Here is a 57,671-nt window from a genome sequence, read left to right as displayed (position 1 = left end):
CACACCGGCGTTCACGCGTCCCACCCGGCCCGCAAGTTGGTTCACGCGCTCGGTCGACGTGGTCAGGTGGCGAACCCATCCGACTCAGGCGAGGAAGCAATATGACTATATTTCAGTTGATTTGACCCTCTGCTAGCGTGCGCGGATGGGAGATCTCGGATCCGTTGCCTGACCGCCTGAGCCGATTAGAACCGAGCAACTCGTACTCCGTGAGCCCGAGGGGAGGGACCGTGCGGCGTTCATCGAGCTGCTCTCCTCGCCGGAGGTGAACGCCTACCTCGGCGGGCCCGGCCCCCGTGTTGATCGGCCAGATCCTGCTCAGGAGAGCGACCGGGCACCGTCGCCCGGCTGCTGCGGGGAAGGCCGACCTTGGCTACGTGTTCCTGCCGCAGGCGTGGGGATTCGGGTACATCACCGAGGCGTGCGCGGCGGCATTCGGCTGGTCCGAAGGCGTCTTTCCCGGCGAGCCGGTGGTGCTCGCCACCCAGGCTGCCCCGCCTGCTCCTCGCCGAGGACGTCAAGGTACGGCCCGGCCGGTCACCTGCTCACTCAGACCATACGCTGAGCCATATCCTCGCCCCGGCAGATCAACTGACCGAACGTCAGAGCTTGCGCCAGCGGGCCTCGCACCAGGAGAAGACACCGAACGCCGCCAGACCGAGAGCGATCACCGCGAGCAACCACGGGCCGGCCGGCAAGTCCCGGAACGCACGCAGGGTGTCGTCCATGCCCTTCGCCTTGCCAGGCTGGTGCCGGACCGCCGCCACCACGGCGAACGCACCCGCGACGGCGAACACGATCCCGCGGGCCGTGCCACCCACGACACCGAAGAACTCGGTGACCTTCCGCGCCTTCGCGGACATGACCGCCGTGTTCAGGTGCTTGCGGAACTTCTTCATCACAGCCCGGGCCGCTATGTACAGCCCGGCGGCCACCACGGCCGCTCCGGCGATCCCGACGATCCACTGGCCGCCCGGCCACCCCAACACCTTGGCGGTCAGGTCGTCGGTGCGGCGGTCGGAGGAGCCGCTCCCGCTGCCCTTGTCGCCGGCCGCGTACGAGAGCACCGACCACGACACGACGGCGTAGAAGACGAACCGGCCCGCGGCCATGACACGCTTTGAGGGCTTGCCCCCATCCGTGCCCGCGCCGCCGAGCACGGCCTGCGACAGCCGCCACAGCGCCATGCCGGCGAGCGCGATGCCGACGATCCACAGCATCGCCGACCCGAACGGGCGCTGGGCCAGCTCGCTCAGCGCCCCACCGCGGTCGGCCTGCTTGCCGCCACTGTCACCACCGAAGGCGATCTGCAGGGAGATGACCCCCACCAGCAGATAGATCAGCCCGCGGGCGGCGAAACCCGCACGCGCCGCCGCAGCCATCGCCGGGCTGTCCGCAGCTCGGCGTGCCCCGCCCCGTTCACCCACCGCCCATGCCTGTGCATTCATACTTCAGCCGATGCCCCCGGACCCCGATCCGACACCTGGCAAGGCAGCTCGGCGAGGGCGGTATGGGGCAGGACTGGGGGGCGCGGGACGAAACCGTGGACCGGAGTGTCGCGGTCAAGATCATCGTTGCTTGCTGGCGGCGGGAGTCGAGGCAATGAGGCACGTGCCCGGTTTCTGCGCGAGGCACGGATCACCGCCCGGCTACAGCAATCCCAACATCGTCACCATCCACGACCCCGGCGAGACAGGCACGGGAAGCGAGAGGTTCCCTTTCCTTGTGATGGAGATGGTCCGCGGCAAGGGGTTTTGGCGGGGGACCATCCCCGCGCGGGCGGGAAACATGCCCACCGCACCACCTGAGTGAGGTGCTCCCCGTGCCCGCGGGGATGGTCCCTCGTCCTCGACCGTGACCTCGCCGCGCTGACGCGCCCGCAGGCATTGTCCTTACCCGGCGACCGGCGACGACACTTACGGGTGTTCCCTGCGCCCGCAGGGATGGTCCCGGGGAGAAGGACGCCTTCCTGGCGGAGGTCAAGTGCTCCCCGCGCCCCGGGGGATGCTCCCCTGATCAACGCCTCCGGCCTGAAGCTGACATGGGCGGCTGGGATGCGGCAGGGAGCAGACGCTGACGGCCGCGCTCGGCAACCTTGCCTCCTGTACGCCGCCGGACCTTTTGTGGGTACGGTCCGCCAGGCTCAGCAGCGAGGACGTCTTGCCCGGGCTCCCACATGGCGGAGGGCCGAGACGGCTGCCGCCGCGCCTTCCTGGGTGACGCCGACGAGGATGACGGCGGGAACCTGCGTCGCCAGGACCTTGCTCCGCCACAGGCTCAGCCCCGTAAGTCGGCGCACGACCTGGACGACGTTCGTCATGCGGGCACCAGGCTCGGTGGGCACCCCGTCATGAGGCACGTCGCCGCATACCAGTCAGAAGTACGCGCGCCATGCCTCTCCGCGCCCGTCTCCGGCTAGTGGACCAGATCTCCCATATGTCCTTCCGGGCTCTGGCCGGCGAACACCGCACGACCACCGGCCGCCTCGCCGACCCCGACGCCGTCCGCGCCAGGCTGGGCCTCTCCGGTCGAGTTCACGTGAGACCGGCGAGGGGCGCGCTGGGTTGCCAGGAGACGGGCAGGACGACGTCGACGCCGTCACGGTGGGCCAAGGGCAGCAGTCGGTTCATGGTGGTGCCGAGGTCATCGAGCAGGTAGGGCATGGGGCGCAGTGGTCGGTCCAGACTGAGGAAGAAATCGTCCCAGTGCACCAGGATGACTCGCCTGGCCCCGGTCGTCACCACGACCTCATCCCAGTAGGTGTGAAGAAACTCGGCGGGCTGTTTACCCAGCATGCCGACGCCCAGGTAGATGACGTCGGCGCGGTGGCCGCGAAGCGCGCCGGGCCGGAAGTTGGCGCTGGCTTGCAGTAGCACGCGGCCGTGAGGGTGAGTGACGAGCACGGAGTAGGCGGTGCCGGTCTTCCACGAACCGGCGCGGGCCGGCGGCACCAACGGCCGATCAACGGTGCCCGGGTAGTGGTCGCCCGGGCTGTGTACGGAGTCCAGGAAGGTCAGTGTGAAGCTGCCGTACGTGGCGGTGTCGCCGTCGCCCACCACCCGCAAGGACGACTCGGGAACTCCCAGGCCGCGCCCGATGTTGGCGGTGGACTCCGAGCCGACCAGTTCGGCGCCGGTCTCCAGCGCCCACACCGGTGCGTCCAGGGCGTGGTCGTAGTGGGAATGTGCGCACACCACAGCGGCGAGAGTGCCCATCCGCAGCCGCTCGATGGCGGCACGGACCAGCGCTCGGTCTGGGGCGATCTTGCCCATTCCGACTCGAAACATCCCCGGGCGGGTGACGAACCCGTCACTGAGCACCGAGGTCTGTCCGTCGGACAGCAGGACAGAGCTGGTGCCCAAGAAGTGAGCGATCAGCCCCTCATTGTGCGTTGCACTGCGCTGCTGGTAAGGCAGGTAGGGCCGCAGACTCGGGCGACCGATCGGCACCTTCATACGAGTATCCTCACGCCCCACAGGTAGAAGAGCCAGGTCAGGATCTCGTGTGTTCTCTCACAAGCATCCCTATTTAGTGGCCCTATGGGTACGCGCTGGCGAGCTTCCACGAGGCCCGGACGGCGATGTGCTGTATGTACTGACCGCGTCGCGTGGGGCCCGATGCCACCTGGCATGCGCCCTCCCCTACGACTGCATGACCACGCACGCTGGTTGTCGACAGGTAGTGCTGGACTACCGGGGGTTGACAGTGGGCGAGTGGAAGCAAGGGAAGTGCGGTTGGCCAACGGCGCCCGGCGGTCGTTGCCAGAACAAGACAGTGAAGGGCACGTCGCGCTGCTACCTCCACCAAGGTGAATGGACGAAGCGCGGCCAAGCCGAGCTGAAGAGGAGGGCGAGCAAGCACCGCAAAAAGTGAGCCGAGCCGCGGGGGTGCGTGTCTAACTGCGTGACCAGGCCGACGAACGTCGGCGGACGAGCCCGAACGTCTGCGGACCATCAACGCAGGTGAGACGCACAGCGCCCCAAGGCATCACCACCGCCTCAGTTGCTTCGGGACGAAGCGGTCGCGGCGGCTTTGAGCAGCGGCGGAGCTCTCGCAGTGCAATTTCGGAGCCCGATGAGAGTGTGTCCGGCATTCAGTCACCCATTGCCCCGGGCAGCGGGGACGCGGCGCCTACTTCCGGCTCGCAGCCGAAGGTTTCGGCGACGCCGACTAGCGAAGGCAGGTCTACGAGGCGGATGCAGGTGATGGCGGCGGCAACCGAGGAGCCCGGGGTCGGCACGATGCGACGTCCGGGTCGTCTCTGCGTCGTGCGGGCACCCGATACCGACCGAGAACGCCAGAAGCCCACGGGCATCCGAACTGGTCGGAGGCGTGGGCTTCTTCAGCCCCGCAGGTGAGTGGGGCTGGCGATCAATACACCGGCTACTGACCAGCATCCGATCGGCAGGCACCTTCTCGCTCGGATGGGCGTAGACGTGTGCAGGCCATCACGGCAGATGGCCTGCACACCAGAGCGAGTCCGGGCCACCGAGTCTCTTCGGCAAGGCACGCAGAAGGGGGGGGCGGTGCTCTGGCATGGACTACAGTCACGAGACGAACCCGGGGACCTTTCAGATCCCGCCCCCCTTAGGCCGCGGACCCTGAGGGTTCCCTGACCGGTCTCAGTAGCGGGCCACCGCTGTACACGGCCACAGACATCGGTGCTTACCTTGCCCCACCACCGACGGCTAACGGCAGCGGTAGTCGACGGCCCAGCACCGTTTTGGCGTGTGCCGGACGGTTCGGCCCTCGGGGAGTATTCGAACGGATAGTAGGCGTCAGGTCACGGATCCCGGCCGAAGACCCTGCGCCACTTCGGCGCCTGATCGTCAGCCGGGGCGTTTGGCCATGACGACCAGACCGGGCCCGCTGTACTCCGTCGGGGGGAGCCGCAATTCGGCAACCGGGTTCAGGCCGGCCTGCTCGATCAGGTTGACGAGTTGTTCCGGCCGCCACTTGTGGGTCGTCCAGCGGACGGGTACGCCTCCGTAGGCCTGCGTGCGCACCGCGTCCTCGTCGCCGACGTGTGTTCCGGTGATGAAGTGTCCGCCTGGCTTCAACGCGCGCGCGAACAGGGCGAGGACCTGGGGAAGGACGTCACGGGGGAGGTTGAACAGCGACCACCACCCGAGCACGCCGCCCAGGGACCCTTCACCGAGGTCGAGCTCGGTGGCGGAAGCGACAGCGAAGCGGCACTCCGGATGAAGGCGGCGTGCGTTCTCGATCATGCGAGGAGAGAGATCCACGCCGGACACGTCGAGTCCGCGTTCGGCGAGGTAGGCGGTCACCGTTCCGGGCCCGCAGCCTACATCGAGGACAGGCCCGAGCCCGCGCACGGTGTCAGCGAAGGCGTCGATCGACGCCTTGAGCCACGGATCCCTGCGGATGTCGCCTACTCCAGTCGTCACGACCATGTGGGCATAGTTGTCGGCCACCCGGTCGTAGGACTCACGTACGACGTCGAGGTCTGCCGGGCGGTCAATAGGGTGTGCGCGCATCAGCCAACCATAGGACTGCACGGGGGACCTGGGGCTGGTGAAGCGAATAACACCATGCCGCTCATCACGGTTTGGCTGACCTCGTGAGGGCGTTCACGCGGTTCTCGTACTCACGGCGGGCCTTGAGCTGTGCCGATACCACCGGGACACCCTGGGCACCGTCACGCGGTTGGCAGCGGGCGAGGAGCCGGACGGGACTGCCAGCGCGGCGCTGAGGCGCAGGGTGTAGCCCGGGCCGTGCCGTACGGTGACGCCGTGGTCGAGCTCGGCGCGCTCCAACTCGGTCGTGCGGAGGAAGTCGGCGATCTTGCCCGGCATGTCGAGGGTGGCCGCAGCTCTGAGGCCAGGGCGTCATGCTGGGCGGGTGTGGTGTGCTCGGGCAGGAGGTCGGCGACGGCGGTGCGGATGGCGCCACGACTGACGCCCTGTTCGCGGGCCAAGGCGGCGATGGACCGGCCGTCCAGGTACGCCGTGCGGACGGCATCAGTGTCGGGAGCGTCGTCGGGGAGCGCGTCGATGTCAGCAGGTCGGACGACCAGGTCAAAGTTAGCGGTACCGCGCGGGTCGGGGGCGGGAATCGCGTCGACCCAGCCGTCGACGGCGCAGTGCTTGGTGTCCATCAGATGGCCTCCGCCAGGGGCTCGGGAGCGGGGCGGTGTGGTGCGCTGGGCGATGTCCAGCAGCTCGCGGTTGCGCCGCTGCTGGGTGAGCGTGAGCGGGCGAGCCTTTGCGCCGTGGCGGTGCGAGCGGGGAGGCGGGCGGCTCGGGGTAGGCGAGGGTGTGGTCGATGTCGCCGTCGGTGATGCTCATGTAGGTCCCCCGGTGGAGGTCAGGCATGGTCGCCTTGGACTTGGACTTGGACTTGGGCTTCGGTGTGAGGTCGGAGGCGAACCGCCCGAGGCGGGCGGTCAACGGGGTTGCGGTGATCCAGTCCTCACCGCATTCCCCTGTCAAGTTCTTCTGTTCAGTCCCGCGGGCTGCGCCTGACGTCCGGGAACAGGTATGACTGAGCGCTTGGGTCGCCACTTCTGAGCATCAGAGGTGGCGAGGCAGCTTCACCGCTATCGAGTTCCCGGCCGCCTGCCTGGCGGGACCCACGCGAGGCCAGGACGTTCTGGCGGAAATTCGTGTGCCTCAAAGAACTGGGCGCGCTATTGTCGCCCGTATGAACGTCACCGGCCGAAGCATGATCGCGACCGCGCGAGCGACCAGCTCGCCGGTTGCCGCCGTCTGACCTTCTCCCTTTCCCATCGGCGACCGGAAACGGCCCGTCGGTGGTCCCGTGGCGTTCTGGGCTTCTTGCCACAGTGCGATGACCAGCGTGGTCCCGTTATCCGGTGCCTTCCCCGCTGTGACGCGAAGGAGCCACCCTTATGAACACGGAGAGGATTGTCCGCACGTTCGTCGAGTACTTCGAGGAGCGTGATCACCGACGGATCACCGGCTCGACGCTGCTGCCACCCCCTGGCGACTCGGTGCTGTTCACCACCTCCGGCATGCATCCGCTCACCCCGTATCTGGAGGGGCGCCCCCATCCGTTGGGCCGGCGTCTGGTCAATGTGCAGCGCTGTCTGCGCACCACGGATCTGGAGGAGGTCGGCGATGCCACCCATCTGACTGTCTTCGAGATGCTCGGCACCTGGTCGCTGGGCGACTACGAGGGCTCACTGAGTCTCGATTGGGGTTACAGGCTGCTCACCGATGGACTGGGTGTCGATCCGGGCTTGCTGCATGCCACCGTCTATGGCGGCGATGACCAGACCGGGCCAGACACTGCTTCCCTTCAGTTGTGGCAGGACCTCGGCGTTCCCGTCGAGCTCACCGTGGAGGACAACTGGTGGTCCAACGGACCGGTCGGCCCGTGTGGCCCCGACTCGGAGATCTTCCTGTGGAGCGGTGACACCACACCCCAGTCGACACCCACCCGCGACGACCGCTGGGTAGAGGTCTGGAACCACGTGATGATGCGCCACCGTCGGCTGGAGGACGGTTCCCTTGTACCGCTTCCCCAACGCAACGTCGACACTGGGCTCGGCCTGGAGCGGCTGGCCGCTCTGCTGCAGGGCAAGTCGTCAGTGTTCGAGTGCGACGTCTTCGACCCCTGGCGCCGTATCGTGCCGGCTCTGTGGCCACTTGACGAACCGTCGCTGCGCCTGGTCTACGACCACCTCCGCTCAGCCATCGTGGTACTTGGCGACGGAGTGCGCCCGGGCAACACTGGCCGGGGCTACGTGCTCCGCCGCCTGCTGCGACGAGTGCTCACCGTTCTGTTGCGGGACGATCCGTCGCGCGGTCTCGGAGACCTGCCGGACGAGTTGGTCTCACACACCCTGGACCACTTCCGCCAGGAAGTAGATCCCAGCGACGTGCGCCGACTGTTGCTCGAGGAGGAGTGCCGGTTCATTCGGCTCCTCGAACGAGGTAGGCAGGTGCTTGCCCGATCCCGGTTCCAACGCCCACTGAAGGATGAGGACTTCCAGTACCTCCACGACACCCACGGTCTGCCTCGCGATCTTGTCACAAGCCTGCGGCAAGAGTGATGGCGGGATGTTGAGCTCATCTTCGGCTGAGCGCGGGAGCGCGGAGCGACCCGTCGTTGAGGGGATAGCCCGTGGTTACGGGACAGCCTTCAGCTGACGGGACATGGTGAGCGAAGCCTGGTTCTGCCAGGAGGATTGGGAAGACCACGGCTGATCTGAAAGACACATCCCGCCTGGGACTTCGACTTCTACGACGGCGACGAACTAACCCGGCGACTGCCCTGACCGGCTGCTCTGTACGATCACCGAATACTGGGCGCTGGCCCGCCTGTCCTGTGCGGAGATCAGCAAGCGGTGCCCTGTCCGGACAGTTGAGGGGGTTGGCGGGTGTCCGCTTTGGACTTCTACGCTCACGTCGCCGTTTGCGGTGAGGTCCTGGGAGTTGGCCTCGGTGCCGCCCCGGAAGCCTGGGAAGCCGCCCTGGGGGCGACATGCCTCGATGTTCCCGGTGGTGGTCTACTGCGGCGGGACTACGGGCTGGTGGAAGTCAACTTCTCGCCGGACCAGCCGGACCAGCCGGACCAGCCGGACCAGCCGGACCAGCCGGACCAGCCAGGCAGGCAAGGCCAGATGTCGTGCTTCGGCTTCGGCGTGAAGATCCAACGACTGCTGTACGACCAGTCCCCGAGCATCGTGCCGTCCCCGCTGTCGCGGGAATACGGGGAATTCGCACCCAGAGTCCGCTTCAAGGAACTGCAGACCGCCATCCTTGCCCTGGGCCACACGGTCGAACTCGACAAGCGCAACGCGTCGAGTGACATGGACTGCTACCGCGTGTCCGCGTCCGCCACCCGCATCCACGTCGTCGCTGACCCTGACCCGTACGGGTCAGGCGCCCCGGATCCAGACGGACATCAGCGGGGCGACGTCTGGTCCGTCGACGTGTGGTGACCAGCCGGCGACCTCCCAGCAGCGTCCGCGACATCCCTTCGCTACGAGGAGCGCCGGACAACGATCTCCTGCTCGGCGGGCAACGATCTGAAGAGCGCGCGCCACCCAGCTGATCAGCCACACCCAAGCCCCCCCCCGTGCCGCATCCAGCCGGCTAGCCCGCAGGCCAATGTGGGTTCGGCAGGCCGTCATCGCTCATGTGGGCCCGCTGCCAGATCCCTTTCCAGTTGAACGGCGTCTCCGGGACGAACCGGTGCCGCTGCCCGCACGGACATGGCGACAGCACCCATGCGCACCCGCGGCACAGCTCCACCCAGCCGTGCCCGGTCGAGTTCGACACCAGCGGTCTCTCGTCCCCGCAGGCGGGGCAGCCGGGGAGATCGGCGCCGTCCAGAATCGCGTTCTGTCGCCGGACGTACTCCGGCAGCCGCAGCGACGGATGGCGGAACGGTTCTTCGTACCAGGCGCGGTTCGGGCCCTCCCACCAGCTCCGCAGCCACCACGGTCGCGGGTTCACTACAGCCCGCCGCCCCGCCCGCTTCTCCGCCCGGCGTTGCGCGGCGTACTCCTCCGCTCGCGCGAGCCACAGCACCCGCGCCTCATGCAGTTCCTCCACCGCCCGCACCAGCGCGTCCGGGTCCGCCTCCAGCCGCCGGGGGATCGCGGCGCTGAGCGTGAGGTGGTGGTACGTCGCCCGGAAGCCGTACGGAGCAAAGATGGTGATGCAGGTCCGCAGCGCGCTGTGCCGGCGGCGGAGGGGGAGACGGGCGTCGTGCACGTGCGCTCGGTGGGTCAGGAAACTGGTCATTGTGTGGGCCCAAGGTCCACTGCCCGTGCCAGGGCGGCAGTGACGGCGGCAGCGTGTGCCGGCATGTGTTGTTCAGCCCAGATTCCGGCAAGACCGAGGAAGTCCTGCAAATCCTGCTGGGCGCCCGCGACGAGCCTGCGCGCCTGGTCTACCGGCAGCTCGATCACCGGGCTGCCGCCCGTCCCGTAAGCGTCGAACGTCAGCCGGACGATTTCGCCAACTCGTTCGGCCACCGACGACGGATCGTGGCCGAAGGAGGAGCAGCCGGTGCCGTCGAGCACCTCCAGCCAGTCCCGCCAGGTCTCCAGTCCGTTGCAGCAGCCCGGCTCGACAAAGACGGTTTCGGTGGTGGTGTCGGTCACCCGGAACCCTCCTGCGGCGAACAGATCAGGCATGGTGAGCAGCCCGTGCAGGAATGTGCCGAACGGGTCGGTCGGGCACGGCCCGTGCTCCTCCTCCGGCTCGAAGTTGTTGCAGTCGGCGATCTGCACAACCGCCGTGCCGAGCTCCGCTGGAGTCAGCTCCCCGTTCAGCACGAGGTAGCCATACGGTTCCTGCTCGCCAACCGGCCAGAGCGCGAAGTCGTCGGCGGCGGAGATCTCCAGAACGGGTTGCATCAGAATCACATGGGGATGATGCCGGACCCACTGCTGCACCGCCACGGGCTTTCAGCTGGTATCGGGCTCGGAGCGGGCCCGATACCTGGGCAGTTTCGCGGTGCGCTCCGGGCAGGCGGCGCTGACATAGCGTCACTGCCTCAGTTGGTGGACGGGGCGCAACCTGCGGTGCTTAGCGGTCGGTTCTTCAAGAGGGCTCGGGAGTTCCAGTCGGGGAGCCGGATCCCCCCAAGGAACATGATCGCCTCCGCGTGCGCCAGTAATGTGACTCCGCATGATCGAACCCGAGATTGAGATCAGCGAGGATCTGGTCCGCAACCTGCTGCGGGACCAGCATCCGGACTTGGCCGCGCTGCCCATCCGCGAGGTGGCGGGCGGCTGGGGCAACCAGATGTGGCGCCTCGGGGACGAGTTGGCGGTCCGGATACAGCGGATGGACACCAACCCGGATCTGCAGCTCAAGGAGCGCCGGTGGCTGCCGACCCTGGCCTCGCGCCTGCCATTGCCGATCCCGGTCCCCGTGCGGGACGGTGCGCCGTCCAAGCGCTTCCCCAAGATCTGGACCGTCATGACATGGGTGGAGGGCACGCCGCTGGACCACGGCTTCATCACCCGCAGCGACCATGCGGCCGACATCCTGGCGGCTTTCCTCAAGGCACTGCATGTGGAGGCGCCCGCCGACGCACCGGACGCCTCGGACCGCGGCGGTCACCCCAAGGAGTGCACAGAGGGCTTCGAGCACTTCCTGCGGGCCGTGGACCTCGGCAGCTTCGCCGAGGGCGACATCCGAGCCGTGTGGGACGCCGCGGCCACGGCTCCGGGGTGGGAGGGCCCGCGAGTGTGGGTTCACGGCGACCTGCATCCCGCGAACGTCGTCGTCGCGGAGGGGACGCTGGCGGGCGTCGTCGACTTCGGTGATGTCTTCGCCGGCGACCCGGCCTGGGACCTTGCGGCCGCCTGGGTGCTGCTCCCCGAGGGCGGCGCCTCGCGGTTCTTCCACAGCTATGCGCAGGCGGACGAGGCGGCGGTCCGACGGGCGCGCGGGCTTGCCGCGCTCAAAGGCCTGTTCCTGATGCTGATGGGCCAGAACGGGGACCGCGGCCTGCCGGGCGGCAAGCCGAACTGGGGGCCCGCAGGCCGGTCGGCGCTTGATCGTGTCCTGAAGGGCCCTTGACACCAGCATCGATTGGCCGGGCCTCTCTGACCCCCGGGCACTCGGCCGCCGCGCCGCTCACCCCCACCGTCACTTCGAAGCGGCTCCCGCACTCACGCACATTGACAGCCCTGGGAGCCGGACGGGTTCAAGCCTTCGGCGGGCGGAACGGAACGACGTTGTCCGGGGCAGGCGCGTGTCCTGGTTGCCTATCGTCCTCTTGAGTGAGCACAGCGCCGGCGAGGGCGAGCCTGGTCACCTGCTGGCGGAGCTCTTCGATTTCGGCTCTCTGATGGGCAAGGGTCTTCCTCAGCCAGGTGACAGTTTCCCGGAGTCGCTCTCGGTCTCCGGGGCTTGGTGGTCTCGACGCGAACGTGTTCGCAGAACTCGTTCTTCAGGTCGACGTGCCGTTTGCGGAGGGCCATGCGGTGGACATCGGCCTCGGCGGCGAGGGCGACGACGGTGAGGCTGCCATTGGAAGCGCTGGCCTGTCCGGTCAGTATTCGATCCATGGCCTCGCGGATGCCGACGCGCTCGTCCTGGTGCTGCTTGTTCACGTAAGAGCCTCGGCAGGGTGGGCGGTGCTGTCGTGGGTGGCGGCCGTTTCCCGGAGCCGGTGGGCGTTGGCCCGCAGATGTCCGCTGGCCGGACCGGGGGCGTATGCAGCGAACTGGGCGAGTTCGGCGCGTTCGCGAAGGTTTCGGACAACGCCGCATTCCGCTGCTGTCCGGTGTCGCACGCAGACTGTAGACGATCTTGCTATCTCTGACGCCCTCCGGCGCCCTCGACGTGTTCGTCATCATGGCCGCCGACTTCGGCCTGCTATTTGCCGCACGCGTCTTCAACCCGTCGTTCACCACGTACCGTCATGGAGGTCACACCGGACGCGTTCATGTCCCGCGTCGGCACCTCCTGGTCCGTGAGCGCGAAGACGTGCCAGGCCGCCTTCTTATCGCCTCTGCGGCCGGAGTCCGCGGCGCGCTGCTCATCGCCAGTCTGCGTTCGAGCAAACTGATCCCGCTCCGGGCGCCTCCTGACCGCTGGACCACTGCGCCGGCTGCCCGGCGCTCCCTGGCCTTCGAGGACCTCACTGCGTCCTGGGCAGCCCGGGCCGGTCCGGCGTACTCGGCCCTCGCGTGCAGCAGTGGGCCGCCCAGGCCGACGTCACCATGATTGAGGACAACCACTGCGGAACTGGGGAAGATCGTCGCGCAGGCCGCTTTATACCGGCTGGTGGGACGCGCTACCGGGCGGCCGGGCCGGTGACGAAGGAATTGCAGATCAGCCGCGGGAGCGCAGTATGCGGCGCATCCGGTCGGCCCGGTCCAGGAGGTTCGTGCGGACGACCGGGACTGCCTGTGCCGCCAAGTCTTCCGCTCGTTTCACGTAGGTCGGGTCGATAGCAAAGAGCGGGAAGAGGCTTTTGGTGTAAGTCCTCGCCGGCACGGTTCCGCTGCGGTGGATGATTCGCACGAGATCGAGGTACGCCTCCGCGTGGGGCCTCAGCAAGTCGTCCTGACCGGCGCTCCAGAACAGCGTCGCAACTGAGTGAACCGAAGGGAGAGGCACCGCGCGGTCCGTCACCAGCATCTGCCACACCGCTTTCTTCTCAGCCGCGTCCGGGGTCGCCGCGCGGACCTGGAGGCTGCTGATCCATGCGTCGGGATCCGGGTCGCGGTCGAGCAGTGCCTGCGCCTCGGCTGCGGTCGGGCTTCCGAGCTGAGCCATGCGAGCCAGTGCGCGCCACTGGAGATCGATGTCTTCCCCGGCCTCGGTCCGGAGCCACTCAATTTCCTCCGGTTCGGGCGCGGTGCGGGCGAAGCCCCGCAACGCCGCTTTACGGTAGGCGCCGACGCCGGAGAGGCTGCGGCACGTCGCAGCTACTGCTCGCAGCAACTCGTCCCGCTGCCACTTTGGGCTCCACAGATCCGCGGCCTCGACAGCCAGGTTGAGATACGGCTCGATCACCGACGCGGACGTCTCGACAGCCAGCACTCCGGTCAGGCACTGCACAACTTCGGCGGCTGTCGCTTCGCCGTTGATCAACATGTCCCAGGCCGTGGTGACGGCGACACCACGCGCGGTCGCAGTGGGCAGGCGGGCGGCGTTGTGGAAGAACGCGCCTCTGGTCGTGGCGTCAGGTCTCGTCGAGGCGAAAGTCAGGTCTTCATCGTTGACCAGATACAGATCGGCCCCTGCTGGTAGGTCGATCCGGGTCCGTTCGCCCGTTACCTCGACCTCGACGAGTGCCATCCGTTCAAGGCAGTCCCCGGAACGCTCGTAGGCGCCTACGGCAAGGACATGCGGGCGAGGCCGGCCACCCGGCCCCTGAGCGACCAAGGCGAACCCGTCTGCGTCCTGGTCGAGAGTCAGCCGGTCGGTGCCTGCTGTTTCCAGCCATCCTGTGCGCCACTGGTCCAGGTCACCTCCGCTGGCGTCGGCGACCGCGTCGATCAGGTCATGCAGCGTGGTGTTGCCCCAGGCATGCGTGGCGAAGTAGCTGGTGAGACCGGCGGAGAAGTTGGCTTCGCCGACGTACGTCATCAGCTGGTGCAGTACGGATGCGCCCTTGGAGTAGGTGATGGCGTCGAACGTCGCTCCGGCCTCGGAGACGTCGCGGACCTGCTGGCGGATCGGGTGCGACATGGGTCCTTGGTCCATGAAATAGGCTTTGAGTTTCTCGCCGGCCAGATGCGCCGTCCAGGCATCGGTGTACGAGGTCACGCTCACGGCGGCCCAGTTGCTCGCGAACTCCGCGAACGCCTCGTTCAGCCACAGGTCGTCCCACCAGCGCATCGTGACGATGTTGCCGAACCACATGTGCGCGAGTTCGTGCAGCAGGTACCGCGAGAAGATGTCCCACTCCGCTCTGGTCGGTGTGCTCCTGCGCAGGAACCAGTCCATCCAGGTGACGCAGCCGAAGTTCTCCATCGCGCCGGGGAACTCGGGCGTGAAGACCTGGTCGTACTTGTGCTGCGGAAACGGCATGCCGAACTTGTCGGCGAAGAACTCGAGCCCCTGGGTGGTCAGGGTGAACAGCTCGTCGGCGTCCCGGTCCAAGAGGGAAGCCAGTGACCGCCGGGCGAAGAGCCCGAGATCATGACCAGCTCCGCGACGACGCAATTCGTAGTACGGGCCCGCATTGATCACGGTGTTGTACGCCGCCAGTGGCGGCGTCGGCGGGAAAGTCCAGCGTCGCAGGGAGCCGAGATCTTCGATCTGCGGGTCACCGCTGTTGCTCACCACCCGCCAGCCGGCAGGAGCAGTCACGGTGAACGCCCACGGCGCCTTGAGGTCCGGCTGGTCGAAGCAGGCCAACACGTACCGGGCGTAGTCGGGACTGAAGTCGGTGTAGACATACGTCTCGCCATCGGTGGGATCGACCGCCTTGTGTACGCCCCGGCCGTCGGCCGAGCACTCCGTCACAGAGACCACCGTGAGGACGTTGCGCTCGGCAAGATCGTTCAGCGCGATCCGGCCCTCAACAGCCGACCGCAGCGCGACCCCGTTGAGCGTGGCGCTCTCGACCGTCGCCGCGCAATCGACAAAGCTCTCGGTCCCGGGCCGGTGACACGTGAAGGTGATGGTCGATTCGCACCGGACCCGCGAGCCGGTCATCAGATCCGAAAGGTCGACGGCAGCGTCGTACCGCTCGACCGTCAGCAGGCTCGCGCGCCCCTCTGCCTCGGTCTGGGTCAGACTCCTGTCGATCATTGCTCTCCCTCTCGGAGACTCGTTCATTCGCTGCGAACCATCCGCTCAACAGCAAAGAAGGCCACGTGACTCGGGTGCGTCCATCGCGTCGCCTATCGGCTGATCGGCGGCTTCCTCCCAGGCCTTGGAGGAGAGAGCGCCAAGAAACGATAAAGAATATCTCTCTGCCGTATCCCCCATCGAGCGCGTCCCGGGGCGGCCGTGGACGGTCCGCTTCACCGGCTACGCCGACCGCTTTGCCAGCGTCTCCTGCAGCAACACGGCACGCAAGATGCCCGCCAGGTCCAAGGACCTGGCGGCCCTGGGTCGTATGCCGGGCTGGCCGGCATCCCGCGTACAGGGCGCCCGCGCCGCGTAGAAGGCTATGGGCGGCACGGGCAAGTACACCGTGCTGCTGCGCGCCAGGCCGGGCCCGCGCGGCGCCCGTGAGGGGCCCGCCCGCGAAGCAGCCCTCAGCCCGATCAGGTTTCGGCGAGGAGCGAGTTGACCACATCGGGTCGGTCGCGGTGCGGGAAGTGATCCGTGCCCGCCACCTGGACCTGGCGGGCGCCGATCCGGTCCGCGACGACCTCGCCGGTGACGGCGATGGCCTCGCCGATGACCGCCCGGTATCCGGGATGCGCCGTCTCCCAGGTGCCGTTGATCACCACCTTGGGCCAGCCGGCGGCGGCCAGCGTCTCAAGGTCCAGCTCCGCGTCCCAGCAAGGCCGCTCGCACATGGCGGTACGGGCCGCCCGGAGCATCGGCTCGGTGAACTCCGGCACCGGCATGCCGTACGGCTCTGTCGATTGGCGCAGGTACTCCTCGGGGCTCATCGCCGGTTTCTTGCCTTCCCCTGCGGTGAAGGCGGCCCGTACCCGGCTCAGGGCGGCCGCCACGACCGGGTGGTCCTCGGCCGACCGCAGCGCGGGCGGCTCGATCAGCGCCGGCGACCGTACGGCGCGCGGCCGGCGGGCGGCGGCGGTCATCGCGACCACCGCCCCGTAGGAGTGACCCACCACGTGGATGGACGTACTCGGGGTCGGCTTCGCGCAGCGCGCCCAGCAGGCCGGGGGTGCGATCGGCGATCAGGCCGAACACCGCGGCAGTGTAGGTGTGGGCGGCGCCGATCGAGATACCGAAGCCGACCGCAAGCTGGGCGGGCGTGATCTGCTGGCGCAGGTACACCAGACTGACCAGAGCACGTTGGTGCAGCGGGAGCTTGCAGCTGCGGTCACCCTCGCGGGCGGCGATGCACATCGTGACCCACTCGACCTCGCGCCCGGGACAGCCGCCTGCCATCGTCACCGAGATGACCCATGTTGCCCGCACCGTTCAACGTCGTGAAAATCCAAAAGGAGGCACAACGTCGACGACGCCGTGCCTCCTCAGGAGGTGAATGATGCGCTACAGGACACCCAGCGCCGCCAGCAGCGCGAGGCCGGTGACCGACTCGCCGCCGGGGGCGGCCCCTCCTCGCAGCGCGTCAGGGTGGCGGCCGGCGCAGCGCAAACGGGCCAAAGCATTATCCGGGCCGGCGCCTCGAAGCGCTGCTGATCGTCTGCGCTCCGCGGCGCCCCCAGAACCTCACCCCGCTCATGCGCACCCGCCTCTTCCGGCCGTCCGGCAGAAGGCGCCGCTACCCGGTCCCCGACCGCCTCCCCACGTGCTGGACGGAAGGCCGGCGTGAGGGGCCGCTTGGACACTATTGCTGGATGTTGAAAGGGTCTCCTGCTGCCAGCAACTGCTGGATGCCCAGGAATCGGCATTCGCCGGTCACGCCGTTCACCTCAATGCAGGTGGCCCCGTAGAGAAAGTACTTGTCATTCCTGGTGTCGATGTATCTGGCCGACTGAAAGTTGAAGTAGAAGAACTCGCCCTTGTGCGCCTTGCCGTCGTCTTCCTTGAAGAGGGCGACCTCCTGATCCCAATTTGCGCTCTCCCGCTGAAGAAAATCCGTCGCGATCCGTTCTGCTTGCTCCATGCTGTACATCAGTTGGTCCTCATCAGCTTGAATGTTTTGTAGGCCATAGGGTCGACGAATCCCGTCTGGACGTCGACGAAAAGAACTCTTCCCTGAGAGTTCACCACACCGAATACGTGGCCGGGAAGGTTCCCGGAAACCTTCGCCGCAACCAGGCCGCGAGCGCCGTCCCCGGAGTTTCGGACATGATCGACCATGTCCCAGAAGCTGGTGTCCTCGAAGTTCCGGCCGTACACGCCCTCCAGTCGGTCGAGGGATTGCAAGGGGATGCTGCCTGGTACGGGCTTCACGCCTTCGCCGGCAAGATATCGGTCGAACGCTTCCGCGACGTAGGTGCAGTTCTGCATTCCCCCTTCCGGGTTGAAGTACTTCGTCAGATGGCTGAGGTTGGGCGTCTCATACGGCTTCGGCGGAATCGGCGACTTCTGCGGGGCAAGCCCGAGGGGATCACAGAGAACCGAAGGGCGTCCCACGTATCCGACGGGGTTGGCCGCCGGAGCGAGACCGAGTGGGTCCTGGCTGACATACCGGCCCACCTCGGGATCGTAATACCGCAGGTAGTTGTAGTTCAGGCCCGTCTCGGAGTCGTAGTACTGCCCCGGGAAACGGAGCGGGGTGTAAGCGTGGCTCCGCACCGACCAGGACAGCTTCCCCCAGTTCGTGGCCTGCGAACGCCAGGCGATCTCACCCGACTCGTCGATCAGCTCGCAGGGAGAACCCGAGACATCCGACACGATGGCGAAGAAGCGAGCGTCGATCTCCTCCTGCGAGGCCGTGGCCATCGTCCTGCGCTCGCTCTGCGCCACCGCTTCGGCACCGTGGAGGTGCCACGTCACGGTAACCGCGTCACTCGAGTCCCCCCAGCTGGTCGTCTGCTCGCACAGCGAGGCACCGTCCCAGGCGAAGTCCACCCGCTCCAGCACGTCGACGCCGTTCTCGGCTATGCGCTGCTTGCCGACGCGCCTGCCCAGCGCGTCGTACCGGTACCGCCACGTCGCGCCGTCGGGAGTGACGACCTGGGTGAGCCGGTCCTCCGCGTCCCAGCTGTACCGCCACGTGTCCGGCTTGCGGGAGAGCCGGGTCCTCTGACGGAGCACGACCCGTCCCGCGGCGTCGTGCTCGTAGCGGATCCGGCCGGCGCGCACAAGGTCGGTGCCCCGGTAGGCCCGGTCGCCGCACCCGTCGTCCCCGAACTGGCGCCCGGGCCAGTCGGCTGCCAGCTGGTTGCCGAGCGCGTCGTAGGCGTAGGACTCCGCCCATCCCGCCCCCCTGACACCGGTGGTCCTTCCCGCCAGGTCCAGCTCGTAGCGGCGAACACCGTTCAGCTGGTCGTGGACCTGGGTGAGACTGCCGTCCGCGCGGTACTCGTACGTCCTCGACTGGACACGCCCGCGAGGGCCATCCACCGCCTGGGAGATCAGCCGGTTCATCGCGTCGAGCGACCGGGAGACGCTCAAGGAGTCACCGAACCGGCGGCTGACTTCGCGGCCGACCTGATCGTATTCCAGCGCGATCACACGACCGTCTGCCGTGAGCCGGAACGGCCGCCCCGTGGCGTCGTATTCCCAGGTACTCACGGCGCCCGACGGCGTCGTGCGAGCAGTCGGCTTCCCCAACTCGTCGTAACGGTAGGCGACTTCACGGTCGTTGATCCGCTCGGAGACCAGCCGCCCGTGCTGGTCGCGCAGGAGGGAGAGGTTCGTGTGGGCGTTGGCTGCATGAGCGATCTGGTCGGTGAAGTCGTAGGAGTACGTCATCACCTCCCCGTCGACGGTCTTGCGAACGACCTGTCCCAGGTCGTTGTGCTCGAAGGAGACGACCTGCCCGAGTGCGTTCGCTCGCGAGACCAACTCGCCGGCCGCGTTGTAGGCGTAGCGAGTGACCCGGCCGCCGAAGTCGGTCTCCGCGACCAGCCGTCCGACCGCGTCGTATTCGTAGGTCCAGCACAGTCCGTGGGGGTTGGTCACCTGGGTCAGACGGAGCTCTTCGTCGTACTCGAAGCGGTAGCGGGAACCGTCGGGCTCGATGCGCGCGGTGAGCAGATCGAACCCTGAGTACTCGAAACGGGTCACTCCGCCGATCGGGTCCGTGTGGGTGAGGCAGTTGCCCTCACCGTCGTAGGTCCACGCCTCCTCGGTCCCGTCCGGATTCCGCCGGCGAGTGATCCTGCCCTCGACGGACCACTCCATCTCACCGGTCGCGCCCAGGGGGTCCATGATCGACACGACGCGACCGAGGGCGTCCCGCTCGTACCGCATGGCGTTGCCCGTGTGATCACGCACCTCGACGGGCAGGCCGGCAGCATCACAGCGTATCTCGGTCACCCGGCCGTACTCGTCGCACACTGCGGACAGATGACCGAACTCGTCGTACGTGAAGGAGGTCCTGCGGCCTGCGGAATCTGCGACCGATGTCCTGTTCCCGCGGTCGTCGAAGTCCTGACGGACGGTGCTTCCGTCCGGGCGCACCACACGGGTGAGCAGCCCGCGGGCGTCGTAGGAGAATGCCGTGCGCCGGCCGTCCGGGCGGACGATCTCCGTCAGGTTCCCCAGGTCGTCGTAGCGGTAGGACGTTGTACGGCCGACGGCGTCCGTCTCGGACAGCAGACGGTTGAACCGATCGTGCGTGAAGCGGCGGGTGTGCCCCGCCGGATCCACGATGGCGACGATCTGGTGCAGGTCATTGACGAAGTACTGGCGTACCGCGCCCTGCCCGTTGACCGCCGTCGTGGTCCGCAGCCCGGTTTCCGGGTCGCGTTCGCCGTAGGACAGCCGCAGGCTCATGTGCCCTTCGGTGCTGCCCTGCGCGACGCACCGGTCCGCTTCGTCGTACGCGTACTCGTACGCGTGCCCGTTGGTGTCCGTCCAAGACGTGACCCGGCGCGCCTCGTCGTAACCGAACCGGAGGGGCTGCCCGGACGAATTCACGACCTCCGTGAGATTCCCCTGCGTGTACCCGTATCGGACCAGCTGGAGATCGGATCCGCCCTCGCCGCCGCCGACCAGGTACAGGCCGGTGACCAGCCCGTCGGCACTGTCGATCCGCAGGCGGTACCCGCCGCTGTGGACGATGGCCGACGGGACCCCCGCCTCGTCGTACTCGAAGCTGATCCCGTTTCCGTTCCCGTCGTCGATCCGTACCAGCTCGGCCAGCGCTTCGTCCCGCTCGGTGAAGTGCCATACCTGCCGGGTCTGCGGATCGGCGACCGTGTAGCCGTCGGCCTCGCGGCTCAGGGGCCAGCGCGGGCCGTGCGCCGGCATGACGGGCAGGCCGGGTGCCGGGTGCGGGTAGAAGAGCCGCATCCCATCCTCGTGTACGAAGGCGATACCGGCTGGTGTGATGTCCAGCCGCTGATCGACCGTGGTGGCCCAGGAAGGCCCGAACCAACGCCCGTACGTGTAGCCCGACTCCACCCGGCGCTTGAAGGTGAACTGCAGGGAGCCGGGAAGCGTGACGTCGGTCTGGGCGAGGTACATCTTGCCCGTGGCCAGGTTGATCGGGTCCGTGCCCGCGGACTCGACGTCCCCCGGAGCCTGGCTCTCGGCCGCCCCCGGGGTCTCGGCGGCGCCGTCCGCGGCCGCGGCTTCCGCACTGTCGGCCGCGAGCGCTCCGTCCTCGGCCAGTTCCGCAGCCCCTGCCCCGTCCGACGCCACGGCCAGGGCGGCCTGGGGAAGCAGTTCACCGCCGAACTGGAACGGGTCCGACTTCAAGGACTTCCAGGCCGACTGCAGGGCGCGGTCGGGATGCGTCGCCATGGACACCACGCCGCCGAGCAGCTCCACCTTGTTCTGCAGGAAGGCGGCCGGATGCGTGAGGTTGTACGGATCCAGCGGGTCGAGGCTGCGGGCGAAGTTCACGATGCCCGCCGTGCCCTTGACGGCGCCGGCGAGGAAATGCGCCGCGTCGACGCTCTGGGATGCCATGAGATCCATCCCATCCAGCTTCAACTGCCCGCCGATCGAGGGCTCCTTGGGCGCGTGCTGGAGCGCGGTCCGCAGCTTGGTCTCGGTCTCCCCGGCGATCCTGTCCCGCTGTCGCCGGGCCGCGTCGAGGATCTCCTGCGCCTCCTGCATCGCGCGCTCGCCGGGGTCCTTGTCGGAAGGCCGCGGCCCCGGGGCGTCACTGCCCAGCTCCGCCTTGAGCCGGTACGACTCCACCTGCTTGCGGTGCGCGTCGGAGGCGGACTTGCCCTGCTCGTACCGGCGGATGGCCTCCTCGGCCTGCCCCTGTGCCCATTCGACGGTGTCGGCGAGGCCGTTCAGTGCCGCGGCGGCCTCCTGACAGGCCGCCCCCGCCTGCAGCCACTTGGCCGGATGCAGAGCGAACTTCTCCCGGAAGGTGTCCGCTGCCCGGCCCTTCCAGCCCCCCGAGTCCACGGCCTTCATGCCCACGCCGACCTCCTCGAAGGCGGCTGCGAACACGAGCAGGTGCTTGGCCTTGTCACGAATAGTCGACGGCTTGCCGTGGACCAGATCGGACGCCTCGACGTCCGGGCCCAGCTGCCGCTCGGCAACGTGCGCACCGAGATACGAGGCGGCCCGGTCTCCGCCGTGCCGTATCTTCTGGGCCACGCCGTGCGCGCCGACCTCGTCGAACACGTCGCCGGTGAGGTCGGCTCCCTCGTCGACGAGGTGCCCCGTCTCACGCTTGGCGTGGTCGAAGAGGTTCTTGCCCCCGCCCAGCAACTCGCCGCCGTACTTCCATACCGACATCAGCCCTGCCCCTCCTGCTTCAGGCCGAGCTCCTTGTTCACCGCGGCGTTGTAGTCGTCCTGGTCGACACCGAGCACGGTCGGTACGCTCTCCAGGCCGGGCAGCGCCTCGAAGGTCGCTGCGTCGCGTGCCATTCCCTTGAGAACCTGTTCCGAGGCAGTGGCGCCGTCGCGGAAGGACTTCTCGCTGTAGTCCGGATGCAGCCACGCAGGCGTGGCCAGTTGCTGCCAGCTCTGGCTCTCGATCTGCTGCTGGGAGGCATACGGATTGCCCTCCAGCGAGTTCAGCCCGACCTTGAAGGAGTTCTTGACGAGCTGGTCGGTCTGGTTCATGGTTCCCGCCGACAACCCGACCGCCTCCGCGAAGGCGTTCCCCTCGTCGACCAGGGCCCGCACCCCCCATTGCCAGCGCTCGCAGAACGAGTGGAAGACGGCCCCGACGGATTCGCCTCCGATCGTCATCCCGTCCATCTCCAGGTCGTCGAAGCCGCGTCCCACGCCCGACCAGCCCACCTTGTCGGTGAAGCCCAGCTTGCCCAGCTCGCCCAAAGCCTTGTTGATCCCGTCGGCGATCAGCGCCAGCCCGACGACCCGCAGATCAGCGGCCCCACCCGGCCCCCCACTGGAGGTCCCCTGCTCCTCGCCGGCACCCCCGCCTGTTGCGGCCATCGCCTCCATCACCGCTCCTCCTGTCTGCCCGACCCGGCGGCGACGCCGGGCGACGCATCAAAGGGACCCGGCGCTGTCGCTGGGCCGGGTGACGAATCAAGGGCGCCGGGCCCGACGACCGCAACCTCTTCAGGCACCACGCCCACCACCGGTGGCAGCACCAACCCCCGGGCACCGTCGGCCGCATCGACCAGGACCCCGCACGGCATACCGGACTCGGCCACCGTGGGCACGGCCGCATCCAGCAACGCGGCACCCCACACGCCCCGGTACGGCCACTTCCGATCTTCTTCTCGACGGGCGGCCGCGAACCGCGCCAATGCGGGCTCCCCGGTGAACGCGAGGATCCAGCGCACCCCGCCCATGTCCACCGTCAGCGGAGCCACCTCGCCGGCACGCCCAACCGACGGCCCCACCGGGACGAGTACCTGCGATCGCCGGAACTCACCCAACCGCGCCAGGAATCGGCCACGCGCGCGTGCGGCTTCGTGTGCGAGGGGGGCCTTGTCCTGCGGCTTGGGCAGCGCTGGTTCAGTGGCGGCCTCTGCCTCAGCGACACCTGTCGGTGTTGTCCTTGGAGCCTCTGCGTCCTCCCCGAGGTCCGGCGGTCCGGGAGCCACGTCGGCTCCGGGTTTCCCGGTACCCCGGTTCCTGTTGCCGGCTTGGAGAACCGTCTGATCGGCGATATCCGCCAACCGTGACCGCGGCGACCCCGACACGGCCGGGTTCGCTCCGGCCTGGTCGCTGCTTTCCATGTCCCCTGAGTCGTTCACCACTAAGTCCCCGTTGCAGGGCGGTCGGTGTGACCTGCCCAGCGATCAAACTTCGGCAGCTTCGCACGCGGAAATCAACGGTCGCAACGCGGTACCGGCTAAGCGTGGGCAAAAGATTTACCAAGATCATAAAGCGCACGCCTGGCTGGAGCCGACGCACGGTACCCGTTCACCGAAAGGGCGTCCTGCTTGTCACCTGTGTCAGGGCGGCACGCCTACGTCACCGACGTCGCCGCCCCTATGAGGCGATGCCTTTGCGGAGCACGCTGCAGCGCACGACGTCCCGCCACTGCCCGTCCCTGAACACAGTGCTGCGCAGCACGCCTTCGCGGGTGAACCCTGACTTCTCCAGTGCGCGCTGTTCGGTGATGTTGTCCGTCTCGGTGTCCGCCTCGAGCCTGACAACCGGTCCGCGGCGACGATCGCGCCCGGGTCTGTGGCGGTTGGGCAGGCTGCCGCGACGGCGACCACCTCCCGGCCCTGCGCGTCGCTTTGGGCAGAGGCGACACCGCGGTCGTGACAGGCCCAGCGCGCCGTCCCGATTCCGTCGTGTCGTTCGTCCGGGGCTCGGGTACGGCTTTGCCATCGGTCGTCGTGGGAGGGAGCCACGGGGTGGGGAAAGCGAGCCGGTGTTCGAGCGCGCCCTCGGGGTCTTTTCGCTCGTGCAGCCGGGATGCTGCCTCCAGGAGCGTGGCCGCAATCCGGAAGCCGAGGTGCGCCCGGGCGGGGTGCCCCGCCCGCTGGAACGGGTATCCGTCGGCTGTTCGGGCACACGAGACATCATGCACGGACTACATGCGCGTCCCACCAGCAGCAGTCTCATCGCCAAGGTCTCCACAGCCGAGACATCGCCGCCCGGTCACGACGGCGCCAAACACTCACACCGAGGCCGACGCACCGGCCGCCTACGCCGCCGCGTCCTCGCCTACCGGGCAATCGATTTCCTGTCCACGCACATCCCGGACGACCCCGGCCCGGGCGACGAATGCCTGCTCCTCGTGCACACCCGCCAGGTCGTCGGCCAGGTCCGCTACCGGATCTGCACTGACTGCGCCCAGGGTGTCATCACCGCCGTCGTCATCGACGAGCGCTTCCACAGCACCGGCCTGGGCACCCGTGCGCTGTCACACCTACGGTCCCGCCACCCGGGACTGACCTGGTGCAGCACGCTGAGCAAGCGCACCACCCGTGATCTCCTGCGCCGGATGCGCATTCTCACAACCACTTCTGCCACGCCCTGCCCCCACGTTCATCAGACACTCTCTGCCCCGGCCGGCCCGATACTCGCCAGCGGCTGACCTCAACGCTCAACGCTCAGCGGTCGCAGCGCACCTATCGGCACAGCAGTTCATGCATGGTCTGTCGTCGTCGCGCCACTTGGTGAACTGGTACATGGCCGCGCCGCGCGGCGGAGCCGGCATGGCTGAGGGGTGGCAGGGCACCCGAGGCGAAGGGGATGGGCTGACCGCGCTTTCGGTGCCGCTCGTCGACGTCAAGACCTCTTAGGGGTGAGAAGGTGAAGGGCTTCCGCAGCTTCATCCTGCGCGGCAACGTGGTCGACCTGGCCGTCGGCATCGTCATCGGGGCGGCGTTCACCGCCGTGGTGAACGGCTTCGTCAGCGCCTTCCTGACCCCACTCGTCGGGCTGGCCACCGGCGCCACGGGCGACATGAGCCGTAAGACCTTCACCGTAGGCGCCACCAAGTTTCCCTACGGCGCCTTCGTCAACGCGGCGATTAGCTTCTTCCTCCTCGCCAGCGCCCTGTACTTCCTGGTCGTGCTCCCGATCAACAAGCTCCACGAACGCCTCGCCCCGCACCAAGACGTCCAGGCCCCCAAACGGGACTGCCCCGAATGCCTCAGCCCCGTACCCGCCCAGGCCCGACGCTGCGCCTCCTGCACCGTCCCCCTGCCCGCCGTACCGGCTCAGGCCGGAGAGACAACCCAGCGCGCCGGGTGACCCGACCTCCATGGCCCGGCCTGGGCTGCCGGGCACGTCCGTGGTGACGGGAACTACCGACGGCGTCCGATGCCGAACCGGCTGCTTGGCTTCACGGCCGGCACGGAGCCCGACGACCACGACCTGGGCCGGTCACGGGGAGGCTTCATCACCACGATCCGCCTGGCTTGCGAACAAGGCCAACGGCCGCTGTAGATGGTGGCTTGAGCAACACGACGACCACCTGCACCGGCGTCGCGCACAGCCTGTCCATCGGGGAGCTGTGGCTGCCCGGGTCCCACTGCGACCACCTGCTGATCAGCCCCCTCCTTCCACGGCCCCGGTCTGGAGAAGTGCCCGCTGGCCGACGGACACGCCCGCATTCTGGGTGTTGCCGGTGACGGCGGCCGTGATGGAGTACCGCCGCACGCACGGTCACGAAGCCCTTGAACGGCTCTTCGACGAGTACGCGATCGTCCCGACCGACCCGCCGCGGCCGTCCGTCGTCACCGACCCGAGGTGGCCGTCCGTCGTCTGAGTCTCGCGGGCACGTTCCCGGCACCGGCGACAGGCGGGGCCCGCTGCGCGGTCGACGGCATGGAGGGGCGTTACCGCGCAAGGGCGGTCCGCCGTTCACCCACAGAGCGGCGTCGCGGCGTCGCCCGCCGGCTCCTCCAAGAGGTGGAGCAGGAAGAGGACGGGATGGGGTTGCCCTCGTACGGGGTAGTCGAGCGGGACGACGCGGGCGGTCCGGCGCGCTGCTTTGAAGGAGGCTCAACGTATGCAATTCGACGACGACGCTGCTCTGGACACGTCCGAGGTCGCGGACGGGCGGGGAGGTGCGCTGGGCGGGATCCCGGGCGGCGGGAAGACCATCGGCGGGGGACTGGTCGGGCTCGTGGTGCTGGCCGCGTCCGTGCTGTTGGGTGTCGACCCCGGCATGTTCGGTTCGGGCAGCAGCGACACGTCCTCGTCCGGCAAGTCAGCCGCGGACCTCGCGGCGGACTGCCGGACCGGTGCCGACGCCAACCGCAAGGAGGAGTGCCGGATCGTCGCCGTGGTCGACAGCGTGCAGGCATTCTGGAAGCAGACGGAGACAGCCGTCGGCAAGTCCTACCAGCAGGCCCCCACGTTCCTGTTCACCGGCAGTGTGAACACCGGTTGCGGGGCCGCGACTTCCGACGTCGGCCCGTTCTACTGCTCAGCCGATGACAAGGTCTACCTCGACCTCGGCTTCTTCAACGACCTGAGCAGTAAGTTCGGCGCCAAGGGCGGCCCGTTCGCGGAGGCCTACGTCATCGCGCACGAATACGGCCACCACTTCCAGGACCTCAGCGGAACGATCTCCCGCGGTAGCGGAAATGGCCGGAACAGCGGCTCGGTGAAACTCGAGTTGCAGGCGGACTGCTACGCCGGAGTGTGGGCCCACCACGCCACCACCACCCCCGACCCCAAGAGCGGTAAGCCACTGATCACCGATTTGACGAAGGACGACATCAACCGCGGGCTGGACGCGGCCGCCGCCGTCGGAGACGACCGTATCCAGCAGCGCTACCAGGGCAAGGTCACACCCGACACCTGGACCCACGGCTCCGCGAGCCAGCGCCAGCAATGGTTCTCCACCGGCTACCGCTCCGGCCGCGTCGCCGACTGCAACACGTTCAGCTGACCACGCTGACAACCACGGCACCACGCCCAGCTGTGGGCCACGCCGGACGTCAGTTTCGTGGCCGACCCCGCCACCGGTGTGCCGGTCTACGTGACCATGACCATCGGTGACACCGCCCAGTCCATGTGGCTGAAGGTGGGCGGCACGAGCCTGTCCGCCCCGATCTGGGGTGCGATCACCGTCTCGGCCGACCAGCTCCGGGCTGCTGCCGGCAAGCCGCACCTGGCCTCGAACGGTCCGGACGGCGACACCGCGCACACCGGCGTCTACGCGACGGCAGCTCCCTGCGGGACGTCACCGCCGGCTCCAACGGCCGCTGCGGCACCGAGTGCACGGCCGGACCCGGCTACGACACCGTCACCGGCCTCGGCTCACCCGCAGCGGGTGTCGACACGGCACTGGCGGCCATGAAGTAGGAACCATCCAGAGGGAGCGCTGCTTCGCCCCGCCGCTGCGCGGCGGGGCGAAGTGCTGTCAGACGCCTCGTTCGTGGGCCTCCCGGCATGGACGCCGAGCCGGGAACGGATCGGACAGTCGAGGCGTTCGTGGTGCGACAGGCCCGCTGAACCGTCAGTCCAGGTCGGGCAGCGGGCCCCGGGTGACCTCGTGTGCGTCGTCCGCGGGGATGCCGAGCATACGCAAGGCCCTTTCGGCCATGTCGGAGGCGGCCTCGTCGCCGTCGAGGTCGGGGCGGGCCAGCCGGAGCGCCACGAGGGACATGAGGGCGCCGCCCACGGCGGACAGGGCGGTGGTCGCGTTGGCGAGTGGAAGCGACCCGCGGCGATGCCGATCTCCAGGTCGCGCAGCGCTCGCGGGGCCAGGCCTCGAACACGCCAGGGTCAGTGACGCGTCCGGCCGGTGCATGTCTGTCGGCGCTTGCGCCGCGTTGTGTCTGCGACCGGCCCGTACGACAGGTGCACGGGCCGGTCGCAGTTGCGACAAACCGTCTATCTATCAAAGCGGGCCGCGTTTCAGATGGCTAGAAGATGCCCCTATAGCCTTGCCAGCCAGTCCCGATCTTCGTCCGGGACCCGAAGGACCCTGTGCCGGAGCCGGCGTTGAGGTACATGTTGCCCGAGGTGTCCCGCGCAACCAGATCGCTCTTGCCGTCCCCGGTGATGTCACCGATCCCGACCACTACGTTGTACGAGCCGCCCCAGTTGGAGAACAGCTTCACGCGCTCCTTCAACAGGCCGTTGCCCTGGCCGCTGTAGCGGTACAGGGTGCCCGCCTTGTCCTGGGCCAGGACATCGCCGATCCCGTCGCCGTCCAGGTCCCCGGCACCGACGACCTTCTTGTAACCCGTCCAGGCCGAGCGGATCTTCTTGGCGGCCGCCAGCGTGCCGTCGCTCTTCGCCTCGAAAAGGTATGCATCCCCGGTGGACGCCTTACGCGCCAGCAGATCGGGCCGGCCGTCGCCGGTCAGATCCCCTGGCGAGGTGAGCACGTTGTAGGCGTTCCAGCCGGTACCGAGCTTCTTGTACGGCGTCGATGCGCTGAGCGTCTGCCCGCACGGGACTCTGTAGCCGCGCAAGGAGCCATCGGCCATGCGGACCAGGACGTCATTGCAGCGGTCACTGTTCAGATCGCCGAACGGGACCGCCACCGCCTTGGTCGACCACCCTCCAGCCGGCCATTTCCGGGAGAAGGTGCCTTTTCCCGTGCCCTGCTGGAACGCGAAATCGCCCGAGGAGCTCAGGGTGAGCAGATCGCCGACCCCGTCGGGAAGCCCGTCCTCGCCCACGTGGTCGTGGCGAACCGGGCGACCGTCATGCAACTGGACCGTGCCCCGGACCTCCAGCGGCTGCCCGGCGCCGTCGGCGGGATCCACGGCCAACGTCCAGTCGTACGCGCCGTTTTGCAGTCGAGTCCGAAGGCCCTGTCTGTCGCGGCTCATGCCGGACCACCCGACGCTCAGCTCGCCCCGAGCGGCATTGCCGCTCGTCACGTCGACGATGCTCCCGGTCGCCTTGCTGCGTACGGTCAGGCGCCAGCCCGAAGCCGGCTTGGACAGCAGCAAGGTGGTCAGGGGGTCAGAGGACGTGTCGAGCTCCCGGGCTGTGACGGACGCGGCGTTCTCGGCCGGCGCCAGGAGCCGCAACGGCTGCTGGGAAACTCCCGACGGCACGAGGTGCACTCGTTCCTGGTCATCCACGTAGGCGGCGTTGCCGCCGGACTCGTCCACCGTCCAGCGGACGTCTCGCTGGGAGGCGCCCGTGTCGGGCAGGTCACCGACCACCTTGCTCACGGGCGTGCCGTCGGCGACCGTCGTCAGGACGAGCTTTCCGGCCTGCTTGTCGTGAGTCACGACGTACCCGTCCCCGAGCTCGGCTTCGTCGGCAGGGACGAGAACGGATTTGGCCGTCGTACGGTCGTAGACGCCGGCCCGTCCGTCGCACGTCCAGTACACCCAGCGCCCCAGCGCCTGCAGCTCGGTGGGTGTGCAGCCGGCGTCGGTCGTGACGGTCTCGGTCGTCTTCTTCGTCGACAGGTTGTACGCCGTGAGGGCGCCGGGAGTTCCGGCCGCAGTCCACAGGACGTCGCCGGAGAGGGCGGCGGCGGTCGGGGTGCGGGTGACAGCCGGGGCGCCGTCGTTGCCGATCTTGTAGACGTACTGGTGGGTCCGACCGGTGTAGATCAGGTAGCGGCCCGAGACAGCCGTGATCCGTCCGCCGTCGCTCACGCCCCGCTCCCAGAACCACGACTTCGACCCGAAGACGCTGATGTGGTCGGAATTCCCCGCGGAGCCGTGCTCCAGCCAGGCGATCTGTCCGTCGGGGGTGCCGTGGATCGCGGAGCAGGCGGTGTCGCTGTCCGCGCAGTGCGGCACGACCACGCTGGAGTCCAAGAAGGGGGATGCGTCGCTGAACTCAGGGGTGCCGGACGGGGAGACGGTACGTACGCGGCCGGTGCGGTGGCCGTTGGTTCCGTAGCTGGTGCCGTAGTCCGTGACGACCAGCCGCCCTTGGTCGAGCGAGAGACCCTGGATCCGGTAGGGCGGCTTCGGCAGCGCCTTGACCATGCTGACGACCGGCCTGCCATCGGCCGCAGCCTGGATGCGCTGGATGCCCCAGTCGTCGGTGCCCGTGCGGCCGATCTTGACCGCCGTCCCGTCAGAGCCGACCGCGAGGCCGTAGCTCGACGACGGCATCAGGGTGATCGCATCACCGCCGGTGATCGGCTGCGCCCGAACCTGCTTGGTGCCGTTCACCAGCCAGTCACCGACAACGGCCAGATCGTGGGCGACGTTCGTTCCGTCGCTGGTACCGGCCAGCGTGACCTCGGCCGGGGCCCCCGAGAGGTCGGCGCGCGGCAGCACCAAGACCTTGGCCTTGTCGTAGGCGACCACGATGACGTGGTCCGGCGAGACCAGCAGTCCGCTGTAGGCGGCGGGCAGCGGCTCGGTCCAGGTCTGCACCTGTCCGGTCTCACGGTTGACGGCCACCATGCGCGTCCCGCCGTCCAGCGCAGCGCGGAAGAAGACGCTCCGGGTGTCCGCACCGACCGGCATCAGCAGCTCGAGGTTTGCCGGCCCGCCGTTCACCGTCACGTTCCCGGTGGTGCCATCGGGTCCGGGGGTCAGCAGGTGCATCACGTGCGTGGTCGTGCCGTCCTCGACGGTGGTGTTCCGATAGGCGAGCACCAGGTTGTCGTAGGACGTCAGATAGCTGAGGCTGTCCGGCACGTGCGCGGTGCGGAGTGTGCCTTCTCGTGCATCCCAGAAGTCCACCCTCCCGTCGGCGTACTGGTAGGCGAGTACATCGGTGCCCGTAGCCCTCGGCAGCGTGCCGGTTCGGGGCGGTACGCGGACCGGTTCACCGCCTCCGAAGGGTGTCCACCACAGGTCGTTGCTGCCTTCGATCCGGTGAAAGACGCCCTGCGTCCCCACGCCGTCGTGACCGCCGTGCGTCGAAGGCGTCAGCAGTGAGGCTGTCATGTAGGAGTTGCGCAGTGTCGCCGGTACCACCGTCTCCTGCGGTGTGCCGGTCGCCGAGGCCGACGGAAGCATCGGGCTCAACCCCGCAGCGAGTGCCGCGGAGACGGCTACGACGACGGCTGCTCGTCTCGCGCGTGAATGGCTGAAGGTACGACGAACCAAGGTGATCCTCCCCGAGAACAAGGAAGGGATGCGCGCCGCCCAGTCGCTCCCGGCCGCAGCCGTCACACCCCCACAGAAGCCCGATGATCTTACATTTTTCGTTGGCTTTACCCGGGATGTTTTTCAGCCGTCGGGGCCGGGAGAGCCGCTATTCCGTCGGTCCTTCTCAGCGTGCCGACTTCCACAACCGTCCATTCGGCTGGTGGACAAAGTTCCGCCAGCGCACCATCGCCGGCCCGATCGAGCCCGGCCACAGGTACTTGGAAGGCGGTGTGGCTTCGGTGATCACAGCCATGCCGACCACCGGCCCGCCCTCGTGCGCAACGGACCGTCGCGCCTTCTCCAGGTGCCAAGCCGGGCGCGCCCTCCACCCGTATGCGCGCGACGTTCACTGACCGTCCGCCATCGGGCGCCCGGTTGCCGATGTCCCAGAGCGGCCGTAGTTGTCCCTGCCCGGAGAAGGCGGTCTGACGTGGCGAACCTGGTGATGCGCGGTCGCATCGGACCGCGCCACGGGGATGTCGCCGCGCGCATTCGGGCAGCGTGCCCGCGCGTGATTTCCCGCTGCCGTGTGGCCGGGCGCGCTTGGCGCCCCACTCGGATCGGGGACGGGCGCCGGCCCCGTCTCCATGACCGGCCCCGGGTCGGGCCAGTGGCTCAGTCGCCTGGGCAGATGATGAAGAGCGGGTAGGGGAGTCGGCGGGGGTGGTCGCCGATCTCGTTGAGCGCAGCGCGGATGTCGTGCAGGTGGCCGGTGGTCATCTGTAGCGGGGGTTCGTGGGGCTGGTAGGTGGTGCGGACCGGGTAGTCGATGCCTGGTTCGGTGGTCATCTCGATGTGGCAGCCCAGGACGTGGGTGACCTGCCTGTGTTCGCTGAACTCGATCAGGCGGTCGATGGTCTGGGCGTAGGCGGACCAGTCCTGGACGTAGAGCCGGCCGGGATAGACCGTGTCGCCGGTGAGCAGGAACCCGGTCCACGGGTCGTAGAACGTGACCGCTGCCTCGTGGTGCCCGGGGGTGGCCAGGCACTCGAGCACGCGGCCTCCCAGATCGACTCGCGCCACGGCGTCGGGGTCCTTATCAAATCCGAAGTGCCTCCAGGCCGCGGAGAGGTCTGCGTCGACCACCGTGGTCTGAGGGCGGTCGGCGAACTGGCGGTCGCCCGCGGTGTGATCGGCGTGGGCGTGAGTGTGCAGCACCAGCAGGTGGTAGTCCCGTCGGGGGTGGCGGGCGAGCCAGCCGTCGACGAGCTCGTCAACCACTCGGCGCAGGGGGAAGAACTCGGCGGACGCGGTGGCTCCGGTGTCGATCAGCACCGCCTGCGTGGTGCCGAACAGCAGGAACAGGAACGGTGCCTCGTAGTCGATCGCCATGTTCTGCCGCAGGATGACGGTGTGCTCGTCGTAGGCGTAGACCTGGATGTCCGGGTCGGTGTTGTGCTTGGACGACGGTGAGCCGTGGATCCAGCGGACGTCCAACTCGCGAAGCCGGCGAACCGGGCGGTCGAAATCCATGAAGGGTGTGCCTGCGGACATGACGTCTCCTGAGTGCGTCGTCTTGGCAGACCGGGTACGGCGCACATCTCGTCCGGGGCCGGCACTTGAGAGCCTCCGCCGCGAAGCTACCACGAGGTCGATCGAGGCCTCCGTCAGGTCACCCCACCCATGGCGGCAACACCGGCAATCGGCCGGTGAGCAACCGAAACGTCCCCGCAGCGCACCCCGGAGATGCCGTCCTGTTCCGCGGCCTTGGCCCGCCGGCCGGGGTACAGGACGGCGCCCCGTCGGAATCCGCGCTGGCGCGGGCGGGCGCCCGTCAGCGCCAGCGCGGTGGCCGAGGCAGTCCTGGGGGAGGGGGGCAAGGAGTACCTCGCCGACCCGATCCGCTCGCCCGAAGGGTCGGAGCCCTGACCGGCGGCGTCGGCGCGGACTCGGCCCTGGAGTGCGTCGGCACCGATGAGTCCACGCGGCAGGCCCCGCACTCGTCCCACCCGGCCAGCAACGTCGGCGTCCCGCACGAGGTGGCCGTCGACGGACGCGAGCTGTTCTTCTCCCAGGTCGGCCTGCGCGGCGGTCCGGCACCCGTCCGCCGCTTCCTGCCCGACCTGATCGACCGCGTCCTGCCCGGCCGGATTCAGCCGGGCAGGGTGTTCGACCTCCCCCTGCCCCTGGACCAGGTCGCCGAGGGCTACCGGGGCGATGGACGAGCGCCGCGCGGTCAAAGCCCTCCTGGAGCCCCGACCGCGCGGCCGCGGGGGGCTACTGTCCGACCGGGTTGAGGTAGGTGCCCGGGTGGGTGGCGCCGTCCTGCTTCAGGATCTGGCCGCCGAACGGCCACTTCAGAGTGAAGTGCTTTGTTTCGTTCGGCGGTGTGACCAGGAACGTTGCGGGGACGAACTTCTCCTTCTGCGACGTGGACCTGGCAACGGGGAGCAGGTTGATGCTGAAGTCCGTCGTGTCCCCCCGCCCCAGGGTGATCTTCGTGGGCCTCTTGGAGGAGCGCACCAGGGACCAGGTGCCGTCGGTCCGCTGGGCGCCGACCATGTCGACACCGGCAAAGCCGGACAGGGTGCAGGTGCGGTTGCTCTTGTTGGTGAACCAGATGAACGCCTGCGTCTGCTTCCCGGGCCGTCCCATCTCCGGCTTCGCGTCGTCCCCGGTGGCGAAACCGGCCTTCAGGTCGGCGGTGTGGCAACGCGTCGGCGCGGCCTTGGCGGTGGCGGTGGCGGCCGAGGCCGGGACGGCGGCGATGGCGGTGCCGGCGGCGACGATCGCCGCAAGGGCCACGGTGGTCATTTTGGTCTTCATGACGTGTTCGGTTCCCCTCGAATACGACTCGGTGCGCGAGGTCAGTGCGCACCCACGCACCTGTAGACGCTCGATGTCCGGCGGCGGTTCGTTGCGCGCCGAGCAACCTTTTCCGCCGCGTACGGTGGGGGCATGGCGCCGCCTCTGCCCCGAGCTGCTGGCACATCTGGCCTGGGTTCGCGTCTGCCGGCTTCTGTTCCGAACTCTGGTGAGAACTGATCTTCGATGTGCCGTCCCCTACTGTGCATCGTGCGGTGGCGCAGGATGCAGGCGGTCGTCATGTCGCGGGCGATGTGGGTGAGCCGTTCCTCGAGGGTGTCGTAGAGGCCCGCGGTCCGCGCCGAACAGTCGTCGGCCACATGGTCTGGGACCTGGAGCAGGTGGCCGCCGTGCGCCGCGACCACGCCCCCAGGCCGCCCTCGCACTCCTCGGCCATACCGCTCCAGCCCCGACCCCAGCCACGGGTGAGCCGATCCCCGAGCGTCGTGTGCTCGCCGACGGCACAGCAGGATCCGCTCTGCTCGACGAGAAACCGGGCGGTCAGCAGGTCCACGTCGTCTTCGCCCAGCGGCAGATCGAGAGAGCTGAGCAAGCTTCGAAGGGCCGCATCCCAAGAACGTGACGTGCATCAGGTGCGGTTTTCAGGACGTGCCTGGTTTGCGGGCAGGCCGGGGGCTGGGGTCGGATGCGCAGGAAGGTGCAGTGCTGGGTGGTCGGGTTCAGCACTGCGACTTACAGCGGGCTGCGGGCGGCGGCCTGGATGCGGGCGAGCCAGGTCTGGCTGAGTACCAGGATCGTCAGCTCTGCCGGCCACCGGGTGAGTGCTTCAGGGTCGGGGCACACCATCCCGGCGAGCCGGAACTCCCGGACCACCTTCTTCACTGGTCCGCTGCCCGTTGCGGTGGACCAGCCAGGCTCACGGCCCGCTCAGTCAAGGAGGGCGAACGACGCCCGCTCTTGCCACTTCGCGCCGTCATGCACCATGAGCTCAACTGACGAGACGCGCGACGTGAGGGGCAGCCTGCCGAGCAGGTCGGCCTCAATCTCATCCAGAACTGCATCGTCCTGGCCGTCAGCGACGGTCAGGTGGGGCACAATTTCGGCGAACTGGCCCCCATAGGGAGGGGCCTCGGGCCAACGGTCGGCGATCATCTCAGTGAGCCGCCGCAACTGCGTGTCTGGCTCAGGTGCGAGATACAGCACCGCTGGAAACCGCCCACAGCTCTCAAACCTCAGGTCAAAGGCATGATGACTGCCGAACGTGTCAGCGAGAGCCGAGCAGACACGTGCATCTATTCGGCTCTCGTCGAGGAACGGGAAGAGCACTGTGACATGCGCTGGCACTCCTGCTTGGGCTGACGGATCGAACCGCTCACGCCAGGCGCGGACGGCCGGCTCCGCATCCGGGATCCTGACGATGAGACCCGCCTGACCTGCCTGAAACCTACTCGTGCTGTCATCTGCCATGACACAGCATGCTGCCACCTTAGACCGTGTCCTACATGGTCAGTTGACGGTTGTGTTGGGCATGGGGAGTGGACGGTGGGGATGGATCGTTCCGGATGGCTTGTGGGAGTTGGCAAGGCCGTTGCTGCCGCCGGCGCGGGTGCGTCCGCAGGGTGGCGGGGTTGCGAACATCGATGATGAGGCGGTGTTTGCCGCGATCATTTACGTGCTGGTCAGCGGCTGCGCATGGCGGGCGTTGCCACCGTGGTTCGGAGCGTCGAAGTCGACCGTGCACCGCCGCTTCGCCATCTGGTCTCGCATCGGAGTATGGGGGCGGCTGCATCAGAAGGTTCTCCAGCTCCTGGATGAGCAGGACCTGGTCGACCTGTCTCGTGCGGTGGTCGATTCAAGCCACGTGAGGGCTAAAAAGGGGGGCGAATTTGCAGGTCCGAGCCCCGTGGACCGGGGTAAGCCCGGTTCCAAGATGCATGTCCTGTCCGACGCGAACGGACTGCCCCTGCGGGTCGGGCTCTCCGCGGCCCACATCCACGACAGCCTCGCCCTGAAGCCGATGCTGTCCCATTTCCACATGGGACACGAATCCCACGCGGCCGACTCGAAACCCGTCCGCCTCCATGCAGGCAAGGCGTACGACATCCCTCACCTGCGGCGATGGCTATGGGGCACACGCATCGGCGTCCGCATCGCCCGCAAGGGCATCGACTCCAGCGAGCGGCTCGGCCGACGCAGGTGGGTCATTGAACGCACCATGTCCTGGCTGACCGGCTACCGCCGTCTCAACCACCGTTACGAGCGGAGACCAGGCATCTACCTGGCCTTTCTCGGGCTGGCATCCGCCCTCTGCTGCTACAAGCGGTTCCTCAAACTGACCGAACGGGCGCAAGAAAGGCACGCCGCTGGCCATCTTTAGGCGGCGAGCAGGCCGGCGAGCACCAGAGCCGCCATCGCAGAGAAGACCCGCGGCTTCCTCCAACCCGCTCCCGAAGCCTGGCGGGTCAGCTCCCAGACCGTCACCAGACCGCCACCAAGGCCCAGCGCGCTCCGCAGCAGGAAAACGGTGGTGTGCACAGAGAGCCTCCAGGACCTTCGGACGGAGGGGGAAGGCTATCCCTGGTAGGGGTCCGTGGATGGCCAGCCCCAATTTGGGAGATCGCGTATGCGGAACCCGGCTGAGCTGGCAAAGCGCTGACCTGCGCGTTCCTGGGCTGCGCGCCGTGGTTCCCCGCTGTTCCCCGTCGGCCGCCGCCCTATCGGGCACGCATGGGGCACGGTGACTGGCTGCGTCCGGCTACGACGACAGAGGCGGCTTCCTGCGTCGGACGAATCGACGGCAGGCTACCCAGAGGTTGATCAAGAACAGCACTGATCCGGCGATGGGCCAGCCCACGGACCCACCATCGCGGTAGGTCTTGATACCGATCACCAGCAGCAGTGAACCGACCGCCACGCCCATCAGGTCGAGGAAGACGTCTGCCTGCCTCGCGATCTTCGAGTGGTTGACCACGGCTTGATCGTGACAGGTGAACGTGGTCGCCGCCAAGGGTCGGTCCTCCGGTTCCTCAACCCACCACTTGCCCCAGCCCCCATCCCATCCGCCGTCGACCCACACACCGTGGAGCGGGCGTGGTTCATGGCGTCCATGTGGAGCGCGCCACAGTACGAACGACATGGACGCCATGGGCCGCGTCTGCTCGGCTCTGCCTGGGTCGAGGGCGGACGGGATGGGAGATCCCGTGCACGCCCCTACGGACCCGCGGTCGCGTCCCCCTCCATCCCGGTGCCGGCCGATCCCCCGGCGGAAGCATCGTTCTGACCGTGGCCTGCCCGTTCACATCTCTGCCGAGGGCATCCGGGGCTGGGCTGTGGTCTGGTCGGTGGAAGGTTCCGAGATAGTGCAGCCCTGCCTCGTACGCCGTAGCGCGATCAGATCGCGGTCGACGTCGTCCACGATGAAGAACCGCTCCAGCTCCAGACGTGTGGGCTCCTCGACGAACTCCCCGTACGCCTTGTCGACGGTCACGCAATCCCCCACCGCCGTGGTCACGTAATTCCCCAGGCCGTGGGCCGTTGCATTGCATGACGTGGAGTGAGTCCGTGGGCTGGGCCTGCGCCATCGTGGCCTCTGCCGGCGCCGGTGGTGGCTGTCGCGGCCTCGGCCTGAGAAGCTGTCCGATCTCGGTGCCGGCTATTCGGGGAGGGACATTCGAGGTGCATCGCGACGATCAGTCAGTGAACCTTTCGACCGCACTGTCGCCGGAGCGGGTCGCTGAGATCAACGAGGTCATCGACCGGATCACACGCTGGGCGAGGGGCCGGGAAGACATTGTCGGCCTGCTCTTGGTGGGATCGTGCGCCCGCAACGCCGCGCGACCGGACTCCGACATCGACGTCGTCCTGCTCACCACGGACGAGTCCCGATACCTCCGTGAGGATGCCTGGGCCGTGGAACTCGGCCTGGGCGAACTGATCCGCACCCAGCGATGGGGACCGATCACGGAACGACGCTATTCCACGGCCTCCGGCCTGGAGGTCGAGCTGGGCATCGGTTCTCCGACCTGGGCAAAGACAGATCCCGTCGATCATGGGACGCATCGTGTCGTCACCGACGCTGCCCGGGTGTTGCACGACCCGGCAGGCATCCTTGCCGACCTTCTCGCCGCCTGCTGACTGACCGGCGGCGTGTCGGTGGGGCCCTTGGGCCGCTTGTTGGGCCGCCCCGTGCGGCGCCGCCCCGATACTGGCCTGGTGACCGGTACCGGGGCGGTGGGCGTCTTACTACTCGGCGAGGAAGACCACCGACTTGAACAGCCGCAAGGGCCCGGCCTCGCTACCTGCCGCCAGAGTCGTGCTCGTGCCGGCGCAGTCCGTCTCCAGGTAGAGCTGAGCGGTCTCGTCGGTGTTGTTCACGGGGCTGAAGGCGTTCTGGAGCGGATGCCCCACGATCTCGGGGATGTGAGCCACATGTCGGACACCGGGTCTATCCGTTCACTCCGCCGGTCTCGACCCGGGGGCGCACACAGGCGCTCAGGGGGCGCGGCGCACGGGAAGTGCTTGAAGAGCACGCGGCTGGGCCCTTCGCTTCCGTGCCCCACATCATGGGGGTAGGCAGCCTTCAGTCGGAATGCGCGTCCGTTGCGGACTGGCACCGCGGTCGCCGGTCCGGCCGGTGCGACCAGCAGGCCAGGTGTGCCTTGCTGGCCAGCCCTCCGCGCGAGCGCCCGAGACCCTCGTCAAGCCGGCGCTGATCCGGCGGCCTGCCCGGCAGGGGCCACGACCCGATGTCATCGTGCTCACCGTGCACCCGGCCCTGTCCGTCATGGGGCCCGATCCCGACCGCACCCATGTCGTCTCTGTTACGACTTGCTCCGGCTGCGGCCCGTGTGGGCAAGGGCGTCGGCTAGCTGGTCGCGGGTCATGATGGAGCAGCCCTCGATCCCGGCGGAGGTGGCCTTCGTGTACCGGTTTTACGTAGCCGCATGGCGGTCCGCCGAATCGGACGCAGATCCCGCAGGGGCCTGCGAGGCTCCGGAAGCGACGACCACCTGCGCCGGCTCGCTGCTCTCGCTGACGGCGACTCCCGGGTTGTCCGCTCCGGCGTCGAAGACGCATCATCAACCAGGATGAAGCCGTGCGAAAGCATGCCGCGAGGCTCCTCGCAGCCTTCTCGGACTTCACGGTGGCCTGACCTGCCTGACGCCGTCGGCCGCCTCGGCACCGACCAGCACCAGTGCGGGTTTGCACTGATTGGCAGAGCCGGCGGCACGCGTGCTCTGGGCCGATCGCCGGGCCGGATTCTGAGCATGGGAGTTGTCCCTCCGGGTCAGGTATCGCGCACAGTCACATGAGACTGAGCGCGATAGGTGGCGCTTGAGCACGTTAGTTGGCGGCCGGGCGCGAAAGTCGGCGCGTAGGTGAGCCGGGACACGGTAGGTGGAACCTGGTCACGCATGTTGGAACCAGGGCTCTTGGCTTCGGGGGAGCCGGGTGTCACTGGCGCCGGGTGGGATGCGCCCGTGACTGTCATGACGTGGCCCGCCAGGTTCCCGCCGTTGGCCGGACGACGGCGGGACCTGGGTGGCGGCCCGTGCGGTGGCTGGGCTGAACCGCTCCCTGGGCGGCGTGCGGGATGTCCCCTGCGGGGTCATGATGAGATAGCCCGGCCGCCGCGGGAGCGCTGGGCGGGAAGGGGCAGGCGATGGAGCTGTTCCCGCCGGCGCCGCTGCCGGAGTGGCGGGACACGAAGGAGACGCTGCACCGCTTCGCGCAGATTGTCGGCAAGATTCGCTTGGCCGCGAGCTCCCGGCGCAACCACTGGTGGAACGTCCCGTTCCATGTCACTGGGCGCGGCATCACCACCCGTCCGATGGGTCAGGTCGACGGGAATCCGGTCTTCACGGTCGACTTCGACTTCGTCGACCACCGGCTCGTCGTCATGACGCTGGACGGCGAAGAGCGGTCCTTTCCGCTTCCGGGCCAGTCCGTCGCGTCCTTCTACGACCAGATCTTGGCCGCTCTGGCCGCGCTGGGCATCCGGGTGAGCATCGCTATTCCCAGGCCCTTCGATCTACCCGACGCCGACCGGCCGTTCGCCGAGGACACCGAGCATGCGACCTACGACCCGGTGGCGGCAAACCGCTATTGGCGGGTGCTGAGCCAGGTGGCGTCCGTGCTGGAGGAGTTCGCGGCGGGCTTCTCGGGAAAGGCCAGCCCGGTGCACCACTTCTGGCACACCTTCGACATCGCCCACAGCCGGTTCTCCGGGCGCCGGGTCGACCAGCCCCGGCAGGCGGACCCCGTCACCCGGGAGGCGTACTCCTCGGAGGTGATCAGCTTCGGCTTCTGGTTCGGCGACGACACCTTTGCCGAGCCCGCGTTCTACTCGTACACCGCCCCCGAGCCCGCCGGTCTGACCGAAGCGCCGCTGAGCCCGGCGTCCGCGCAGTGGGTCGCGCGCGGCGACAGCCACCTGGCCGTGCTGCGCTACGACGCGGCCCGCGCCGAGGCCGATCCACGTGCGGCCGTGCTCGCCTTCTACGAAAGCGCCTACCAGGCCGGGGCCGGACGCGCCGGATGGGACATCGCGGCGCTTGCGTGCCCCGGCGGAATCACGGATCCGGTCCGTCGCTTCTGACGAATTCGGTCAGCGGTGCAGCGCGGTGCAGTGGTCAGGCTTCGGTATCGGTGCGCGCCAGGACGCCCTTGAGCAGGCCCGTGGACTGGCCGTCCTCGATGAGGTAGCCATCCGGGTCGCGCATGTAGCAGCGCAGGTCGGCGCGGCGGCCCATAGGCGGGGTGAGGAACTCGGCTCCCTTGGCGCGGGCTGCCGCGCAGAAGCCGTGGATGTCCGCCACCCGCACGTTCAGGAAGCTGGAGGCGGTGTAGCGGTCCTCCGGCGGGCGCAGTGGTCATGCCGCCGGCCCGTACCGCCCTACCGCCGCAGCACCTGCCTCGACCCCTACCTGCACCTCAAACTCAACGACACCGCCCTTGGACACCACGAACATCGCGAGGAGATCATCCCGCTCCGCATCAAGGGCCCCTCCGACAAGCCGCTGCGCGTACCAGGAGGAACGACCTTCAAGTTTGACGTCCCCGCTCCCTGACGACCGGCAGGGTGTGTCTGCCTCGATCACGATCCGCCCCCGAATTCTGGCGCGCCGTAGGAGAATTTGTATCCGGCGAAGTCGGCGACATGGACGTACCCAAGGCGCTGGTAGAGGGCGTTACTCGTTGGGTTGTCCGGGTCCGTGAACAGGACAACGTCCCTCGCCCCCGCGGCCAGCGCGGCCCTGCTCACCTCGACCGTCACGGCCCCCGCGTAGCCGCGGCCGCGGAGGTGGGCAGGGGTGTAGACGGGGTCAACCCGGACCATGCCGCCGACGACCGAGGTCGCGGCCGCCATCGAGACGGGGGTGCCCTCCGGGGTTTCCCAGAACGTGAAGTGCCTGTCGCCGAAACGCGAGTTCTCCCACGAGCCGGCGTCGATCAAGTCGATGGAGGACTGCTCCCCAACGTCGACACAGAACTCACGGCACCAGCGCACGACTTGCTGACGGTCCTTTCCGCCCGTGAAGCGCCCCTGGCCTTCCGGGCGTGGCTCGGTTTGGGTGAGCGCGCCGAGACGGTACAGATGGGTGCGCCAGTAAGGTGCTGGCGCCGCGCCCGTGTGCTGCTGCCACGACTCGGCGAAAGCGCCAGCGGTGTCATGGTCCGCGATGACGTTGGCGGGTGAGTGGCCGAGGCCGGCAAGGAGTGCAGAGAGGGCGTCGGTCTGCTCGACGGAGAGGGGCGTGAGGCCCAGGCGTCCGCGGGGGGTGAGATAGAAGATCGCGCGGACCTCGCCATGTGCCTCCAGTCGGCCGAAAACGGCGGCTTCGGCGTCGGGGTCGGCCGCCCTACGTATCCGCAGCTTCTCGGTGTCCGTCAGCGGCGTGTTGTGCAGGGCGGCGCGCGAGCACAGGAAGTCTCCCGCTCGGGCGAGGAAGTCATCGACGTCCTGGGTGAGGTGCCAGTCATTCGGGAGCATGCTTCATGATCCCGGATCACCTCGACTCGGGTGCGGCATGCTCAATACCCTTGCTAAACACCTTCAACCACGCTTCAACCACGTGACTGACTGCTCCAGTACCAGTCAGCGGTGACAACGGTTGAGCCCACCAACGTAGCCGACACGAGGCCACAACCGGACCACGCTCACTCGGAACCCGGCCCGTACGACCATGCCACCGGGTGAGCCGGGCCGCCTCTGCGATGCGGCGGCGAGGCCGGCCGCTGAGGGCCGGCCCCGGCTCCGGCCCCGCCGAGAGCGTGGAGTGGCAGCGGACGCACCAGCGGCACAGGGGGCAGCAGTCATGCCGGGCCCGGGGGCAGCCGCCCTCTTACGGGACCGCGAAGACCATGGCGGGGCGCTCTCGTCGCTGCGGATACACGAAGTTAACTTGCCCGACCCGGGCGTGAGACCGGTCCGGCCGACGATCGCCATACCTGTCAGGTGACAGGTATCCGTCGATCGATCGGAGGTGCGGTGATGAGCCGGCCCCAACTCCCCCCAGGGCAGAGTCAGCACGGCGGCGCCACAACCAGGACCGCTCCCCTCGGCTATCAGCAGGAACTCCGGCGCGGAGTGGGCGGCTTCGCGTCCTTCGCCGCGGGCTTCTCCTTCGTGTCGATCCTCACCACCGTCTTCCAGTTGTTCGGGCTCGGCTTCGGCCTCGGCGGCGCGTCGTTCTTCTGGACGTGGCCGCTGGTCTTCGCGGGCCAGTTGCTGGTCGCGCTCTGCTTCGCCGAACTTGCGGCGCGCTGGCCCATATCGGGGGCGATCTATCAGTGGTCGAGCCGGCTGGCCGGTACCACGGCGGGCTGGTTCGTCGGCTGGATCATGATCATCGGGCAGATCCTCACCGTCGCGGCGGCCGCGATCGCCGCTCAGGCGGTCCTGCCGGGCATCTGGTCGGGCTTCCAGATCGCCGGGGGACCGGGCGCCGATCCCTCGGTCGGCTCGGCGACCGGCGCGCGCAACGCGGTCCTGCTGGGCTGCCTGCTGCTGGTGGTCACCACGGCGGTGAACATCCTGGGTATCCGCCACATGGCCGCCGCCACCAGCTTCGGCGTCACGGTCGAGATCATCGGCGTGATCGCGCTCGTCCTGGTGCTGTTCTTCCTGCCCGAGCGGGGGCCACAGGTGGTACTCCACCACACCGGCTCGGCCGGACAGAGCGGTTATGCCGGAGCCTTTCTCGCCTCCTCACTTATGGCGGCGTACGTCATGGTCGGCTTCGACTCGGCGGGCGAGCTGGCGGAGGAGACCCACAGCCCGCGCCGCACCGTTCCCCGGACCATCCTGCGGGCGCTGATCACCTCGGGAGTCGGCGGGGCCCTGCTGATCCTGTCGGGGCTGATGGCGGCGGGCAGCCTGACCGACGGCAAGCTGGCCGCTGGCGGACTGTCCTGGGTGCTCACCGACCGGCTCGGCGGGGTCGTGGGCCGGCTGCTGCTGTGCTGTGTGGCGGTCGCGGTGTTCGCCTGCACGCTGGCGGTGCAGACCTCCGGGGCGCGGATGATGTACTCCATGGCGCGCGAGGGCGCCCTGCCCTTCCACCGGCACCTTGCGAAGGTCTCGGCCCGCACCGGCACACCGGTCACCACGTCGATCGTGGTGGGCGCCGGGGCCGCCGCCGTGCTCCTCGTGAACATCCACCAGTCGGCGATCTTCACCGCGCTCTCGAGCCTCTGCATCGCTCTGCTGTACCTGGCCTACCTGGGTGTGACTGTGCCGCTGTTGGTCAGCCGACTGCGGCGGCGGGCCGCCGGGGGGCTCCCAGCGGGTGTCGACGAGACCGGGCGGCCCCTTTTCTCGCTGGGCCGGTGGGCAGTGGCGGTCAACGCGGTCGCGGTGCTCTACCAGGCCGGCATGACGGTCAATCTCATCTGGCCGCGTGCGGAGATCTACGACCTCACCGGCGGCACCTGGTGGCTGCGCTGGAGCGCCCTGCTGTTCATCGGGCTCAGCCTCGCCGTCGGTGCCGGCTACTTCCTGGGCCGCCGGCTGCACCGCCGTATCGAGCTGCGGCACGTGCCGCACACGCACACAGAGCCGCCCCGCGAGGCCGCAGCCGTCGCCGAGCCCGCCTGAGGGCCCAGCCCGCCCGAGGGCCCGGCGACGCGAGCAGCGACACCGCCCCCGCACCGACGAAGGGACTAGGGGAAATCCATGACCACCGCGGACAGTTCGACGGCCGGCACACCGCACGGCCGGCGCCCGACCGGGCGGGTTACCGCCCGCACCCGTGATCTGCGTTCGACCGACAGTGTCCGCAGCGCCCGGCACGACGCCCGTGCCCAGGGCGGGCGGCCGGGGGAGTGGATGCCGTACCTTCCGGCGTCCGGCAGCCCGTACCGTCCGCCGGGAGTGGACCCGGCCGCCCTGGTGTGGGCCGAGACGGTGGCGCCCGGCGGCTACAGCCACAAAGTGCTCGCCCGCGGCACCCGGCTGCGCTTCGACGACCCGACCGGTGACGCCTGCGCCCACCTGCTGCTCTTCAACGCCCTGGAACCGGTCGAGCGGCTCAACGTCGCCGACACCCAAAAGGTGCCCTGGCAGGCCTACCTGAGCGAGAACCATCCTCTGCTCTCCGGTGACGGCCGGGTCCTGGCCGTCGTGAGCGCCGACTCCTCCGGCCGGCACGACGCCTTCTGCGGAACCACGACCGACGCCTGGAACGAGCGCAAGTACGGTGACGCCCGGCCCGAGGGCCCGTCACCGTCGGGCCGTGGGCTCTTCCTCAAGGCGGCCGCCAAGCACGGCCTGGGCCGGCGCGACCTGCCACCCAGCGTGTCCATCTTCCAGGGCGTGCGCGTCGAGGCGGACGGCACCCTCGGCTGGCAGGGCAGCGCCGGAGCGGGCACACATGTCGAACTCGTCGCAGAAATGCCCCTGTTGGTGCTGGTCGCCAACGTCACCCACCCGCTGGACCCACGCCCGGACTACGTCGTGGGCCCCCTGCGGGTGCACGCCTGGCGCGGCGCCCCGACCGGTCCCGGCGAGCCGCGCTTCACCACCACACCCGAGTTGCACCGGGCGTATCTCAACACCGTCGACTACTGCGAAGCCAGGGGGCTGTGACATGGCGACCACACCGACCGGGAACACACCCGTCACCCACCCGACCGTCTCGGGCGGCATCGTCGCCTCCACCGTCCCCGTCGGCGCGATCCACGCGGAGGGCACCCGCCTGGACCGGGCGGCGAGCCTGGTCGAGGGCGCCGTCGTACTCGATGAGACGGTGGCCCCCACCGCGCCCTGGTCGGCGGTGGTGCGCCGGGGGCACGTCCTGACGATCGTCGACGTGGGCGGCAACCAGTCGGCCGACTGCCTGCTCTACGACGCCCACGATCCCGAGGAGCGCTACAGCGTCCCCGACACCCTGGCCTGGCAGGGCAACGCCTATGTACGCACCGGCACCGTACTGCGCAGCAACGAGGGCCGGGCGCTGATGACCGTCGTCGCCAACGAGATCGACCGCCAGGACACCATCGGCGGCGCCTGCGGCAAGGAGTCCAACACCCTGCGCTACGGCCACCACGTGATGTTCCAGCACGGCTGCCGGGAGAACTTCCTCGCCGAGGCCGGTCGGCGCGGTCTCGGGGTGCGGGACCTCGTCTCCAACCTCAACTGGTTCATGAACGTGCCCGTCGAGGCGGACGGGGCGCTGGGCATCGTGGACGGCATGTCGGCGCCGGGCCGCCGTGTCGCGGTGCGCGCCGAGACGGACGTCCTGGTGCTGGTCTCCAACTGCCCCCAGATGAACAACCCGTGCAACGACTTCAACCCGACCCCGCTGCGGATGCTCGTCGTGGACCCGGCCCCGGCCGCCGACGGCACACGGTCCGTGCAGTCCGCCGACGGCGCACGGTCCCCGCATGTCGCCGACGGCGCACGGTCCGCGCAGGCCGCCGACACTGCGGAGGGAGCCGCATGATCCGTCCCACCGCCGTACTCGTCGCCAACCGCGGTGAGATAGCGCGCCGCGTGATCCGTACCGCCAGGAGAATGGGGCTCGCCACCGTCGCCGTCTTCTCCGACGCCGACCGGGCCGCCGCGCATGTCCGCGAGGCCGACCACGCGGTCCACTTGGGCCCGGCACCCGCCCGCGACTCCTACCTGCGTGGCGACGCGATCATCGAGGCCGCGCTCGCCCACGACGCCGGAATCGTCCACCCCGGCTACGGCTTCCTCTCCGAGAACACCCTCTTCGCGCGCGCCGTGGAGCAGGCGGGCCTCAGGTTCGCCGGGCCGACCGCCGACCAGATCACCGCCTTCGGCGAGAAGCACACCGCGCGCGCCCTGGCCAAGGCCGCCGGGGTGCCGCTGCTGGCCGGGACGGAGCTGCTGGCGAGCGCCGAGGAGGCCGTCACGGCCGCCGCTTCGATCGGACTGCCGGTGATGGTCAAGGCCACCGGTGGGGGCGGCGGCATCGGCATGCAGGCATGCGCGACGGCCGGCGAAGTACGCGAGGCTTTCGCGCGGGTCGCCGCGCTCGCCGAGTCCCACTTCGGCTCCGCAGGTGTGTTCCTGGAGCGCCTCGTGCGTCCCGCACGCCATGTCGAAGTGCAGGTCTTCGGTGACGGCACCGGCCGGATCGCCGTGCTCGGCGACCGCGACTGCTCGTTGCAGCGCCGCAACCAGAAGGTGATCGAGGAGGCCCCGGCCCCGGCGCTGCCCGCGGCGGTGCGCGCCCTGCTGCACGACTCGTCGCGCCGGCTGCTCGCCTCGGTCGGCTACCGCGGCGCGGGCACCGTGGAGTTCGTCTACGACCCCGTGCGCGAGGAGGCCGCCTTCCTGGAGGTCAACACCCGCCTCCAGGTGGAGCACCCGGTGACGGAGGAGGCGTACGGGGTCGACCTCGTCGAGCTCATGCTGCTGCTGGCGCGTGACGGCACGGTCGACGACACGGTGTTCGAGCGGGAATGGGCGCCCGCCGGGCACGCCGTGGAGGCCCGCGTCTACGCCGAGGACCCCGGCAAGGCCTTCCTGCCCTCCTCGGGCCTGATCACCCGGGCGGTCTTTCCCGGCGAGGGCGCGGACGCCCTGCCCGGCGTCCGAGTCGACGGCTTCGCCGAAACCGGTCTGGAGATCTCGCCGTACTACGACCCCATGCTCGCCAAGGTGATCGCCAGGGGCGCCGGCCGGGACGCCGCGTTCGATCTTCTCGGCCGGGCCCTGGACGCGAGCCGGGTGGACGGCATCGTCACCAACCTGGGCCTGCTGCGCGCGCTGACCGCGCGGGATGAGGTGCGCGAGGCGGTACACAGCACCAGCACGCTCGACACCGCCCACGACCCCGAGCCGCGCATCGACGTGCTGGTGCCGGGCCCTTTGACCACCGTGCAGGACCTGCCCGGCCGACTCGGCCACTGGCACGTGGGCGTGCCGCCGAGCGGGCCGTTCGACGCCGTCTCGTTCGCCGAGGCCAACCTCGCCGCCGGGAACCCGGAGACGGCACCGGGCCTGGAGGTCACCGCGGGCGGGCTGACCCTGCGCTTCTCACACGCCACCGTGGTCGCCGTCACCGGCGCCCCCGTCCCGGTGACGGTGGACGGCACCCCGGTGGCCCGGTGGGAACCGGTGCCGGTGCCGGCCGGCGCCACCCTGGTCCTCGGCACGTGCCAGGGGCCCGGACTGCGCAGCTATGTGGCCGTCCGGGGCGGCATCGACGTGCCCGCGTACCTCGGCAGCGCCTCGACGTTCACCCTCGGCGGTTTCGGCGGGCACGGCGGGCGGGCGCTGCGCGCCGGGGACGTCCTGCGGCCCGGCACCGGCCCGGCCACGGACGGCCGCCCGACCCCGCCCGGGCGACGGCCCGCGATCGTCTCGCACTGGCGGATCGGGGTGACCGAAGGCCCGCATGCGGCACCGGAGTTCTTCACCCGCGAGGACATCGACACCCTCTACGCCACCGACTACCAGGTGCACCACAACTCGGCCCGCACCGGCATCCGCCTGACCGGGCCGAAACCCCGGTGGGCCCGCCAGGACGGCGGCGAGGCCGGACTGCACCCCTCCAACATCCACGACACCCCGTACGCGGTGGGTGCGCTGGACTTTACCGGGGACACCCCGATCGTCCTGGGCCCCGACGGGCCGTCCCTCGGCGGGTTCGTGTGCCCCGCCGTGGTCGCCAGCGGCGACCTGTGGAAGCTCGGCCAGCTCAGGCCGGGTGACACCGTCCGCTTCGTGCCGGTCAAGGAAGCCGACGCGGCCGGCCTCGACGACCACCGCGCCTACCCGGTGCTGACCAGCTCCGGAGGTGACGGTGACGACGGGGTGCTGGGCCGGCTGGAGGCCACCGACGCCCGGCCGGCCGTCACCTACCGCCGGGACGGCGACGACAACGTCCTGGTCGAGTACGGCCCCATGGTGCTCGACCTCGGCCTGCGCATGCGGGTGCACGCCCTGCAGGAGACCCTGGCCGCGCACGCGCCCGACGGCGTCGTCGACGTCACCCCGGGCATCCGCTCCCTCCAGATCCACACCGACCCCCGCCGGCTGCGGGCCCGTGACCTGACCGCACTGCTGCGGGAACTGGAGGAAGAGGTCCCGCCGACCAACGAACTGGTGGTGCCCTCCCGCACGGTGCGGCTGCCGCTCAGCTGGGACGATCCGGCGACCCGGCTGGCCATCGAGCGGTACATGGCCGGGGTGCGCGACGACGCCCCCTGGTGCCCCTGGAACATCGAGTTCATCCGCCGTATCAACGGCCTTCAGAGCGCCGACGACGTCTACCGCACCGTCTTCGACGCCTCCTACCTGGTGCTCGGACTCGGCGACGTGTACCTCGGCGCTCCCGTGGCCACCCCCCTGGACCCACGCCACCGCCTGGTGACCACCAAGTACAACCCGGCCCGCACCTGGACCGCGGAGAACTCCGTCGGCATCGGCGGCGCCTACCTGTGCGTCTACGGCATGGAGGGACCCGGCGGATACCAGTTCGTCGGCCGTACCGTGCAGGTCTGGAACCGGTTCCGCAAGGGCGGCTTGTTCCAGGACGCGCCCTGGGCGCTGCGCTTCTTCGACCGCATCGAGTGGTACCCCGTCACCGCGGAGGAACTGCTCGAACTGCGCGCCGAGACCGATGCCGGCCGCGGTGACTTCCCGGTCGAGGAGGGCACCTTCTCCATCGCCGAGCACCACGCCTTCCTGGCCGCCGAGGCCGGCTCGATCGCCGCCTTCCGGCAGCGGCAGAACGCCGCGTTCGAGGCCGAGAGGCAGCGCTGGCGCGCGGCCGGCGAGTTCGACCGTGACGACGATCCGGCACCCGCGACCGCACCCACCGCCGTCACCGTCCCCGACGGCGCGGTCCCCGTCACCGCGCCGTTCACCGCGACCGTGTGGCAGATCACCGCGGAACCCGGCGCCACCCTGGCCGACGGCGATCCGATCCTCTCCCTGGAGGCGATGAAAATGGAGTCGAAGGTGCACGCCCCCGCCGCCGGAACCCTGCTGGAGATCTACGTCAAGCCCGGTGAACAGGTCGCGCCCGGCCAGATCCTCGCGGCGGTGCGAGCATGAGTGTCATGACACCGGCCGCACGCGTGGCAGCCGCCTACGACCGCGCCGTGAACGCCGGCCGACCCGAGATCTGGATCCACCTCAGGCCACGCGGGCAGGCGCTCGCCGAGGCGGCCGGTATCGACCCGGCGCTGCCGCTGGCCGGCCTGACCATCGCGGTCAAGGACAACATCGACGTGGCCGGCCTCCCCACCACAGCGGGCGCGCCGTCGTACGCGTACGTGCCGCGGGCCGACGCGCCCGCGGTCGCGCGGCTGCGCGCGGCCGGCGCGGTGGTCCTCGGCAAGACCAACCTGGACCAGTTCGCCACCGGCCTCGTCGGCACCCGCAGCCCGTACGGCGCGGTGCGCAACGCCTGGGCCACGGACCGCGTCTCGGGCGGCTCGTCCTCCGGCTCCGCCGTCGCGGTCGCACTCGGCATCGCCGATCTCGCACTCGGCACCGACACGGCCGGCTCCGGGCGGGTGCCCGCCGCCCTCAACGGCATCGTCGGCGTCAAGCCCACCAAGGGACTCGTGCCCGTGACCGGTGTGGTCCCCGCCTGCTACACCCTCGACTGCGTGAGCGTCTTCGCCCGCGACCTGCGACTCGCCCGCACCGCAGCCGAGTTGATCGAGGGCCCGGACCCGTCCGACCCGCTCTCGCGCACCGGCGCCCCGCTCCCCCCGCCCCCCGCCCGCCCGCGGATCGCCGTCCCGGCCCCCCGGCACCTCCAGGACATGGCCGACGGCTGGCGGGAGGCCTTCGCCGCCGCGGTCACCCGGCTGGCGAGCACCGGGGCGGAGATGGTCGAGACCGACATCACCCCGTTGCTCCAGGCCGCGGACCTGCTGTACGGCGGCGCGTTCGTCGCCGAGCGGTACGCCGCCGTCGGCGCGCACCTGGAACAGCACCGCGACCTGATCGGCACGGGCCTCGATCCGACCGTCGCCTCCCTCGTGCTGGCCGGCCGGGAGAAGACAGCCGCCGACTGGGCAGCCGACACCGCGCGCCTCGCCGCGCTGGGCTCCGCCGGACGCGCGCTTCTCGACGGCTGTGCGGCGCTGCTGACCCCGACCACCACCTGGCACCCCACCCTCGCCCAGGTGGCGGCCGACCCGGTCGGCGCCAATGCCCGGCTGGGCCGTTTCACCAACTTCGCGAACCTGCTGGACTGCGCCTCGCTCGCCGTGCCCGCGGGGTTCGTGGACGGCCTGCCGTTCGGCGTGATGTTCACCGGGCCGGCCTTCTCCGACCGCGCCCTGGCCGTCCTGGCCGAGCGGCTCGCCAACCCGGGGCTCGACCTGTTCGTCGTCGGCGCCCATCTCACCGGGCAGCCGTTCAACGCCCAGGTGGTGCAGGCGGGCGGCACGCTGGTGGGTCCGGCGCGCACGGCCGCCGGCTACCGGCTGTACGCCCTGCCCACCGACCCGCCCCGGCCGGGCCTGGCCCGGGTCGCCCCGACCGGGCAGGGCGTCGCCACCGGGCCAAGCGCCGAGGCCGCGCGCGGCTCCGGGAAGGGCGACCTGACCCTGACGGGCATCGAGGGCGAGATCTGGCGGCTTCCGGCGGCGGGCTTCGCGACGTTCACCGCCGCCGTTCCCCCGCCGATGACCATCGGCACCGTGGAACTGGCCGACGGGCGGCAGGTCAGCGGCTTCCTCGTCGAGCCGTACGCCATCGAGAGCGCGCCCGACATCACCCGCTTCGGCGGCTGGCGTGCGTACACGGCCTCCTCGTGAGCGACGGCGGCGCAGCAGCCGTCTCCCTGCCGGGTCCAGCCGGGTGCCCGGCCCCGGGGTGGCAGGATGGGCCCATGACGACGACGCGTCCCCGTCAAGGCAGGCCCCGGCACACGCCGCCGTCCGACCCCGGCACCTCCGCCCGCGAGCAGATCCTCGACGTCGCCGGGGCTCTCTTCGTCGAACGCGGAATCGCCGGCACCAGCACCCGCACGATCGCCGAACGGGTCGGCATCCGCCAGGCCTCGCTGTACTACCACTTCGCCACCAAGGAGGACATCCTCGCCGAGCTGCTGGCCACATCCGTACGGCCCAGTCTGCGGATGGTCGAGCGGATCCGGGCGCTGGTGCCCGAGCGGGCCGAGCCGGCCGCCGCCCTCTACGCGGTGGCCGCCCTGGACGTACGCACCCTCGCCGGCACCACCTACAACATCGGCACGCTCTATCTGCTGCCGGAGGTGCGGACCGAACGGTTCGACACCTTCCGCGCCGAACGGGGCCGACTCCAGGCGAACTACGGCGTCCTCGGCGCCCTGGCGGCGACCGGGGAGGTCGCGCGGAGCATGCCCGCCGAACGGATCGGCGAACTGCTGATCCAGCTCGTGGAGGTCGTCATCCAGATACGGCACTCCCGCGAGCCGGAACCGGCCGACACGGACGCCATCGCGTCGTCGTGCCTGCGGCTGTGCGGCCTCGCCGAGCGAGAGGTGGCCGCGGCCAGGGACCGGGCTGAGGAACTGCTGAACGGTTCTGACTGACCGCTGACTCACCCTGCGCATGGCCCCGTTCGCCGTGGCGAGCGCCCGCGCCACCCCCTCCGGAGGTGCCGCGCACACAGCCGCCTCCACCGCGGCCCGTACACCCACAACCGTTTCCCGCCACCACCACGTCGGGCTTCGCACAGCCGGTTGCAGCCGGTGCGCCTCCGTACGCTGGACGAGCGCTCCAAGCTCGCAGCTTGTACGGCAGCATGCCCGCCCCGCGCCTCGACACTTCCGGGCGCGGGGCGTGAAGCTGTGGTGTCCTCGGCTGCGGGAGGTTGCCGGACAGGCGGCGAGAATGCGGGCCTCGACGACGACGCATCGCCGGCCTGGAGCGGCTCGGCGACACCACTTATGGCGACGACACACGGCGCCTCAGGAAGCAGGCCATGACCGGGGCCAGGGCTCGGGCGCCCGGAGCAGGTAGGCGCGAGCAGAGCGCTGAATGCCCGGCCGGGTGCTGTCCGTAGGGCCGATGCAGCACGAGTTCGAGACGGGGATCATCACTTGCCAAGGTCGGTGCGGGCACAGAGCATGGTGTCCAGGCCGGGACTCGCTCGCATCCCGCACGCCGACAGGTAGGCCGCGAAAAGCAGGTTCCGCATCTCCAGGCTGGGGTTTCTCGCCAGCTCGCACAGCAGCGCCGCGGCCTTGTGATGGGGTTCGGTCGCGTAGACCTCATCGTCGAGGATTTCCTCCCCGTGGCGCGTGCTTCCGCCGCGACCGGGACGCCGTAGTCGACGACCCGGCGACGTCCCGGAATTTGCTGGGCCACTGCCAGGATCCACGCGAGATCGATACGGAGGTTCACGCCGCGTCCCTCGGCGCCGCCTCGCCGGCTTGTCCGGGACGCCGGGGTACCGGTCCTCACCGACTTCCGAATCAAACATGTCCGTCTACGCGGCCGGAACGACGCAGCCCCGGCCATGAAAGCCGCGCGGGTCCGACCGCAGACCGGCCGAGGGGCCCCGCCGCGCCCCGGCCGAGGCCCTTGTCGTGTACCGGCCGGTGCGTGCGATGATCCCCGGTCATGGGGAGACAGATGTGGGGGAAGACGGCCGTGGGCGTGGTCCTGGCCGTGAGCGTGGCGGCCATGAGCGGCTGCGGTGGTGATGCGGAGACCGACGCCAAGCCGGAGAAGACCGCCGCGGCGCCCAGCTTCAGCAAAGCGGCCGCGGCGTTCCAGGACCAGGTCGCGTCCGAGTCCTGCGAGTCGATCGCGCCGAACTCGTGCTGGGACGGAATGCAGGCGCTCATGAGATCCGCACGGACGCTGCGCAAGGCGATGAACGCCAACAAGACGGTGGGCGCCGACTTCTGGACCGAGGCGTACAAGCTGATCGACACCATGGAGGCTGGTATCGCGGAGGGGGCCGACCTGGGTGGGGCTCAGGACGGCGAGAGCATCGAACACGCCACGGCCCGCTCGAACCGGGATGAGGTCTTCGGCGGAGCCCAGCACCTGTCCGTCTGGCTCGACAAGCACCCGATCAAGTAGGAGCACCGAGTTCGACAGTGCTCCAGCGGCCGGAGGCCGCATACACGTCCAGTTCGACCATCCCGGGCCGACGCGGACCCCCTCTTCGGCGGGGAGGCTCAGATGTTGCTCAGACCGCTTGCCCGGGCTCTGCGGCGATGGTCGGATCACCACGTGTTCGAACGGCACCAGCCGTTCACCGCAAGGGGGACTCGTGGAACGTGACCGCCGAAGTCTGCCAGTAAGCGCTACGCGCGTGAAAGCCAGAACGGCAGCCGCGTACGCGGTCGCCGGCATGGTCCATCTCGTGACGGCCGCGTTGTTCATCGGCAGCGTGCTGCTGATCGTCATCGGATTGCGCACGGTTGTTCAGCCCATGATAGGCCTGGTGCTTCTGGGCCTGGTACTTGCTTTGCGCCCGCGGATCGGACAGCTGAATCCCGACCTGCCCACGCTGCGAGAGGCAGACGCCCCGGCGTTGTTCGACCTGTTGGGCGGCATAGCCGACACGTGCGGAGTGCGGCCCCCCGATGCGGTCCAGCTCGCTCCGGAGTTCTCGGTCACGGTCACCCACTACGGGTACCTCCGGAAGCGCTGCCTTGTTGTCGGCCTTCCGCTCTGGGCCGCTTACCCGCCCCAGCAACGCGTTGCCGCCATCGCCCATGCGATGGCCTACGCGGCTCCTCGCAATGTCCGTTCTCGCGCGTTCGTCGCCATGGCCCTCGAGTCACTGACCGCCGGGTCGGGGACCATGCGAGCCAACGACACCGCGTACATCTCCTGGAATGTCAATGCTCTCGCCTTCGGTGCGGAAGAAGTGGCGGCCGGAGCACGGACCTTCAACATCCGGGGCAAGACCAGCGAGTGGGTGCTGTGGATCCCGAGGACGGCCGTTGCCGCGACAGCGCGCCTGCTGCTCTGGCTCACGCTGCCGGCCACTCGGGGTGCAGTGTTGGAGGCGGACGACGCGGCAGCCCGTGCAGCGTCCTTGGAGGCCGTCCTCGCCGCGCTGAACGACCAGGACCTTGCTCGCCCGGTCTGCATGGAAGCGCATCGCCTGGTGATCGAGACGAAGACGCTCGCCACCAAACGATCCACCGCAGCCCCCGAGCAGGACTTCTGGGAGAAGCTCGCCCGTCAGGCGGCACGTCTGCGCGAACAACGAGGCGGTGATGCCACCCGTGATTCTCTCGACGCTTCGCGCGTGGCCCGGTTGAGCGCGGCGCCGAGGCACCCGGCGGCGATCACTCTGGATGAGCCCGGCCTGACCCGTATCGCCGACGAGCTTCGCCTGCCCGAGAAGGCGGTGGTGGACAAGATGATGCGTGACGGCGTCGCTGATGCCCAGCAGCCCATGGCCCTGCGTTAACGACTTCGTCCGCGATCGAGGGGCGGGCGCGCTGGCCTGGCGGGTCGGCTGATCTGCAGGCTGGACAGGCCCTGGCAGACCCGTCCGGTCATGTCAGCGGCTTCATCATCTGGCCGCCGGAGCGTGAGTCTTCGGCTGACCAGGTGGTCGATCAGGCTCTGGCGTACCGGCCGATCTCTTTGTGAGATGGCGTCTCAGCTCCGAGGCCGGACGCGCAGGGCCGCGAGGGTCCGCGGATCTTTTCCAGCACCGCGATGAGCACAGTTGCTGTGTGAACGGGTTTACGGCTGCGACCACGACGACCTCAACCGCTCCGTGCAAGGACGTACGCGACGCTCGTCGGCAGACCGTTGGACGGGCGGTGCGTGATGGGCGTGGTGGGGGCACGATGCATGGCGCGCAGGTCCGTGAATATGCCCCGTGCCTCGCGGAAATAACTGCCACTTTGTGGGCTTGTCAGGACGAGGTAAGGGCACATGGTGGCCAGGAGGTTGATAACGATGGTTCCCCTGCTTCTGGTTCTTCTGCTGGCTCTGATCCTCTTCGGTGCGGGTTTCGCGCTGAAGGCGCTGTGGTGGATCGCGGTGATCGTGCTCGTCGTGTGGCTGCTGGGCTTCGTCGTCCGTACGGCGGACAGCGGTGGCCGCAAGGGCCGCTGGTACCGCTGGTAGACGAGAAGACACTCGGCGCGAGGAACGCGCCACGCGAGCGTGAGTGGGCCCGGGCCGACACGGCCGGGCCCACTGGCGTAAGTGGGCTCTGTCTTACGAGGCTTGGGAGAGATCGGGCGTATCGGGCGCATCGCAGGGCAGGTGAGTGATGCACCGGCCCCGCAGGCCCAGCAGTGGAACCCTGCTCCTCCTGTCTGCGGGGCCGCTGCGCCGGACAGCTCCGAGCGGCCGACAGCGTGGTCAGGGCTCCAACAGGCGGAGGCCATCGGCTGGGGCGCGGATGTCGCCGTCGCGGTGCGCCTCGTCGGTGCCCAGGCCGTCCGGGCGCCACTGGTGCGTGGCCCGCGCGCGAAGCCCACGCTGCCCACCTCCGGAAGTGTTGCGGCGGTTGACCACCCACGTCGGCCTGTATCACCGCTCGGCGCAGGTCCCCCCGATGTGAGGGTGCGGGCATACAACCGGCTGCGGCTCGCCTGCAGCATCACATGCTGGCGAATTGCCCGGCACGATTCGCCTGGAAGAGCGCGGTAGCACCTACGACCAGCCCGTGTGCGGAGAATTCGGTGCACCGCCCTGCCCCCGTCCGCGTCCGGACCCAGGTCACCGACCGTCGTACATCGCTGGTCCCCCTGCGCGGCCGCCAGAAGGTCATTCGGCCCGGGAGGTACTTGGGTTGCGGGGATCAGACGACCAGGCGGAACTCCTGGTCGGAGCCGGCCTGTAAGCCCTGTGCGACCGACCTGGCGCTTGAAGGGGGGGCGTACTCAGCAGCCGTTGCCGGTCGGTGTGAACTCCATACGGGCGTGCTTGTCTGTGTCCCGAGCGTCGTCGTAGACCGCGCTGGTGACCCGGTACCAGATGTCGTCCCTGGCCTTGTCGCCGTCCACGTCGTCCAGACGCACGCACCACTTCTCCGGACGGACGATCCGCCGGTAGCTCTCGGTGCCGGTGCGGACCTCTCTACAGGACGTGTACCGCTCGCTGGTGTACCAGGTGCGCGTTCGCCGTCTGGTGCCCGCGCCCGAACTCGACGTGTGCCTGACCCGCCGGGTACCGGTGGTGCACTTCCTGACCAGATGAGGCCGGGTAGCCCGAGCGGTTTGCACGGGGAGGTGGCGGAGCGTGTCCCGGCGCCCGGAGACGGTGTCCGGCTCTGGCGGAGTCTGCCTGGTGGCGGCGCCGCCGCTCTTGTCTGCGGCGACCACGTAGCCCGTGCCGCCGTCGGCACCCCCGCTCCCGCCGGAGCACGCGACGAGCCCCGCCAGCAGGACCGCCGTCACACCGGCCACTCTCAGGTGTCTGCCAAACAATGTCTTCTCCTTGCGGCTGCTGGACGCACCCGGACAAGGCCTCGGGAAGCATGCATCCGAAGCCCGGAGCGTCATCGTCCGCGCCGAGGCAGCGGTCAGGTTATCCGATCGACGGCTTCCCTCGGCTCGTGGCCGTCGTAGGGACATGGGGACATGCGGCGGCCTTTTGCCGAGTGTTGCGCTGACGAAGGGGAAGTACCGAAGTGACCGGCATGACCGCAACGCACCGCCGCCCCGTGCGCCTGAGGCAGCCACCGCCCTGTGAACCGGCGTGTCGGCAAGGGTCAGCTCTCGGGATTGCCATGAGTGCCCGGGTGGAGACGCAGGGCTTCGTCGAGTGTTGGCCTGATCTGCGGCGGGCCGTGGCGGGTGGATGTCTGCTCAGAAGGTGACGGCCTCGGCGACGGTGTGCTGTTTCGTCCTCGCGAGCTGGGAGGCTGTGAAGCACCCGCCAGCGGCACCCCGGCCGGGCCGGTCGAGGCAGCCGCCTACAGCACATAGTCGATGAAAAGGCAGTTCTCTGGGGACACGTCCAAACTCGCGCGCCGCCTCGAAGGCGCGCAGGTCAGGCTTGCGGTAGGCGCTGTCAGTCGAACGCCACGACCAATCGGACTCCGTCGTCGCCGAATCGGCCGGCCAGAGCCTTCATCACGGCGAAGACGTTGGGCCAGTGAGTCTCCGAACCCAAGACGGCGCCCGCGGTCGCGGATGAGTAGACCCCCGCCATCGGCGACGTCACACCGCTTGCCCACAAACATCGCGTCGGGCCACCGACTCCCGGTCGTCCACGGCCTCATGGCGCTCGTCGTCCGTTGTCTGGATGGAGCCGTAGACGAAGCCGTCCGGCTCCCCTCTGTACGGCCACCTGTGCTCGTTCTCGTGGAGGTACGACACCTGGGCGCCCCGCAGGCCGGGGACCCCCGGCCCGAACTCCTCGCCGCGGCGGGTGAGTTCGCCGTCAGCCTGGGCCTTGTC

General features: G+C 69.1%; 44 protein-coding genes, 7 pseudogenes and 1 riboswitch. Of the genes and pseudogenes, 22 read left to right on the top strand and 29 right to left on the bottom strand.

Annotated features, from left to right (window positions below; genetic code table 11):
* Nucleotides 1-184: 184 nt before the first annotated feature.
* Nucleotides 185-494, top strand: a pseudogene (locus V7E45_RS05900) (GNAT family N-acetyltransferase); the annotation flags it as partial.
* Nucleotides 495-602: 108 nt separating this feature from the next.
* Here the strand turns inward: V7E45_RS05900 and V7E45_RS05895 are convergent.
* From V7E45_RS05895 to V7E45_RS05875, 5 genes are all read right to left on the bottom strand, one after another.
* The gene (locus tag V7E45_RS05895) at nucleotides 603-1,382 is read right to left on the bottom strand and encodes a DUF1206 domain-containing protein (RefSeq protein WP_333773000.1); all 780 of its coding nucleotides are present in this window, start codon (nucleotides 1,380-1,382) and stop codon (nucleotides 603-605) included.
* A gap of 761 nt (nucleotides 1,383-2,143) precedes the next feature.
* Nucleotides 2,144-2,374, bottom strand: a complete 231-nt coding sequence (locus V7E45_RS05890) for a ribosomal protein L7/L12 (protein WP_333773005.1) — start codon at nucleotides 2,372-2,374, stop codon at nucleotides 2,144-2,146.
* A 160-nt stretch (nucleotides 2,375-2,534) separates the two neighbouring features.
* Nucleotides 2,535-3,455, bottom strand: a complete 921-nt coding sequence (locus V7E45_RS05885) for an MBL fold metallo-hydrolase (protein WP_333772999.1) — start codon at nucleotides 3,453-3,455, stop codon at nucleotides 2,535-2,537.
* Nucleotides 3,456-4,829: 1,374 nt separating this feature from the next.
* Complete coding sequence (locus tag V7E45_RS05880) at nucleotides 4,830-5,498, bottom strand: class I SAM-dependent methyltransferase (protein ID WP_333772998.1); 669 nt, start codon at nucleotides 5,496-5,498, stop codon at nucleotides 4,830-4,832.
* A 93-nt stretch (nucleotides 5,499-5,591) separates the two neighbouring features.
* Complete coding sequence (locus V7E45_RS05875) at nucleotides 5,592-5,816, bottom strand: hypothetical protein (RefSeq protein ID WP_333772997.1); 225 nt, start codon at nucleotides 5,814-5,816, stop codon at nucleotides 5,592-5,594.
* Between the two features lie 1,055 nt (nucleotides 5,817-6,871).
* Here V7E45_RS05875 and V7E45_RS05870 point away from each other — a divergent pair.
* Together V7E45_RS05870 and V7E45_RS05865 are read left to right on the top strand one after the other, a co-directional pair.
* On the top strand, nucleotides 6,872-8,038 hold the full coding sequence (locus tag V7E45_RS05870) for an alanine--tRNA ligase-related protein (RefSeq protein WP_333772996.1): 1,167 nt from the start codon (nucleotides 6,872-6,874) through the stop codon (nucleotides 8,036-8,038).
* Nucleotides 8,039-8,374: 336 nt separating this feature from the next.
* The gene (locus tag V7E45_RS05865) at nucleotides 8,375-8,929 is read left to right on the top strand and encodes a hypothetical protein (RefSeq protein ID WP_443055946.1); all 555 of its coding nucleotides are present in this window, start codon (nucleotides 8,375-8,377) and stop codon (nucleotides 8,927-8,929) included.
* Between the two features lie 154 nt (nucleotides 8,930-9,083).
* Here V7E45_RS05865 and V7E45_RS05860 read toward each other — a convergent pair whose 3' ends face one another.
* Both V7E45_RS05860 and V7E45_RS05855 read right to left on the bottom strand, forming a co-directional pair.
* Nucleotides 9,084-9,707 (bottom strand): hypothetical protein, encoded by a 624-nt coding sequence (locus V7E45_RS05860; protein WP_333772994.1) that lies wholly within the window; start codon nucleotides 9,705-9,707, stop codon nucleotides 9,084-9,086.
* 26 nt (nucleotides 9,708-9,733) lie between these two features.
* Complete coding sequence (locus tag V7E45_RS05855) at nucleotides 9,734-10,399, bottom strand: hypothetical protein (protein ID WP_333772993.1); 666 nt, start codon at nucleotides 10,397-10,399, stop codon at nucleotides 9,734-9,736.
* 229 nt (nucleotides 10,400-10,628) lie between these two features.
* Here V7E45_RS05855 and V7E45_RS05850 point away from each other — a divergent pair, with 229 nt between their 5' ends.
* Nucleotides 10,629-11,528 carry an aminoglycoside phosphotransferase family protein gene (locus V7E45_RS05850; protein ID WP_333772992.1) on the top strand — a complete coding sequence of 300 codons (900 nt, stop codon included), beginning with the start codon at nucleotides 10,629-10,631 and terminating at the stop codon, nucleotides 11,526-11,528.
* Nucleotides 11,529-11,655: 127 nt separating this feature from the next.
* Here the strand turns inward: V7E45_RS05850 and V7E45_RS05845 are convergent.
* From V7E45_RS05845 to V7E45_RS05810, 8 genes and pseudogenes are all read right to left on the bottom strand, one after another.
* Nucleotides 11,656-12,064: pseudogene (locus tag V7E45_RS05845) on the bottom strand (hypothetical protein).
* Nucleotides 12,065-12,788: 724 nt separating this feature from the next.
* Nucleotides 12,789-15,221: an aminopeptidase N gene (pepN, locus tag V7E45_RS05840; RefSeq protein ID WP_333772991.1), complete on the bottom strand. Its 2,433-nt coding sequence runs from the start codon at nucleotides 15,219-15,221 to the stop codon at nucleotides 12,789-12,791.
* Nucleotides 15,222-15,682: 461 nt separating this feature from the next.
* Nucleotides 15,683-16,222, bottom strand: coding sequence for an alpha/beta fold hydrolase (locus V7E45_RS05835; protein WP_333772990.1), 540 nt, complete (start codon nucleotides 16,220-16,222; stop codon nucleotides 15,683-15,685).
* A 7-nt stretch (nucleotides 16,223-16,229) separates the two neighbouring features.
* Nucleotides 16,230-16,502: pseudogene (locus tag V7E45_RS40545) on the bottom strand (helix-turn-helix domain-containing protein); the annotation flags it as partial.
* 403 nt (nucleotides 16,503-16,905) lie between these two features.
* On the bottom strand, nucleotides 16,906-17,193 hold the full coding sequence (locus V7E45_RS05825; protein ID WP_333772989.1) for a hypothetical protein: 288 nt from the start codon (nucleotides 17,191-17,193) through the stop codon (nucleotides 16,906-16,908).
* Nucleotides 17,193-21,896 carry a putative T7SS-secreted protein gene (locus V7E45_RS05820; RefSeq protein ID WP_333772988.1) on the bottom strand — a complete coding sequence of 1,568 codons (4,704 nt, stop codon included), beginning with the start codon at nucleotides 21,894-21,896 and terminating at the stop codon, nucleotides 17,193-17,195. The genes V7E45_RS05825 and V7E45_RS05820 overlap by 1 nt, the downstream gene beginning before the upstream one ends.
* The gene (locus V7E45_RS05815) at nucleotides 21,896-22,573 is read right to left on the bottom strand and encodes a hypothetical protein (protein WP_333772987.1); all 678 of its coding nucleotides are present in this window, start codon (nucleotides 22,571-22,573) and stop codon (nucleotides 21,896-21,898) included. Before V7E45_RS05815 ends, V7E45_RS05820 begins: the two co-directional genes overlap by 1 nt.
* Entirely contained in the window at nucleotides 22,573-22,950 is a 378-nt protein-coding gene (locus V7E45_RS05810) for a hypothetical protein (RefSeq protein ID WP_333772986.1), read from the bottom strand. The genes V7E45_RS05815 and V7E45_RS05810 overlap by 1 nt, the downstream gene beginning before the upstream one ends.
* Nucleotides 22,951-23,966: 1,016 nt before the next feature.
* On the opposite strand from V7E45_RS05810, the gene V7E45_RS05805 reads away from it, so the two are divergent.
* The 5 genes from V7E45_RS05805 to V7E45_RS05785 all read left to right on the top strand — a co-directional run bounded on the left by V7E45_RS05805 (nucleotide 23,967) and on the right by V7E45_RS05785 (nucleotide 27,356).
* Complete coding sequence (locus V7E45_RS05805; RefSeq protein WP_333772985.1) at nucleotides 23,967-24,635, top strand: hypothetical protein; 669 nt, start codon at nucleotides 23,967-23,969, stop codon at nucleotides 24,633-24,635.
* 218 nt (nucleotides 24,636-24,853) lie between these two features.
* On the top strand, nucleotides 24,854-25,297 hold the full coding sequence (gene mscL / locus V7E45_RS05800; protein ID WP_333772984.1) for a large conductance mechanosensitive channel protein MscL: 444 nt from the start codon (nucleotides 24,854-24,856) through the stop codon (nucleotides 25,295-25,297).
* Between the two features lie 376 nt (nucleotides 25,298-25,673).
* Nucleotides 25,674-25,814: a hypothetical protein gene (locus V7E45_RS05795; protein WP_333772983.1), complete on the top strand. Its 141-nt coding sequence runs from the start codon at nucleotides 25,674-25,676 to the stop codon at nucleotides 25,812-25,814.
* 243 nt (nucleotides 25,815-26,057) lie between these two features.
* Nucleotides 26,058-26,945 (top strand): KPN_02809 family neutral zinc metallopeptidase, encoded by an 888-nt coding sequence (gene ypfJ, locus V7E45_RS05790; protein ID WP_333772982.1) that lies wholly within the window; start codon nucleotides 26,058-26,060, stop codon nucleotides 26,943-26,945.
* Nucleotides 26,946-27,002: 57 nt separating this feature from the next.
* On the top strand, nucleotides 27,003-27,356 hold the full coding sequence (locus tag V7E45_RS05785; protein WP_333772981.1) for a hypothetical protein: 354 nt from the start codon (nucleotides 27,003-27,005) through the stop codon (nucleotides 27,354-27,356).
* A 159-nt stretch (nucleotides 27,357-27,515) separates the two neighbouring features.
* Here the strand turns inward: V7E45_RS05785 and V7E45_RS05780 are convergent.
* From V7E45_RS05780 to V7E45_RS05770, 3 genes and pseudogenes are all read right to left on the bottom strand, one after another.
* Nucleotides 27,516-27,769: pseudogene (locus V7E45_RS05780) on the bottom strand (TetR/AcrR family transcriptional regulator); the annotation flags it as partial.
* A 155-nt stretch (nucleotides 27,770-27,924) separates the two neighbouring features.
* Nucleotides 27,925-30,954: an FG-GAP repeat domain-containing protein gene (locus tag V7E45_RS05775; protein WP_333772980.1), complete on the bottom strand. Its 3,030-nt coding sequence runs from the start codon at nucleotides 30,952-30,954 to the stop codon at nucleotides 27,925-27,927.
* A gap of 747 nt (nucleotides 30,955-31,701) precedes the next feature.
* Nucleotides 31,702-32,580: an MBL fold metallo-hydrolase gene (locus V7E45_RS05770; RefSeq protein ID WP_333772979.1), complete on the bottom strand. Its 879-nt coding sequence runs from the start codon at nucleotides 32,578-32,580 to the stop codon at nucleotides 31,702-31,704.
* Between the two features lie 11 nt (nucleotides 32,581-32,591).
* A riboswitch (guanidine-III (ykkC-III) riboswitch) is annotated at nucleotides 32,592-32,659 on the bottom strand.
* 286 nt (nucleotides 32,660-32,945) lie between these two features.
* On the opposite strand from V7E45_RS05770, the pseudogene V7E45_RS05765 reads away from it, so the two are divergent.
* A pseudogene (locus V7E45_RS05765) lies at nucleotides 32,946-33,282 on the top strand (IMP dehydrogenase); the annotation flags it as partial.
* 21 nt (nucleotides 33,283-33,303) lie between these two features.
* Here the strand turns inward: V7E45_RS05765 and V7E45_RS05760 are convergent.
* The 3 genes from V7E45_RS05760 to V7E45_RS05745 all read right to left on the bottom strand — a co-directional run bounded on the left by V7E45_RS05760 (nucleotide 33,304) and on the right by V7E45_RS05745 (nucleotide 35,319).
* Nucleotides 33,304-33,852 carry a DUF4232 domain-containing protein gene (locus tag V7E45_RS05760; RefSeq protein WP_333772978.1) on the bottom strand — a complete coding sequence of 183 codons (549 nt, stop codon included), beginning with the start codon at nucleotides 33,850-33,852 and terminating at the stop codon, nucleotides 33,304-33,306.
* Between the two features lie 732 nt (nucleotides 33,853-34,584).
* A complete protein-coding gene (locus tag V7E45_RS05750) occupies nucleotides 34,585-34,734 on the bottom strand; it encodes a hypothetical protein (protein WP_333772977.1) in 150 nt (49 codons plus the stop codon).
* A 45-nt stretch (nucleotides 34,735-34,779) separates the two neighbouring features.
* Nucleotides 34,780-35,319 carry a 2'-5' RNA ligase family protein gene (locus V7E45_RS05745; RefSeq protein ID WP_333772976.1) on the bottom strand — a complete coding sequence of 180 codons (540 nt, stop codon included), beginning with the start codon at nucleotides 35,317-35,319 and terminating at the stop codon, nucleotides 34,780-34,782.
* A gap of 61 nt (nucleotides 35,320-35,380) precedes the next feature.
* On the opposite strand from V7E45_RS05745, the gene V7E45_RS05740 reads away from it, so the two are divergent.
* Nucleotides 35,381-36,229 (top strand): IS5 family transposase, encoded by an 849-nt coding sequence (locus tag V7E45_RS05740; protein WP_333773004.1) that lies wholly within the window; start codon nucleotides 35,381-35,383, stop codon nucleotides 36,227-36,229.
* Here V7E45_RS05740 and V7E45_RS05735 read toward each other — a convergent pair.
* From V7E45_RS05735 to V7E45_RS05725, 3 genes are all read right to left on the bottom strand, one after another.
* Complete coding sequence (locus V7E45_RS05735) at nucleotides 36,226-36,387, bottom strand: hypothetical protein (RefSeq protein WP_333772975.1); 162 nt, start codon at nucleotides 36,385-36,387, stop codon at nucleotides 36,226-36,228. The genes V7E45_RS05740 and V7E45_RS05735 overlap by 4 nt on opposite strands.
* Nucleotides 36,388-36,607: 220 nt before the next feature.
* Nucleotides 36,608-36,859, bottom strand: coding sequence for a hypothetical protein (locus V7E45_RS05730; RefSeq protein ID WP_333772974.1), 252 nt, complete (start codon nucleotides 36,857-36,859; stop codon nucleotides 36,608-36,610).
* Nucleotides 36,860-37,147: 288 nt separating this feature from the next.
* Complete coding sequence (locus tag V7E45_RS05725; protein WP_333772973.1) at nucleotides 37,148-37,339, bottom strand: hypothetical protein; 192 nt, start codon at nucleotides 37,337-37,339, stop codon at nucleotides 37,148-37,150.
* Between the two features lie 209 nt (nucleotides 37,340-37,548).
* Between V7E45_RS05725 and V7E45_RS05720 the strand changes: the two genes are divergently transcribed.
* Nucleotides 37,549-37,986, top strand: a complete 438-nt coding sequence (locus V7E45_RS05720; protein ID WP_333772972.1) for a nucleotidyltransferase domain-containing protein — start codon at nucleotides 37,549-37,551, stop codon at nucleotides 37,984-37,986.
* A gap of 108 nt (nucleotides 37,987-38,094) precedes the next feature.
* Here V7E45_RS05720 and V7E45_RS05715 read toward each other — a convergent pair whose 3' ends face one another.
* Nucleotides 38,095-38,280: a hypothetical protein gene (locus V7E45_RS05715; protein WP_333772971.1), complete on the bottom strand. Its 186-nt coding sequence runs from the start codon at nucleotides 38,278-38,280 to the stop codon at nucleotides 38,095-38,097.
* A gap of 1,234 nt (nucleotides 38,281-39,514) precedes the next feature.
* On the opposite strand from V7E45_RS05715, the gene V7E45_RS05710 reads away from it, so the two are divergent.
* Complete coding sequence (locus V7E45_RS05710; protein ID WP_333772970.1) at nucleotides 39,515-40,450, top strand: DUF5996 family protein; 936 nt, start codon at nucleotides 39,515-39,517, stop codon at nucleotides 40,448-40,450.
* Nucleotides 40,451-40,484: 34 nt separating this feature from the next.
* Here the strand turns inward: V7E45_RS05710 and V7E45_RS05705 are convergent.
* Together V7E45_RS05705 and V7E45_RS05700 are read right to left on the bottom strand one after the other, a co-directional pair.
* A pseudogene (locus V7E45_RS05705) lies at nucleotides 40,485-40,721 on the bottom strand (VOC family protein); the annotation flags it as partial.
* Nucleotides 40,722-40,948: 227 nt separating this feature from the next.
* Nucleotides 40,949-41,845: a GNAT family N-acetyltransferase gene (locus tag V7E45_RS05700; protein WP_333772969.1), complete on the bottom strand. Its 897-nt coding sequence runs from the start codon at nucleotides 41,843-41,845 to the stop codon at nucleotides 40,949-40,951.
* Between the two features lie 501 nt (nucleotides 41,846-42,346).
* Here V7E45_RS05700 and V7E45_RS05695 point away from each other — a divergent pair.
* From V7E45_RS05695 to V7E45_RS05650, 9 genes are all read left to right on the top strand, one after another.
* A complete protein-coding gene (locus V7E45_RS05695) occupies nucleotides 42,347-43,951 on the top strand; it encodes an amino acid permease (protein WP_333772968.1) in 1,605 nt (534 codons plus the stop codon).
* Nucleotides 43,952-44,029: 78 nt separating this feature from the next.
* Nucleotides 44,030-44,941, top strand: coding sequence for an urea amidolyase associated protein UAAP1 (locus V7E45_RS05690; RefSeq protein ID WP_333772967.1), 912 nt, complete (start codon nucleotides 44,030-44,032; stop codon nucleotides 44,939-44,941).
* 1 nt (nucleotide 44,942) lies between these two features.
* Nucleotides 44,943-45,797 (top strand): urea amidolyase associated protein UAAP2, encoded by an 855-nt coding sequence (locus V7E45_RS05685; protein WP_333772966.1) that lies wholly within the window; start codon nucleotides 44,943-44,945, stop codon nucleotides 45,795-45,797.
* Nucleotides 45,794-49,387, top strand: coding sequence for an urea carboxylase (gene uca, locus V7E45_RS05680; protein WP_333772965.1), 3,594 nt, complete (start codon nucleotides 45,794-45,796; stop codon nucleotides 49,385-49,387). Before V7E45_RS05685 ends, uca begins: the two co-directional genes overlap by 4 nt.
* A gap of 5 nt (nucleotides 49,388-49,392) precedes the next feature.
* Nucleotides 49,393-51,108: an allophanate hydrolase gene (locus V7E45_RS05675; RefSeq protein ID WP_333772964.1), complete on the top strand. Its 1,716-nt coding sequence runs from the start codon at nucleotides 49,393-49,395 to the stop codon at nucleotides 51,106-51,108.
* A 74-nt stretch (nucleotides 51,109-51,182) separates the two neighbouring features.
* Entirely contained in the window at nucleotides 51,183-51,866 is a 684-nt protein-coding gene (locus V7E45_RS05670; protein WP_333772963.1) for a TetR/AcrR family transcriptional regulator, read from the top strand.
* Between the two features lie 1,033 nt (nucleotides 51,867-52,899).
* Complete coding sequence (locus tag V7E45_RS05665; protein ID WP_333772962.1) at nucleotides 52,900-53,367, top strand: hypothetical protein; 468 nt, start codon at nucleotides 52,900-52,902, stop codon at nucleotides 53,365-53,367.
* 235 nt (nucleotides 53,368-53,602) lie between these two features.
* The gene (locus tag V7E45_RS05660; protein ID WP_333772961.1) at nucleotides 53,603-54,715 is read left to right on the top strand and encodes a hypothetical protein; all 1,113 of its coding nucleotides are present in this window, start codon (nucleotides 53,603-53,605) and stop codon (nucleotides 54,713-54,715) included.
* A 500-nt stretch (nucleotides 54,716-55,215) separates the two neighbouring features.
* Nucleotides 55,216-55,386, top strand: a complete 171-nt coding sequence (locus tag V7E45_RS05650) for a DUF5670 family protein (RefSeq protein WP_011113206.1) — start codon at nucleotides 55,216-55,218, stop codon at nucleotides 55,384-55,386.
* Nucleotides 55,387-56,150: 764 nt separating this feature from the next.
* On the opposite strand, the gene V7E45_RS05645 is transcribed toward V7E45_RS05650, so the two are convergent.
* Nucleotides 56,151-56,696, bottom strand: a complete 546-nt coding sequence (locus tag V7E45_RS05645; protein WP_333772960.1) for a hypothetical protein — start codon at nucleotides 56,694-56,696, stop codon at nucleotides 56,151-56,153.
* A gap of 735 nt (nucleotides 56,697-57,431) precedes the next feature.
* Nucleotides 57,432-57,671, bottom strand: a pseudogene (locus V7E45_RS05640) (hypothetical protein); the annotation flags it as partial.

Source organism: Streptomyces sp. IBSBF 3136, from assembly GCF_036815105.1.
Taxonomy (GTDB): Bacteria; Actinomycetota; Actinomycetes; order Streptomycetales; family Streptomycetaceae; genus Streptomyces.
Note: the sequence above shows the minus strand (reverse complement) of the source record. Positions and strands in the feature narration are given on the sequence as shown.

Coding starts and splice junctions, on each gene's coding strand:
- V7E45_RS05775 (WP_333772980.1), bottom strand. CDS start 30,954: ATGCTTCCGTCGGCCTCGGCGACCGGCACACCGCAGGAGACGGTGGTA.
- V7E45_RS05650 (WP_011113206.1), top strand. CDS start 55,216: ATGGTTCCCCTGCTTCTGGTTCTTCTGCTGGCTCTGATCCTCTTCGGT.
- V7E45_RS05675 (WP_333772964.1), top strand. CDS start 49,393: ATGACACCGGCCGCACGCGTGGCAGCCGCCTACGACCGCGCCGTGAAC.
- V7E45_RS05885 (WP_333772999.1), bottom strand. CDS start 3,455: ATGAAGGTGCCGATCGGTCGCCCGAGTCTGCGGCCCTACCTGCCTTAC.
- V7E45_RS05690 (WP_333772967.1), top strand. CDS start 44,030: ATGACCACCGCGGACAGTTCGACGGCCGGCACACCGCACGGCCGGCGC.
- V7E45_RS05745 (WP_333772976.1), bottom strand. CDS start 35,319: ATGGCAGATGACAGCACGAGTAGGTTTCAGGCAGGTCAGGCGGGTCTC.
- V7E45_RS05850 (WP_333772992.1), top strand. CDS start 10,629: ATGATCGAACCCGAGATTGAGATCAGCGAGGATCTGGTCCGCAACCTG.
- V7E45_RS05685 (WP_333772966.1), top strand. CDS start 44,943: ATGGCGACCACACCGACCGGGAACACACCCGTCACCCACCCGACCGTC.
- V7E45_RS05760 (WP_333772978.1), bottom strand. CDS start 33,852: ATGAAGACCAAAATGACCACCGTGGCCCTTGCGGCGATCGTCGCCGCC.
- V7E45_RS05670 (WP_333772963.1), top strand. CDS start 51,183: ATGACGACGACGCGTCCCCGTCAAGGCAGGCCCCGGCACACGCCGCCG.
- V7E45_RS05815 (WP_333772987.1), bottom strand. CDS start 22,573: ATGGAGGCGATGGCCGCAACAGGCGGGGGTGCCGGCGAGGAGCAGGGG.
- V7E45_RS05875 (WP_333772997.1), bottom strand. CDS start 5,816: ATGCCGGGCAAGATCGCCGACTTCCTCCGCACGACCGAGTTGGAGCGC.
- ypfJ (WP_333772982.1), top strand. CDS start 26,058: ATGCAATTCGACGACGACGCTGCTCTGGACACGTCCGAGGTCGCGGAC.
- V7E45_RS05825 (WP_333772989.1), bottom strand. CDS start 17,193: ATGTACAGCATGGAGCAAGCAGAACGGATCGCGACGGATTTTCTTCAG.
- pepN (WP_333772991.1), bottom strand. CDS start 15,221: ATGATCGACAGGAGTCTGACCCAGACCGAGGCAGAGGGGCGCGCGAGC.
- V7E45_RS05820 (WP_333772988.1), bottom strand. CDS start 21,896: ATGTCGGTATGGAAGTACGGCGGCGAGTTGCTGGGCGGGGGCAAGAAC.
- V7E45_RS05880 (WP_333772998.1), bottom strand. CDS start 5,498: ATGCGCGCACACCCTATTGACCGCCCGGCAGACCTCGACGTCGTACGT.
- V7E45_RS05665 (WP_333772962.1), top strand. CDS start 52,900: ATGGGGAGACAGATGTGGGGGAAGACGGCCGTGGGCGTGGTCCTGGCC.
- V7E45_RS05870 (WP_333772996.1), top strand. CDS start 6,872: ATGAACACGGAGAGGATTGTCCGCACGTTCGTCGAGTACTTCGAGGAG.
- V7E45_RS05710 (WP_333772970.1), top strand. CDS start 39,515: ATGGAGCTGTTCCCGCCGGCGCCGCTGCCGGAGTGGCGGGACACGAAG.
- V7E45_RS05700 (WP_333772969.1), bottom strand. CDS start 41,845: ATGCTCCCGAATGACTGGCACCTCACCCAGGACGTCGATGACTTCCTC.
- V7E45_RS05770 (WP_333772979.1), bottom strand. CDS start 32,580: ATGTCCGCAGGCACACCCTTCATGGATTTCGACCGCCCGGTTCGCCGG.
- uca (WP_333772965.1), top strand. CDS start 45,794: ATGATCCGTCCCACCGCCGTACTCGTCGCCAACCGCGGTGAGATAGCG.
- V7E45_RS05740 (WP_333773004.1), top strand. CDS start 35,381: ATGGGGAGTGGACGGTGGGGATGGATCGTTCCGGATGGCTTGTGGGAG.
- V7E45_RS05895 (WP_333773000.1), bottom strand. CDS start 1,382: ATGGCTGCGGCGGCGCGTGCGGGTTTCGCCGCCCGCGGGCTGATCTAT.
- V7E45_RS05695 (WP_333772968.1), top strand. CDS start 42,347: ATGAGCCGGCCCCAACTCCCCCCAGGGCAGAGTCAGCACGGCGGCGCC.